We start from the raw sequence: 57671 nt of genomic DNA on the forward strand, positions 1-57671 counted from the left end.
CCTAAATAAGCTCTCACACCGCAACTTCTTCCTCTAATAGACTTAAAAGTTATCCCCAAAATATCAACAACCATGGAGTTTAATTGGCAAAAATACTACATTCGTTGCAGTTACATTCGGTAACGGAATTCTTTAAAAAACAAGCCTTGGCCAAGACTCAGAAAAAGAAGGTAACCCCTTTAATGCAGCAGTATAATACCATCAAGACCAAATATCCTGATGCGTTATTGTTGTTTCGTGTCGGTGATTTTTATGAGACCTTTGGAGAGGATGCCATTAAGGCCTCCAAAATTCTGGGCATTATATTAACGCACCGGAACAACGGCGGTGACCGTACAGAATTAGCAGGTTTTCCGCACCATTCGTTGAATACTTATTTGCCCAAACTGGTCAAGGCTGGGCAACGGGTCGCGATCTGTGATCAACTGGAAGACCCGAAAATGACGAAGACCATTGTCAAGCGGGGCGTCACCGAACTGGTCACTCCCGGGGTAGCCATGAATGATGATATACTTCATGCCAAAACCAATAATTTTCTCTGTGCCGTTCATTTCGGTCGTAAATCGGTCGGTATTTCATTCGTTGATATTTCCACAGGTGAATTCCTAACGGCAGAGGGAGGCGAAGAACAGGTGGATAAGCTGCTCCAAAACTTCGCACCTAACGAGGTATTGGTATCCAAAGCGCACAAAAAAGAATTTCTAACGTCTTTCGGAAGTGCTTTTCACACCTTCTTTATGGAAGATTGGGTATTTCAAGAAGACTATGCCCAAGAGACCTTGAACGCCCATTTCAAGACAAAAACGCTAAAAGGTTTCGGAGTCGACCACTTGAAGTGTGGCATTGTCGCATCAGGAGTCGTTTTGCACTACTTATCCGAAACCCAACACAAGCGATTACAACACATCAATGTGCTGCAGCGTATTGCGGAAGAAGAACATATTTGGATGGATCGCTTCACCATAAGAAATCTAGAGCTCTACCAGTCGACCCAGCAAAACGCGGTAACCTTATTGGATGTTATCGATAAGACCATTTCGCCTATGGGTGGTCGCCTGTTGAAAAGATGGCTTGCGCTGCCCTTAAAGAATATCGAAAAGATCAATAGGCGTCATGAAATCATTTCCCATTTGATTTCAGATGAGACCTTACAGCAAAAACTTCAACATCATATCAAGCAAATCGGCGACCTCGAACGTCTGATTTCAAAAACGGCAACGGGCAAAATCAATCCGAAAGAAGTCGTTCAGTTAAAAAATTCCCTAGAGGCCATCGTACCGATAAAAAGTCTGAACGGGCATTCGGAATGTGAGGCCTTACAGTTGATTTCAGATCGGCTGCATAGCTGTGACCTGCTCCGCGCCAGGGTAAAGGAAATGCTTAGCGAAGAGGCCCCCGTTCAGATTTCTAAAGGGAAGACCATTGCCGATGGGTATTCCGAGGAGCTGGACGAACTACGGCAACTGGCTTTTTCAGGTAAGGATTACCTCAACAAAATGTTAGCGCGAGAAACCGAACGCACCGGAATCACATCTTTGAAAATAGCTTCGAACAATGTTTTCGGGTATTATATCGAGGTACGGAACACCCACAAAGACAAAGTACCTGAAGAGTGGATCCGCAAACAGACCTTGGTTAGCGCAGAACGCTATATCACGGAGGAGCTCAAGGAGTACGAAGCCAAGATTTTAGGAGCCGAAGAACGTATTCAAAGTTTGGAACAACAGCTGTTCGCGCAATTGGTACTGTGGATGCAAGAATACATCACACCTGTTCAGCACAATGCCCATCTCATCGCCCAACTCGATTGCCTGTGTGGCTTTACCCAATTGGCAAAGGACCATGCCTATGTTGCGCCCGAGATGAACGATTCAACTGAAATCGACATACGCAATGGACGGCACCCGGTTATCGAAAAGCAACTGCCGCTCGGCGAGGAATACATCGCCAATGACGTGGTCTTAAACCGAGATCATCAACAGATCATTATGATTACTGGGCCCAATATGAGTGGTAAGTCCGCCATATTGCGACAAACCGCCCTAATCGTGCTCATGGCCCAAATGGGAAGTTTCGTGCCCGCGGAATCTGCGAAGATCGGCTATGTCGATAAAATATTCACACGCGTCGGCGCCAGTGATAATATCTCTATGGGCGAATCGACCTTTATGGTCGAAATGAACGAAACGGCTTCGATTTTGAACAACCTTTCCGAGCGTAGCTTGGTATTACTTGATGAAATAGGCAGAGGCACGAGCACCTATGATGGCATATCTATCGCTTGGGCGATTTCGGAATACCTGCACGAACATCCTGCACGTGCCAAGACCTTATTCGCAACGCATTATCATGAGTTAAACGAAATGAGCAGCACTTTCGAACGGATCAAGAACTACAATGTCTCGGTCAAGGAGTTGAAAGACACCGTACTTTTTCTTCGAAAATTAACTCCGGGCGGAAGTGAACATAGCTTCGGTATTCACGTGGCCAAAATGGCGGGCATGCCACAGCAGGTCATTCATAAGGCGAATAAGATCCTAAAGAAACTGGAAAAATCACATTCCAGTGAAGAACTGACCGATAAACTACAATCCGTTCAAAACGAGATGCAGCTTAGTTTCTTCAATTTGGACGACCCATTACTCGAAGAAATCAAAGAAGAAATCACCCATTTGGATATCAATACCCTCACTCCGGTAGAGGCATTGATGAAACTCAATGAAATCAAGCGTTTGCTCACCAAGAACAAGAAAGCGACGTCGTGATGAAGATTCCCGTTTCTACAACTAAATGCTTTGTCGTATTTCGTTAAAATTTTCTTTGCCTTTTATAGAATTGTATTAAATTTGCACCTGCCTAATGGCAGACGATTACGCATCAACAGGATGTGAAGTTCTTTATCTTGCGAAAATAGCTCAGTTGGTAGAGCGCCACCTTGCCAAGGTGGAGGTCGCGGGTTCGAATCCCGTTTTTCGCTCCATTTCGACTCCGCTCGGCTTCGGCTACGATCAGCCGGCACAAGTGGAGTTTTTTATTTTATGCCGTGTCCTACGGCAGGTTCGCTCGAGTGGTGGAATTGGTAGACACGTTGGACTTAAAATCCAATGGCCATTAGGCCGTGCGGGTTCAAGTCCCGCCTCGAGTACAGAAAAAGCCAAGATTTAAGATCTTGGCTTTTTAATTTACCGCGAAGACTATCAATAATCAGTCACTGTCTGCCTCATTTTAAACTGTGGCAAACGCACGTATCACCATTCTCATTTTTTTACATATTCGATATTGACCGTAGCCTCTATTTTTAAGGAATATCCGTCATCACGAGCCTTTATAATTGATTCGATTACCGATTTTCTTGCCTCTTTCAGTTCGCCAATTCTATGCTCGGCTCTCATCAATCTAAGGTCATCCGCGTCGTTTATGAGCAGTTTTTGAAGGTTGTGGAACTTGATTTTATCTGCGATAAGCGATAACAGCACATCGGCAGAATCGCCCGGACCGAATTCGCCCTCAACGAGCTTGATCTGGTTACACATTTGTTTCATCGTATGTATGGTTCGGTTTTATTTTTTTACTAACGGCCAAGCACCTTGACTATAGCCGATAGCATGCTCCAACTACCAGAAAAAACCGTTCCATCGAGGTTTCCTAGAGGAGCACCTACCTCAACTCAAGGCGCAATCATTATCCAACTTCTATTTAATCGTTACCATGTATTCCCTATTTTATACTAGGTTCTATCAATAAGGGCGTTTTACCGTCGGTAATAATGACTTTGCTGTTCTGGGAACGTGAAAGCTCTCGAAAGGCTTCGATGCTTCTAATCTGTATCAACTTATCGGTCAATCCTTCTGATAGTATTTGTTGTGCATCTCGTTCGCCCTCCGCTTCTATAATCTTTCGATCAGCCTCTAATTTGGCCTGTTGTAGAATAAACTCCATTCGCATCGCGTCTTGCTCGGCCTGTAATTTGCGTTCTATGGAATTTGCCAAACCGCTGGGCAACTGAATACTCTTCATCAAAACAGCAATGAGTTCAATACCATCGGCCTGTTTACTTAGGTTCTCCTCCATTTTAATCTTGATTTCCTCTTCTATCTTTGCCCGCATGCCGGAGTGCATATCCTTTGCATAGAACTTCGCACAAACATCGGAAGATGCCGATCTGAATACACTGGTAATTATGGATTCATAGCCCTGTCCTAAATTTTCCAGAACAGAGGGGATTTTGTTTTGCTCCAAACGGTAGAGAATGGAAATTTCAGAATTCACACTTAACCCTTCTTTACTAGGCAAACTCAACATAAGTTTGATGTTATTGGTTTGTGTAGACTCCTTGAGTACTTTACTTATCAAGGGGTTATACGATACCGTACCTTGAGTAATTACCTCATCTGAAAACTTCCCTAGTGTTCGTTTGACCCCCGCCTCTCCGGGCCGTATAACTACACAGCTAGTGGATAGCAGAAGAATTGCCCCTAAAACTAAAAATTCCTTTTTCATCTTGTTTTGTTTTATGTTCGTACATGTCTTGGTATACAACTATACTTTAAAAAGGATTTTCAATACGTGGTCGGTTTTATACTATTAAAGCGTAATCCTCGGCTAAACCTTCGACTGTGTTTTTTTAGGACTTCCCATCCTTATGACGACCTAATTATATCGCCAAGTCCTACTACTTCAAGTCACTTTATGCAGGCGGTAAGCTTTTCTTCCCTTATGAAAACGGACTGATGTCCAAGGATACACTATTTCATTATTCCTTAAAACTACCATTAATAATTCATAAAATATTATTTATATATATTATAATATACATTAACACTATTAATATATAAAAGGATTTTGAAAATTCCGAAGGACCTTTATCTCTACCGATTATACTTCCCCTTGTTTTAAAAAAGTTGTTTTTAACAGCCATCTCAATACAATATAGGGCCGGGAATTTATAAGGATTAGCGAGAAATGTTTAGCTTTATTAAAGATTTTTGCAGTTCAGGATTCCGCTAAGAATTAACCTAGCTGCATCGAAAAACATTAAAAAACGCCTTATCAAGCCCTCTCTTAAAATCAACACAGACAAATGAATTTTTTTAAAACATGCCTCATACTCGGTAGCGCTTGTTATTTTTTAAGCTGTCAAGATGTGAAGGTTTCCAACAAAGAAACAGAACCGGCCGAACAAAATTTATTAGATGTGATTGCACAATTCAACACCGCTTTTCGCAATGGAAATGTTGCCTCTCTTTCATCCATGATAACCGAAAACTATACGCATACCAACAGTACTTCGAAAGCCATTGGAAAGGCCGATTGGCTCAATTATATGAGCAAAAGAGAAGCGGACATCGTTTCGGGAAATCTCGCAGTCATTGATTACAAGATGGATGACGTTGAAATTCAATACTTCGGAAAGACGGCCATAGTCACCGGAAAAGTTGTGGTATCGACTCGGGAAAAAGAGGAATTACGAATAAACGAATATCGAATCACCAATGTTTGGGTAAATAAAAACGGGAATTGGAAAAGAGCCGGGTTTCATGACTCAAAAATAAAATAGTCAGGCAACTTTTGATACTCTTCTTTCGTCTATAGGGATATACTGTGCTTTCATTTTTAAAACCGTACCTATGAAAAGCCCCCTAGCTTTATTCATTTTGTTTCTAATAGCATCATGCGTTCCTAAAAAGAAGGAAAAAACCCTTCAAAACGCCCAGAGCGATTTTCAAAAAATACTAGCGGCCTACCCCACCATCGACAGTACCGCCCAACATCAGGTGCTAACGTTTGGCACCTTTCATTTCGATCGATCAAGAGATGGAAGCGACGTCGTCGCCAAGGAGCATATAGATATCTCCAAAGACGCAAATCAAAAAGAACTAGGTGCTATTGTCGATCTACTAAGCACCTTTAGGCCCGATAAGATTGCCGTGGAATGGAAACCGACCCATCAAAAAACGATGGACTCTTTGTATACGCAGTACCTCAATGGAAATTATAGTTTGGAAAAACATGAAACCTTTCAAATAGGTTTTAGACTTGCCAAGAGACTTGGTCACACTAAAGTCTATTGTATTGACAACAACCCTCCTTTTCCGGAATACATCAATGCAATTGATGATTGGGAAACGTATGCCGATAGTCTAGGCCACTTAAGGTTATGGAGCACTTATGACATCGAAAACAAAAGATTGAACACATTTATGGATACGATTCAAAGGCATCTCAGCGTCAATGCGTATCTAAAAATGATAAATTCAAAGAAACATTCAAAAAGACAAAAACAACTTTGGACTACCGGACTTGTAAATGTTGGTTACGAGGGGCCATACCTCGGAGCTGATGTTGTTGCCCGATGGTATCGAAGAAATATCCGTCTGTTTGCGAATGCTAAAAACCTCGTAACAACTAATGAGAACTTACTGATCATCTATGGCGGGGCCCACAAATGGATTTTAGATGAGCTATTCGAAGCGACTCCTGATTTTCAAGTGGTTCAGTTCAATCAGCTACAAGAAAATTAAGTATCGCGAACATCGAATACGCAACAATCAATCCGGAAATATGAAGTCTCCGATTATCTCCGAACCAACTACCCGCAGAGACAGATATGAGAAAGCCGATGAATACTACACTAAAAAACTCAGCACTTTAATTCGACATATCAAAAAAAGGTCCGAGCAATTGCCCAGACCTTAGTATATGCAAATGTTATATTATTTACCTTTTTATTCTTCCAAAGAGTCTACATAGGCATTGATCAGCGCAATACCTTCATCATGTTTCAAGCTCGTACCGATCAGCGGCATAAAATACCCTGAGATTTGAGTGTTCATACGGTCTTTGATTTGAATCCGTTTTTCAAATATATTGCTTTCCTCGAACGGTGTTTCATAGGTGAATTGAAAACTATCACCAAAATCTTGATTGTAAGAGCCTCCTGTTTGATGGCAATGCGCACAATTCACATCTAGATAGGCTCTTGCCCGCTCTTCTAAAGATAAGGTCTCATCTGACCAGTCTGGCAGTACTGGAATTTGGGAAATGTCGGGTGCACCCGTTAATAGCTCGTTATCCATGAAAAACTGTAATATGTTCTGGCCCTTGTGCTCAAAATTAAGTACGCGGGCTTTGGGTCCAATAGGCTTGATCTCGCCTTCGTTATTATGGCATTGTATACACATCGTGTTTGATGGCACCACATAATCTACAGACCTCCCAGCGCCGGCGTCATCAATCCAATTAACTTCAAGTTGGTGAATATCATCGTCTAAAACGGCGTCGGTCTGATCTTCATTCCAAAAGTAATTTCGAACCAGCCACACGCCTTCTTTCTTAATCAAGACCCTGGTCTCAATAATCTTCTTTCCAAGGGATGGGTCTCTTTCATCATTGAGATAGTAAAATGTTTTAGCCATAATGGTATTGTCAGGAAACCCGAGCATACCTCCACCTGAATAGGTCAATTGCTCTCCATCAGGAATTGCCACAACCCTCAATTTATGGGCATAATCGGTAAAAAGCGGCGTACTCATACTATACTCGTAGGTATTGTCACCATATTCAAAATCGGCCAGGGCACCTTTAAATAGTTTCAGTTCCGAAAGATTTGGCAAAAACTCAGGAATGGCCAGAAAACGTTCTACAGGATCTCCATACGGATTACTATCTTGAGAAAGTTCGTCTCCATTATTCATTCCATCACTGTCGCAATCCCCACTCAGCCACAGAAGGTTCAATGCATCATACGCAGTATATCCAAAATCATGCGGAGGATCACAAGGGTCATTTCTATCGGTGCCATCCAAAACCTCCTGACTATCGAAAATTCCATCACCATCGGTATCAATATCATAATCCTCGAAAGCTTGTGGATCATCTGAATCACAGGAATAAAGGGCTGCACACAAGATGGCAACCACAAAAACCAAAGTTGCTTTTAAAAGATGTTTCTTTTCCATCATATACTGTTATAGCTTTTTACTTGCAAAGGTACCTTATAGCTAGTACGAGCACTTCATCTTTATAGATGTATTGTTCCATTTTATCGATTAATGGTTCACAACAAGGTTTATGGTGATTCGATCACCACTAGCCATTTCAAAGCCTAAATAATAGATTTCGTCGGAATTAAGACCCGCAATCGGAACCTCATACAATCCACTTGCTACGATATCTCCCCCCTTATGTGTCGCGACCAGTCGTCCTGCGCTATCGTGCACATATATTTTTGCCACCTTACTCACGCCGGGGCCTTTGTCAATGATTCGTACTTGGGCGACCTTGTCCGCCGGGTTTACTAAAAGCATCCCCACCACGTCACTCTTACCCGCCTCGCCAACAACGATGGTTACGGTCTGCGTGTTGCTAAGCCCTTCTCCATCCGCTACGGTCAAGGACACCACATATGTTCCTGCGGTCACGAAAGTATGTGTCGGTGCTGTTTCGGTCGAGGTCGGTGAGCCATCGCCAAAATCCCACAGATAGCTTTCGACTGCCACATCATCGGTCGAACTCGCAGCATCAAAAATCACTTCAAGAGGAGCATTTCCATTTTCGGGCGTCGCATTGATAATGGCAACAGGTGCTTCATTACCGGCTACGATTGTTACTGTTGTCGAATTGGTCAACCCCTCGCCATCTTCAACGGTAAGTTCTACTTGATAGGTACCCGCTGTTGTAAACGTATGTGTCGGATTCGGCTCGGTCACGACAGTTGAACCGTCTTTGAAATCCCAAAGGTAGCTCACAACGGCGACATCATCGGTTGAACCATCACCGGTAAAACTTACTTGCAAGGGTAGGGCACCATTCTCCGGGCTTGCCGTAGCTATTGCGACTGGAGCCTGATTTCCCGGTGTACTTGCAGTAATGGAAATTGTTGTGGTATCGGAGAATCCGCCTGCATCTTCAACTGTCAATTCTACATCATAGGTTCCTGCCACTGTAAAGGTATGCGTTGGATTGGTCGTATTCGAAGTTGGAGAACCATCTTTGAAATCCCATAAATAATTGACCACCGCCACGTCATCGGTAGAAGTATCCCCAGTAAAGGCCACCTCCAACGGTATATCCCCGTTGAGCGGTGTAGCGCTTGCCACAGCGGTGGGCCCTATATTATTAGCCAAAATTTCTATGGCCGAAACCTTGGCTTGATCCACTCCTCCGTTTGCTGCCAAAGCAGAAAAATTCAAATCAAGATTTCCATCCGTAACGGTTATGTTAAAGGTTTTTGCCACTGGAGTTTCCGAACCCACGTCAGCTATAATATCATAATCATCCAGTATAAGATTACCTTCGATGCTTACATCAAAAATTCGAGAACCGGCTCCTCCTGCTCCACCTCCGGTAGCCCCCCAAAAAATCTCGGCAAAATGCAAAACCACATCATAATTTCCATCAGGAACGGGAATCTCATAATCAAATGCGGGTTGAGAATTGGTACGCTCAGTTTCAAATAAGGTAGGTACTGTCGCGCTGGTATTGCTAAATGTAATCCCCCCGACAAAATACTGATCCGTTAGGAAGAGGTCTCCGTTGTGTGTTACTTCAGGACCTCCCGCATTTATCCGGAACGGAAAAGTCACTCCATCTGGCTCCAGAGGTTCAAAGACCACAATTTTACCATTTAATGTTCCGGCCCATATGGTACCCGGAAAGATCTCATCATCTCCGTTACAAGTAATCCCTAATGCATTTCCCCCTATTCCATCTTCAAAAACGGGAGTGAAATTATCTAGAGTACCATCAGGTTTAAGCTCAACCCTTCGAAGTTGACCGAGACTTGAACCGGCCAACAGATTTCCTTTCATGGCTCCGTCAAAAGTGGATGCCGTATACTCATCTATACCATTCGTATTCGTTTCCCAAGTGGTAATGGGATCATCATTGGGTCCATCAGGATTAGGTACACCCGGACCACGCCAGTCACCTTCGACCGGATTAGCGGTCGGAACCGGTGGCCAGTTTGCTGGTAAAGCCAAACCGGTGTTATCAGTGGAACCTGTAGTCGATTCATCCGGATCATATGTTTGGGTTCTAAAAACAGCTCCGGAAGTACCTATTAGTGCTGGAGCCGTATACAGGCCTGCACCGGTCGGATTGGCACGTGTAGGGTTCGGATGCCCCCCGTAAAAACTCCCAAAAGTATAGGTGTCCTTATTGGTAGTAATCAATTGTAAGTGATCCTTATTATTTACAAACTCACCATCCGCTGCGGCGGTTGATGCCTTACCCCCTGTTTCGTTTGGGTCATAGTTATTGGTCACGGCTCCGCTTCCTTCATTGATCGGAAATCCTCCCCAACCACCATTGGCTCCATTATCACTGGCATAAACCGCTCCATTTTCGGTAATCACCAAATCATAAGGATTCCTGAACCCCGGAGCGAATATTTGTACGGGACCCCCGCTAACGACCATCGCTTGGTTCAAGCCGTCATTTCCTCCAAAAGGGTCATTCACATCAATTCCGTCATATGCAGGATTATTGGGATCGGTAATACCATTCACATTGTCTCGAGTAGGATCGTCGAGCGTAGGAAGGTCATAAATATAGTCCCGACCATTGTCATCTAGTATGGGCATGGCCTCCAATGCAGTCAAATCAACTGATAAGATGGAGGCGGACAACGCATACTCACAAATCATGGAAAAATTTATTGATGGAGATCCGGCATTGGCGTGACCTCCTTGGGCAACAATTAAATAGTCGATACCCCCGATAGTTGTAAATTCAAGACCATTAGTAGCATGGTTCTCTTCCGACCTAGGCAATCCCCTGACCATATCAACGGCATCCCATGAAGTCCCGTTCCAAGTGAGGCGGGTAATAATTCCCGAATTCGTATCTAAGTTTAAATCTCCGAAACCACCATTTGGGCCGGATCCTATTCGGAAATCACTTGAAGTTACATACAGGATTGGATTAGCGGCTGTTCCTACAACCACCAAGCCCGTTGCTTCCCGACTATTGCAATCGTTCGTAGTACCGCTGCACGGTTTTCCATCATCATCATGGTTCGGTATACTCTGCACTGCGGTAATTTCTTCTTTTGCGGTAACCACGTAATTATTATCCCCATTCTTCTGAACGGTCAGCACATAAACTTCGCCCGGATAACTCAATACATAAAGACGACCATCGGGTCCGTAGGTCAGGGAGGTTACCAAGGGAGCAGGGCCAAACCCCGCAAAATCAAGATCACTTTTGGTGAAATCTATTTGGGCACTTACTGGATTAAATGCCAGACTTAAGAATAGACAAAAAAAAGTCACCATAGCCCACTTAAAGAGCGAGGAGTAAAAAATTCTCATGGTCAAGTGTATTATTTATAGCAATTCTTCATCGTGTTGGAATTTTTGAAAAACACGCCAACTTTAAAGAACGACAAAATTAGTATTTTACAAACTCCAAAAACATGATGTTTGTCATAAAATCATAATTTGCATAAAACAGTGTCGTTCAATTCTCCCTCCTATTCAGCAGAACGGAGAAATAGTAATACTATTTTATGAGTTGGTCTATTTAGGTGTTTAAATTGCTAGTCTCAAAAATACCCATCATAAAGGGCTAAATTGAATTTATTCGCTGATATCACCAAGAATACCGCTGAGGAACGAAAACTGAAAACCCAATCGGTCAGCAGGCTATTCATATTGAAGTGAAGCCCTAGGCATATACGAGCGGTCAAGACCAAAGCCAACGTTTTATCCATAGCCCTAGTCGATCGAAAAATCATCTGATTTCGCGCAATAAAACGCATTGACTTCTTTGAACTTCAAATAGACTTTTAACAATCGACATGGGTCTCGATAAGCGCTTTAGTCCATCGTTCTTCAAAGCACTTTTGCTTTCATCCGCTCCGTTAAGAAACAGTCGAAAAATGCATCTTAACGGATATACGTGTCAAATACGGTCTTTTTCATTAAGTATGAGGGATTTGTGCTACATTTACCCCTCACTAACTAAATTATACTTCTATCGATTATTGTGATTTCAACTGAAGCTACTGGTATTAACCAGAAACAAATACTGCTCTAGATTCCTAAAAGTCAAGAGGTTGGATCAATCAATTTCACGGTAATCATCTGCACCTTTATCTGATAAATTATGAATAAAAAAAGTTTCCTCATCGGTTTGACGTTATGTAGTGTCGTGCTACTTTCTTCATGTGGCACCCCTAAAAATTCTATCTACTTTAATAACGTAACGAGTAAGAGTTTCAAAACAAACGTAGAGCAACTGGAGTCCATTATACAGAAAAACGATTTATTGAGCATTACGGTTAGCAGCGTCAATACAGAGGCTACGGCGCTCTTCAACCAGCAGGCAATAGATGGTGCTCAAATGACGGACAACGGGAGTGGCACCAGTAACCTTTCCGGTTATTTAGTGGATCAAGATGGGTATGTGAATTTTCCGGTTTTGGGGAATATCATAGCAGCAGGACGTTCAAAAAAAGAGCTCCGTGATGATATCACCAAGAAATTGGTCGACGAAAAATTGTTGATCAATCCTATCGTAGATATCCGATACCTGAATTACAAAGTATCGATTCTAGGGGAAGTCAAGAATCCAGCCGTACTGACGATTCCCAATGAAAAAATATCCCTACTAGAGGCTTTAGGACGAGTTGGGGATATCACCATATACGGCAGAAGAGACAATGTGACCTTAATTCGGGAGGAAAACGGAATAAAGCGTATTCGGGAAATCGATTTGACCACAAGTGAAATCTTCAATTCCCCATATTACTATCTGCAGTCGAACGATATTATATATGTACAACCAACGAAAGGGCGAATAGCCGGTTCGCGCGAGGTCAAACAATGGATTCCTGTGATTTTAAGTGCCATATCCTTGGCTATCGTTACGATATCCATCAATAATTGATAGATTATCAGTAGAGGATTGAGATACCAAGCGACACAGACCTAATGTGAGTTGTGAAATTGAGTTTCCTTTGATGGTCATTTATTAAGAACCCTCTTAACTTCGACAGAACCAAAGTTGCCTGCCCCATTACGTCGATTCGACTCGGATTTTTAGAACAACGGTGAAACGATGTGCTTTTGGCAGCGATACATACAGGGTATTTTTCTACCTTTAGCCCACCATCGAACCAAAATGAAGAAGTATTTTAAACTTTTGGGATGGCTATTGGCCATAGCATTCCTTTCCATTCTACTATCCAATTTCGTCATCAGTAGTGCGGCTGAGGGAAAAACCTTTTCCGCGGTGGAAGAGGTGGCGAAGAATCGGGTCGGTCTGGTTCTTGGTACTGCAAAAAACTTAATAGGTGGCCGACCAAATCTGTACTACAGCAATAGAATTTCGGCGACCATAGCCCTATATAAAGCTGGAAAAATCGAGTTTGTTTTGGTCAGTGGTGATAACGGAACGAAATATTATAATGAGCCCAAGACCATTAAAAAAGATCTTATCGCTGGGGGTATCCCAGGTGAAAAGATTTATTTGGATTATGCCGGTTTTCGTACCCTAGACTCCGTTGTTCGCGCAAAAGAGGTCTTTGGTGTTGAGCGTGTTACCGTAATATCCCAGAAGTTCCACAACGAAAGGGCTATCTATCTCGCCGAGAAAAAAGGTCTTACCGCTATTGGTTTCAACGCCAAGGATGTTTCCGGCAATAGCGGACTACGGGTTCATCTTCGTGAATATTTGGCGCGTGTCAAAGTATTTGTTGACTTGGTCTTCAATACGCAGCCCAAGTTCTTTGGAGAAAAGATCAAAATCAAGTAACCGAAGAACGTTACACCAACAAAATGTTTATTTTAGGAGACAAATATCCTATGACAGCTTTCAAAACCTTACTCAAAAACTTAGGTCCCGGCCTTTTATTTGCCAGTATGGCCATTGGCACATCACATCTTGTTCTATCCACTAAAGCCGGAGCACAATATGGGTGGATTATGGCAGTCCCCATTATTCTGGCCAATATCTTCAAATATCCTTTCTTTGAGTTTGGAGTGCGTTATACCAACGTCACCGATAAAACCCTAATTGAAGGGTACCGTAATCGCGGAAAAGGGTATTTATGGTTTTATGCCTTCATCACACTTTTTACCACCTTTACTATTTTGGCCGCTCTCTATACTGTGACGGCCGGACTATTCATTAATCTATTCAAAGTTCAGGGTATCGAACTTTCATATATTGCGCTGGCCTTATTTGTGCTTATCAGTGCGCTTTTGATTGTTGGCCGCTATAGATTTCTTGAGGTTTCCTTGAAATTCGTTGTCACCATTCTCTTTGCGGCTCTCATTATTACTACGGTCTTGGTCGTTTATAAAGGACAGGTAAGTACTGTATCCGATTTCACTCCTACCCCTATTTTCGAAAATGCCAGTATTCTCTTTCTTATTAGTCTTATGGGCTGGATGCCCACTACGGTAGAGGCTTCGAGCTGGGTAAGTCTTTGGAGTATCGAAAAATGGAAAACACAACAACAAAAACCTTCATTAAAAGAATCACTTCATGAATTTAATATAGGGTATTTTATGACGGCCATCTTGGCCCTGTTTTTCTTGATTATCGGATGGTTTACGCTTTATGGCACCAACACCGAGTTAAGTGGCAACTCCGTAATCTTTGCCGACCAAGTCGTTCAATTGTTCACGACACATATCGGGTCTTGGGCCTATCTTTTTATTGCTATCTCGGCATTTGCGACCATGTTCAGTACGTGTATGACCGCCCATGATGCCGTATCAAGAGTGAGTTTGGATATTATAGATCTACTTTCTCCTAAAATACAACTCTCAGGCAAAAAGATTTTCTTCGCTTTGGCAGTACTCATTTTAGCGGCGATCAATTACGTCGTCATAGCTGCCTTTTCTGCCAATATGGGCAAACTAGTGGCCTTAGCTACATTCGTATCTTTCGTTGTAGCACCTATTATTGGTTATATGAACCTCAAAAACGTGATGAGTGAAGATGTGCACCCGAATGATAGGCCAAAGCCGTGGCTGCGCATTCTGACCTATATGGGCATCGTTTTCTTAAGTTTCTTTTCGTTGTACTATCTCTACTTAGAGGTGTTGTAGTGCACACAAAAGCAATCAGAAACAAATGAATACTGTAACTGCTTACTTGAGTTCATCGTAATTGGAGACCACAAAAAGTGTTCGCATATTTTGTTCATGCAAGAAATCAAGACAATACACCCCATTGGTACAATTGTTCATGATTCGCTCTTCACCATAACCCACGGCACTTCGCACGTTTGAAGACGACATTCCTCTCTTGAGTAGGTAGTCTTTTATGGCATCGGCCCGATTTTGGGAAATTCTTTTATTTGAACTATTGCTTCCCCTGCTATCGGTATGGGTCTCGATTTCGATCTGAAGTTGCGGGAATCTTGCTACCGCGTCGGCTACTTTATCCAATTCTGTCGCAATGGCGGGCGTAACATCGCTCTTATATCTTGCGAATACAAACTTTCCGATATCCAGAACGTTCTTGCCTTCTACCTCGCTCACTAAGTCATCCAAGGCAACAATTCCCATATTGAACGACCCACCTTGTATTTCTTCCAGCTCAGCGCCGGCGTAAGTCGCCGTGAAAACGGAATGACCCGCTTTGGTACCCTGTACGGTGATTTCCTCTTGCCTTGGTATTTCTACCCTGAAATTACCATCTGTTGAAGTAAAAAGCTCTTTGAGCAACTGTCCATCTTTCCCCACTAATCGGATCTGAGCTTCGGAAATTCCTTGATTCGAAGAAAGGTTGACCACCTTACCCTTAAGTGAGAACGTTTTTAAACCGGGTTTGTTCTTCATTACAAAGCCGTAAATATCATCTTTGCCCAAACCCCCAGGCCGATTGGACGCAAAATACCCAAGGAGACCTTTTTTCTGGTCTTCTCGCATAATCAAACCAAAATCATCAGACGAAGAATTGATCCCTGCACCGATATTGACCGGAATGCTAAAGTCATTATCTGGCTGAAAGTTCGATTTATAGATATCCATCCCCCCCAGTCCGTAAAAAACGTCGGATGAGAAATAAAGACTTCCGTCGTGTATAAAAGGAGCGATTTCATTGCCTGGTGAATTTATCCTAGAACCGAGATTAATAGGTTCTGACATAATCTGACCATTATTGATATATACAAAATAAATATCCGTACCCCCATATCCATCGTCAAAATTAGCGGCAAAATAAAGCTTGCCATTGACATGGTCGAAAAACGGGTAGTAGAATGACGTACTCAAATCGCGCAACAAAAATCGAAAGAAACCACCGTCATATACCATGCCGATTGCAAGCGCATTCTTCCCCTTTTCATCGAAAGAAAGTTGACCTTCTTCGGCATTGGACAGAATATAAAACAAACGTCCCATTTCCTCCGAATAGTATGGGGTCGACTTGTGATACTTAGAATCAGGAATATCAGCAAAGGTATTGGGGTTAAGGATTCTGCCGCTCTCCGCAATCCTTGCCACATAGATATCCAGATAAGATTCTCCAGACGGTCCGTACACCTTTTTTGATTTTTGAGATCTAGAACTGCTAAACAACAATTTGTTCTTATAAAAAGAAGGTGACAGATCAGCTTGCGCACTGTTTCCGTTTGCATTGAACAGGTCTACCTCGGTCTCCGATGGGTTGTCGGTCTCCAGAAGCTGAAAATTGAACTCGGCGTTTTCGAATAGTTCATTGGTGAGCTGATCTCTCTTCGAATTCATAAAAGCTTTGACCCTTTCCGGTTCTGAAGTTTTGGCCAAACTCTGCAACATCATATTAAATCGATTGGCACTAATGATACTATCTTCCTTCTTATTAATATCCAGATAGAGCTTCGTTGCCTTTTTGTAATCTCCTGTTCTGAAATAAGAATCGGCCAAGTTCAGAAGTTGATGGTTCGTAATCAATTTTCCATTGGACATATCTTTTTGATATTCCACAATGGCCTGTTTATAATTATAGCCATAAAAGGCTTTATCGCCCCTTGAGGTTATTTCCTGGGCTTGGGCGTTGCTAGCGACCGCCACAAAAAACAGTATGAATAGCTTAATTCTCATGTTGTCTTGTTAGAAGAATCTAGGTGTATCTATTTGTTTTGGTTTGCCTTTCAACTTCTGGTTTTTAATACCGGTACTCGCTCCACCTTCTCGACCTCCCAAATAAAATTTAAGGATGACCTCATGCGAACCACTATTGAACTCCCCCAACGCATTGGTATTATAGTCGTAGGCGTATCCGATAAAAGTACCGCTACCGATTTGAAAACCGGCTAGACCGCTAAAGGCATTATCTACTCTATAAGAGACCCCAGCAGTGAATCTTTCATTGAACAAAAAATTAGCGGATATATTGGTATTCAGTGGGGAACCATTAATATAATTCAACAAGAAGGCCGGTTTGAACTTGAGCGTTTCAGAAAGGTCAAAAACATAACCGCCGATAAAATTGAACTGTACATTGTCTTCAACAATAGTCGCTACATCATCATTATAAATACCATCGGTCAAAAAATTGGGTATCGATGCGCCCAAATACCAAGTATCTTCCCCATACAAAAAGAGGCCTGCACCTATTGTCGGATAAAATCGATTTATTTTCTCTCTATCTAGTATCGGTTCTCCAGGATTCTCAAAGGTACCCTTTGCAAAATCGACATTCAGAAAAGAGCCACCCACATCCATACCAAAAGATAGTTTTGTATTTTCGGAAACATTGAATTGATAGGAATAGGCCAAATCAACATAGGTTTGGGTAGATGGGCCTATTTGGTCACTGACCACATTGAATCCCATACCCATTTTTTCATTTGAAAAAGGCAGGTTGGTTCCCACTCTTATGGTTCTCGGCGCACCGGGAACGCTTACCCACTGCGCTCTGTACAATGCCATAATCTCCGGTGTTTCGGTGGTGCCCACATAGCCAGGATTAAAGCTTCCGATATTGTACATGTATTGCGTATACTGAGGTTCTTTTTGGGCCTTTGCCAAAAAGATACCGCTACAAAGAAATAATAGCGTCAAGCAACTTTTAAAAGGCAGTTTCGAGTATGTATGGTACGTCATTCCGAGTATCATCTTATCAGCTGTATCCAGCCTTTTTTTGGTTCAGGACCATTTCCTAAATCAATGCTCATAATATAAAAATAAGTACCCCCTGGCGCGTCTTTTCCTTTCCATGAACCATCCCAAACTTCGCTATCGGTCTTCGAATTCGCCTCATAGACCAGATTGCCGTACCTATTGAAAATTTGAACATTATACAAAATGTCCACCTCTTGATTGGTATCACTATCGGTTCTATTTACCTTCAACACATCATTGGTACCGTCCCCGTTCGGCGAAAATTGATTGAATAGAAAGCCTACATCAGCAGGTGTCGGTAGACTTACGTTCACTTCTACGGTAGCTTCATTATTTTCAGGATTGCCATCAGCGGGTGAAGATCTGCGAATTCGGGCCATATTCGTAAATCGACCTTCCGAGGGTACACTGACCCGTATTTGCAGAGTGACCTCTTGCCCTTTCGCCAAACTTTCAATGGACCATATACCCGTAGCAACATCATAATCACCAAACTCGGCTGTATAATCGATGTAGACAAAACCACTGTCTTCAGCGATAATATCCTCTACCTCAATATTGGTGACCGGTAATTCATCAATAGAGGCGTTGGTGATTTTTATTGAAAAAATAACTTCGTCATTGACCAATGGATTGGTACTGACGGCAGTTTTTTCAAGTATCAAATCGATTCCTTCTGGCAATACTATCGGCAGTGTTACCGTCGATTCATTATTCGCCAGGGTTTCGTCCATAGGAAAAGAATCGAGCAGCTCAGCCGTGTTCACATACGTACCTCCTTCTAATATCAGGGCGGTTATTTCCAAGACCGCTTCTTCGGAAGGTAAAATTTCAAGTATTTGCCACTCCCCTGTTAAAGGGTCGTAATCCTCAATTGGGGCTGCATGGGACACATATTCGAACCCACTCTCTAAAAGGTCACCTATAATAATGCTTCTTGCTTTTCGAACGGCATCGGTGTTCCGCACGGTAATCGTAAAGACCACCGTATCTCCGATTTGCGCATCGATATTATCCACTTCTTTTACAACTTCAAGATCAATCGGCGAAGGGTTGCAATTAGGATGATCAGGATTCGGATCACAGGGGTCCAAAGGATCCGTTTCATCGGCGATTTCCTGGCTATCAGGAATATCATCACCGTCACTATCACATACGCCGTTCAGTGTATTTGGGATACACGGATTGGTATTTGCAGGATCTAACTGATCCACGACACCATCCATGTCGGTATCAAGAATATTCGAATCAAGGGCATCGATAATTCCATCTTCGTCCTCATCTAATGGATTCTCTATATCACCACCTACTTCTTCAAGATCACCAATACCATCTCCATCCGTATCGGGATTGTTAGGATCAGTACCTAGAGTTGCTTCAGGGCCATCGAAAAGTCCGTCCAAATCGGAGTCTACATCACAGTCGTTCACCGAAATCGTAATGACCGATGATTCATTCACACAAGGCGCTTGAGCCCCCGTGGTCGTGAAAGTAAACACATAGTCACCATCGGCCCTATCCTCAAAGTCGATAATGTTGTTCGAGGCCACTGCTACACTCTCCCCCGTCGGTCCACTTGTAAATACCCAAATTCCAATATCTTCACCAACAATCAAATCGTCTAGATCCAAAATAGTCGGACCATTGCTGGGATCACTACAGGCGGAAGCATTACCGCCATTCTGGGGAATTCCCGCGGAAGGTTGCGGAATTACGGTTGCCACTACGGCCACTCGCTCAGATTGGCAATCGTTTAAGGTCGCCTCTACCCAAAAGGTCGTTGTTTGGGATACGTTGGTGCTAAAATTCGGGCCTGAAGCCAAAATAATATCGCTAGTCTCGCTTGCAAACCAATTGATGGTCGCATTTAAGGAAACCGCTGCAGTCAAACTAACGGAACCAGGGCCACATCTTGCCTCACCATTTGTAGCGGTAACCGCCGGAACCTGCTTAGAAGAGATTCGCAACGTCGCGGTAGGAGGAGTAAGACATCCACTGGAAACATCTAAATAAAATCCATAATAGGTACCGGGCAATGGGTTTTCCTCTACACTAGAGGGTACGATGCTATTGAGCGGATCCGCTTCGTTAGTGGCCCACTTTAAAGGAAGGTTGCCCGGCGCGGGGCTCGTATTCGGGGCAAAGTCGTTCAGTCTCAAATCGTCAGGTATAGGGCCACAAAAAATACTCTGGAGATCTTCGTCCAAATCAGGCGCAGGAATATCGGCACACAAATCACAATCTTTCACCACGATTGAAATGGTCGTGGACGCGTTTGAACAGGCTCCTTGTGCTCCGGTAGTCGTATAGGTGAATTCGTAGGTGCCCTCCTGTACATTATCAAAATTAACCACATTAGCCCCTGAAATAGCAACTGGCTGTGGATTACTATTTTCCGCAGCCCAATTTCCCGCTGCCTCACCCGTAATCAGATTATCCAAATCAACCGAACGCGGCGTAAACTGATTGGAAGCATTGTTGCAATACTCGTCGATATTCGCAACTGCCGTACCTGCTGAAGGAGTTGCATTTATGGTAATCACCAAAGGGTCTGAGGGATCACTCGTACAAAAAGTTGCACCCGCACCTGCCACGTAAAAGGCATAATAAGTACCTGCCGCTGCTGCAGTTACCCCAGTACCAGAAAGCAGTTGCCCCTCCGTTGGGTTGACCAAGGTACTCCATCTTAAGGTGAAACCAGGTAATATATCAACGTACGTATTCAAATTAACACCTGTTACATCGCAAAGGGAAGTTGGCGTAGCATTGAACTCAGGTTCATCATCGCCTACGCCACAATCATTGTCTTTAATGACGGCCGAACCTATATTGGGACTGCCAACATCGAACAAGGCATCATTACTCGGGGTACCTAGGGTAATGGTTACTTCTTCATCATCCTCTACCTCTGAATCATCTTCTGGCAGAATTCGAATGGTCAATGATGTGGTTCCAGCCGGGAAAGTTAGTGGAGACCCCCCAACAATCGTATAATCAGGAGCTCCTCCTGGATCATCACCTCCGATGATGTAGGGTAAGGTAACATCGGTTCCTGTAGCATTTTCCTTGTCTAGGTCTACTCGAAATTCAGCCTCTCCAACAGCGGTCAACGGGTCTTCCTCTGCGGCATCACCGTCTACGGTAGTTATAGTGAATGTGCCAATGTCCTCACTTTCTATGGTTGCCGTGGCACTCTGACCTAATATGGGTGTAAAATTAAAATTATCGGTGGTAAAGCTTATCAGAGTGATAATAACTGTTTCCGGCAATTCAACTAAGTCATCATCGACGATGCCAGAGAGTATGATATCCGCGGTATTTGTAATCGGGCCAGGAATCGTAACACTACCATTAAGCAGGTTGAGCGAACCCGTCAACGCCGTAAAATCATCGACTGGTGAAGCAGTACCGCTAACTGTATAATTAACAATTATTCCTGGGGAAAGACCAGCAGGCCTAGCAACGGTAAAAGAAGCCGTATTCGGTAAGGTTGGCGCAGTAGTCTCCTCGGCAACAGCATCCGTGGCAACAATTGTTATTTGGCCCCGCGCGACCAAACCAATCAGAAAAAATGCCGCTATGGTAAACCTCTTCAAATACTTGAATAGGTCCGTAGACTTTTTAGATTGTCCTCTTTTCAATTTCATACGCTGTGCAATGAATGCAAAAAATTCACTTTACAGCACGAGTAGATATTATATACGGGCAAAATTTGGGAATCAATATTACTAAAAAAAACGCCTATTACCTTAAATAAAGGTTCAAACATGGGTTTACTAGATGAAATACCGTTTATGTCGTCAAAGGTACTTACGTAAGAATCGCCGAGGTAGTTTCCATGTCTCGGTTTATTTTTTTGACCAAGCCTTGTAAAACCTTTCCAGGGCCGACTTCAGTGAAGTGATTGGCGCCATCTTTTATCATGTTTTGAACACTTTGTGTCCATTTTACAGGAGCGGTTAACTGTGAAATCAGATTTTTTTTGATTTCATCGGAATCACTTATGGCATAGGTGGTCACATTCTGGTAAATTGGACAAGTAGCGGTATTGAAACTGGTTTTCTCAATAGCGGTGGCCAACTCTTCTCGTGCGGGTTCCATTAGGGGCGAATGAAATGCCCCTCCGACGGGAAGGACCAACGCTCTTCGCGCCCCTGCTTCCTTCATTCGCTCACACGCGGTCTCGATCGCCGAAACTTCTCCGGAAATGACCAGTTGTCCGGGACAATTATAATTTGCCGCGACTACAATACCGGGCGTAGCCTTGCAAATCTCCTCGACGCGTTCATCGTCCAAGCCCAATACCGCTGCCATCGCACTTGGCTGCAGCTCACAGGCTTTTTGCATCGCCAAAGCCCTTTGGGACACCAGCTTTAAGCCATCTTCAAAATTCAATACCCCATTGGCCACGAGTGCTGAAAACTCACCCAAGGAATGTCCTGCCACCATATCAGGCTTGAAATTTTCACCCATGACCGCACTTAAAACCACGGAATGCAAAAATATGGCAGGTTGGGTGACTTTGGTTTCCTTTAGTTCTTCAGGAGTACCCTCAAACATAATATCGGTGATGGTAAAACCTAGAATCTCGTTAGCGTCCTCAAACATTTCCTGCGCCTTTGGGTACTTTTCGTATAGGTCTAAGCCCATGCCTACAAATTGGGCGCCTTGACCTGGAAATATATATGCGTTCATATGTGTTGTTTTGAGCGGCAAAAATAAGGAATAAAAATGGCTTGAATCCTACGAAATCAAAGGATTCAGATTTCCTATTAAAGTTGTACGAATTCGTTAATCTCTTAACATTTGAAGGGGCAAAAACCCTACTCTATTGGCTTATTGATCCTCTTTAAACCAACTCGAATATTTAACATAATTATCGGCAATCCGATCAATCTCGCCCGAGCTGAGTTCGGGACTGATATCTTTGATTTTTTTTGCGGGTGTTCCGGCGAAGATACTTCCGGCTGGCACGTGGGTGCCCTTAGTGACTACAGCCCCAGCGGCGATGATACTATTACTTTCAACAATACAGTCATCCATAACAATGCTACCCATGCCGATCAACACATTATCTTTAATCGTGCACCCATGTACTATGGCATTATGGCCTATCGAAACGTTATTACCGATGGTAGTGGGTGATTTCAGGTACGTACAATGGACCACTGCACCATCTTGTACATTTACTTTATCACCCAACTTAATAAAATGCACATCGCCCCGTAAAACGGCATTGAACCATATACTGCACTGCTTTCCCATGCTCACATCGCCTACAATGGTCGCATTTTCAGCGATATAGCAGTCCTCCCCTATTATCGGGGTCTTTCCATTTACCGTCTTAACAATCATATCATCTCTTTTATGAATACTCTAAAAATAGGCAAGTAATTCTTTTTTCTTGGATGCGGAGACCAATAACTCTTTCCCGTTTGAAACGATCACACTGCCTCCTTTCCCCTTTTTGTACTTGACCACCTCATTGACATTGACCAAATACGATTTATGGATTCTAGCAAAGGGAAATTCTGAAAGTGCCTCCTCAAAATACTTTAGGGTCTTGCTCACCAATATCTTTTTTTGTTCCAGGTGGATTTCAGTGTAATTGTCATCCGCTTTGCAGAACACAATATCGGCGACGTCCAAAATTTGAAATCCATCTTGTTGCGGTAATGTAATTTTGCCGGCGACTTGTTTTAACTTGGGTTTTAATACCTGATCCTCAAGCGCATCCTCTTTTTGTCGGATCTCTTTTACGTAGGCCACTGCCTTGATCAATTCATCAATATTTATGGGCTTCATCAAATAATACGCCGCGTGATTGTTAAGGGCATCGATGGCGTAATGGTCGTAGGCGGTGACAAAAACCGTTTCGAATGTGCGATCGGGCAGTTGGTCAAGAAAATCGAAACCGGTTCCAAAGGGCATCTCAACATCCAAAAAAACCAAATCTAGATCGGTACCGGACACAAGCTTTTGCGCCTCCTCAATTGACGCAGCTTCTCCGATCAACGCTACCTCCGGACAATACTTCGTCAAATAGTTGCGTAATATCTCTCTACTATTCGCCTCGTCTTCAACTATAATCGCTTTAAGTGCCATACATTAGTCTTTTTTCAAGGTAAACACCACCTTGGTACCCGAACCATCGGATTCCAGATCGGATATATGCACATCTACCTTGTCTTTATACATATCGTTTAAAATGGCAACTCGCTTTTTGATGTTGCCCATACCTTTTGATTTCTGTTTCTTCTGATTGACCGTTTTCAATTCGGCCGACTTCTTTCTACCGATTCCAGTATCCGAGATGGTCATGGTGACGGTATCTTTATCTTTTTGTTTCAAATGGATTTTCAAATACCCCTTTTCCTTTTTATACCGCAACCCATGCCAAATCGCATTTTCAATATAGGGCTGTAAAAGCATGGGCGGAATTTGAAATGCCGAAACGTCGACATGCTCGTCAATGGTAATTTCATAGTCGAACTTATCGGAAAAACGGGAGTGCTCGAGTTTCACATAAAGCTGTAGGAGCTCTAGTTCCTTGGCAAGAGGGATAAAGTCTTCATCTGAGTTTTCCAAAACCGAGCGCATCAGGGTCGAAAACTCGCTTAAATAGCGATTGGCACTTCGTTCATCGCTCTTTGCGATGTAGTTGTTGACGGAATTAAGTGCATTGAAAATAAAGTGCGGGTTCATTTGTGAGCGCAGTGACTTCAATGCCAACAGATTATTCGCCAATTTTTGCTGCTGATTGCTCCTGTAAAAGAAGAAGGTAGCCAAGGCCAACATAATTACCCCTAGTATCAAGGAATAGATCACCCATTTTTGACGTATGTTGTTTTCCCGAACCAACTCTTGTTCCGTCAAAGCCAGATCATATTTACTTTGGGATAGTTCGCGCTCCTGCTCAAGGCCCGAAATCCGGCTTTGTTTGGCGGAAATCTCTCGATTAAAGCGAGCGGCCCTTGAGATTTCCTGTTCTTTTCGGATATACAAGGTATCGACTACCGAAACGTATGCTTGATAGGTTTCCAAAGCCTTGGTGAAGTCTCCTTTGTACTCATATACTTCGGATAATTTACGGGTAGCATCTTTTTGAACAATTAAATCATCTTCAGTATCCGCCTGTACAATACTCTTTTCGAGATACGGAATCGCCTTTTCATACTGATCTTGGGCAATATAAGCGTTCGCGATTTTATAATTGATGCGTTGTGCCGAGATGGTATCGGGCACTATGGATATGCCCTTGGTCTCTACCTTGGCTTCAGGGAGTTTTTTTAGTTCGTTAAGGCTCCTTTTTCGCAATTCTATTTCCTCATCATATCGCCTTTTTTTGTTGTAAAAGTCGGCTACCTTCTCTTTCTCCTGAATTGCGCGTTGCGGCGCTTGACTTTCCGCTAACTTCAATGAGTTACCATAAAACCCTTCAGCTTCAATGCCACGGTTATCCTTGGCATAGGCATCAGCAATTTTTGAATTTAAATCGGTCATTTTCGGGGCAATCTGACTCTTACGCGCCACGGCCAGCCCTTCTTCATAAAAGTCGACTGCTTTATCGGTTTGTCCCAATCCGGCATAGGCATCTCCAAGACCCTCAAGTAACTGTACGCGTTGAAATGGAACCATACCTTTTACGCCAATTAATGGGAGCAGGGTCGATTCCGCACTGGCATAATCGTTGTTCAATAGGTAGACCTGGCCTAAGAAGATGGTGGTTTTAGTGGACTTTGACGCCTCCAAGGCGTCTAAAAAACTAGTAATGGCGAGATCGTATTGCCCATGATAGCGATACACCTCGCCCAGAACGGTGAGCGAGGCGGCCAATTCCTTTTTATTAGACCGTTTTCCAAGTTGCGCAATGGATTGCGTTATAAAATCAATACTTTTCTCTATGTCTTGTTTTTTATACAGATTGGCCGAATCAAGATAGCTCTGATGCATTGCGACCACATCGGTAACGGAACTACTTTTTGACCTGACCTTTTGTTTTTTAGATAGCTCGGCAGCATCATAATTTTTCACCAAAACATCCACATCTTCATCGGTACGAACGCGATGCCGAATGGTTTCTATTTCCGCACTACTAAAAATCAACACATCGCCAATAGCCACGGAAATCTCATATTCCCCCAAACCATTGGTAATTGTATACGCGCCCCTGTTGGACGAGACCTCGACTCCTGAAATAGGCGTGTGGTTTTCCGCCCCGCGGACCGTTCCCTCTATTCGAACATTTCTTCCGCTTTCGGGCACTTGCGCGATAAGGGTAACGCATCCGATGAAAAAGAAAATCAGTATGTGTTTCAGTTTAGACATCTTACAAACTCTACAACGTAAACTTAGCTGATTTATGAGTTACAAAAAAATCGGTCACTCCCAGAAATAAGCCTTTAATAGACCTTTTCCATCACTTTACGAAATGAAAAATCACGTTTACGCATTGAAAGCGCCTGTTTACTCATTCCTCATTTTTTTAGAAAAAGTTCAAACCTACTTTTACCCCGAATCAAACCTATAAAGGAATTTTAAAACAAAAGAATGAAGCCTTTCGCAAAGAAGCATATCAAAACCACTATCGCCTTGCTTTTGCTGGTATTTATCGGGCTATTTATTTTCCGATTGTCCTATGGATATCAGACACAGCCTAACGGCATGATTCCGGGCACGGAAAACGCTGAATCTTTACTATTGCAATCGCCATTATTGGGCATTCGTAAAAACTATGCTTCCAAAAAGTATCAGCAGAACTCCGGTCTGGCATCTCCAGCAGTTGACCAGAAGTATGAGAAAATAGCTGATATCAAGTCATTTACGACCCAATTCGAAGCCATGGAAAAAAATATCAGACTTCACATAAAAGGGTATGACGGGCTTATACAGTTCGAAAACAAAAGTGGAAATAAAGGGTATCGAAAGCTCAACCTGATTATTGGAATTCCACCCGAGAATTTTGATTCTATCTATAATCGTCTCATCACGGTAGGAAAAATTCAGTCAAAGCAAATCACGAAGACTGATAAAACAAATGAATACAAAGAGCTCAACGCCAAGAAAACATCACTTGAAAAAATTCGAGCTTCGTTGATAGAGCTCAAATCAAAAGGAGGGAGAATAGATGAATATATGCAGCTCGAAAACCGGATTCTCGAAATAGAACAACAGCTGCAAGCGCTGGGTGTCAGTCTGGGGAATTTTGATGACGAAAATGAATTTTGTACGGTAAACGTTTTGTTATCGGAAGGAAGAGTCACTGAAATCGGAATCATGCACCGCGTGAAAGTCGCGATGGAATGGACTATAAAGACCTATGTAATGCTCATGTTGTCCCTGACCTTCATGACGCTCTTCGCATACCTGCTTTTGTTATCGATTGAAAAAATAAGAACTAAAATTTAATATAAATCAACAGATTTACGCTAAACGTAGGGCGGAATCGCAGCATCTAAAAAAAGTTAATCATGAAAAAATCAAAATTACTCATAGGGTTATCACTCTTTTGCTTGACCACCATGTCGATACATGCCTGTGCACCGGAGAAAGAGAAGAAAAACAATGCCACACTGCTGGTAGAAGCAATTTCCAAAGAAGAAAAAAAAGAAGCGAACAATGCCGTAAAAATCGCACTGCTCCTTGATACTAGCAATAGTATGGATGGGCTTATCAATCAGGCCAAAGCACAACTATGGGACATTGTCAACAAATTTACCCATGCCAAATGCGGTAACGACGTACAACCCAGTTTACAGATCGCCCTATATCAATACGGCAATGATGGTCTTTCTGCACGAGAGGGTTATATTCAACAGGTCTTGGGATTTAGTGATGATCTGGATGAAATCTCGGAAAAACTGTTTTCCTTGACCACCAATGGGGGCGAGGAATTCTGTGGGGCGGTCATACATACCTCGTTAAAACAATTGGAATGGGGGAAAAATCCTGATAACCTCAAAATGATATTCATTGCCGGGAACGAACCGTTCACTCAAGGAAAGTTGAACTACAAAGACGCAGTAGCGAATGCCAAGGAGAAAGATATCGTAGTGAATACCATTTTCTGCGGTGACTATGAGCAAGGAATTCACACAGATTGGAAAAACGGAGCCACGCTGACCGGCGGTGAATATATGGCCATCAATCACAACAAGCAAGTGGTGCATATCGCCACCCCGTACGACAAGGTTATTATTGAACTGAATTCAAAGTTGAACAAGACTTATATCTCCTACGGATCATTGGGTCAAGCCAAAATGAAATTGCAATCAGCACAAGATATGAATGCCATGGAAATGGAAGAAGGTGTTGCGGTTAAACGTGCCGTAAGTAAGAGCTCAAGACTGTACAAAAACAACAGTTGGGATCTCGTTGATGCGGTCGAGGATGATATCATCGAAGTAGATGAAATCAGCAAGGAGCAATTGCCCCAAGAGCTCAGAAGCAAATCCGATACAGAAATCGAGGCTTACATTGTCGAAAAGAAAACAGAGCGAAATCGGATTCAAATGGAGATTCAGGAACTCAATAAAAAACGAGAGGCCTATATCGCAAAGAATCAAAAAGAAGAGACTAAGGGGGAATTGGAAAATGCGATGATCAAGGCCATTACCCGACAAGCGGAAAACAAGAATTACAAGTGGGAATAAGCAACCGACCAAATCTCAGAAACCACATTCTGAAATAAAAATTGTTGAACGCAGTTGGTTGGTGTTTAGCAGTGGGTCTGTCAAGTTTTTCTTGACGGGCCCATTTTTTTATTGGGCCGCTGGGCAATAACAGTCGTACTTTCTTTCGGATTGACCGAAATCATACCCCAAGGTAATCTGGTGAAATCCTCCGTTGTCAAATCGGATATCACCCATTTGATACGAGTAGTTATACGACACCAGAAAATTACCGATGTTGGCTCCAACTATGGGAGTTATCAATTGCAGGCGCTGTTCTCCAAAACTACCATCGGTTTGAAACTGCGCACCATCAAAACTTCTGCGATACGAGAGTCCGCCCCAAATTCTTCCAAAATCAACATCCTTGTATATTTTGGCATTGATATCGAGCGTTTTTTCCTTAGTAAAATCAGTAAGTTGGAATAAGACCGAGGGTTCGATCTGCACTTCGTTTTTACCAAAAATGTAACCTGCTGAGACCAAGTACCTCCTTAAATTGTCAAATTCAATAGCCGAATATAGATCTCGCCCGGTTCCCAGTATATTGAGGGCCGCAAAATGGGCATAGAATTCCATTTTGCTATAGGAGACTCCCAAATCCATGTTGAAATAGCTTACACTGTTGTTTGAACCCGTAATCACGGGGTCAGGTATGACCGATCTAAATTCCGACTCGTCGAGGTTACTTTGCAGCAACCCGCCACTTAATCCAAAGGAAAGCTGGTTCAGATACCGAATATCACCGCCTAATTTGAGGTGATGCGCGTAGGTCAACTTGACCCCGGTCTGCGAATGATATCCATTGGCATCGTTAAAAACAATCGCTCCAATACCGCTATTTGACTCTCCCAATCTAAAATGAGCATTTAACGTTTGTAAACTTGGTGCCTCATCAACATTGAACCATTGTTTTCTTGCAGTTCCCCTAATCTTACCTCCCTCACCGATACCGGCCATAGAAGGATAGACCAAGTAATAGTTGTCTGCCAAATAATCAAAATATACAGGTATACCTTCTTGCGCAAATGACGTAAAGCCAAACACGATGAAAGCAAATAGGGACGTCAGACGAAGCTTCATATAAGCGTTGGAGATAATATTAGAATCTACTAAATATACAGTATAACGGCTGAATTGCAACAATATTATCTTAGTTTTGCTTAGTATTTATGTCCAGAGAAAATGTTCATGACGAACTGGTCAAAATAAATCTTAATATACTAAGTTTTACAACGGTCAATTATCTCTGACCGACAACGAACAACTAAAAGCAAGCAGATGAAAGAATATTCGATTACCGTAGTACCGACGAATAATCCAACCATACTGAAATTCGAGACCAACCATTTCATTTCAAAACATAAGAATTACGAATTCAAGAATATAGATGAAGCCAAAAATTCTCCTTTGGCGCAACAGCTCTTCTATCTTCCTTTTATTAAAACCGTTTATATCTCGGGTAATTTCATTGGCCTTGAACGATTCGATATTGTGGAATGGAGCGATGTAAAAGATGAAGTGGCACAGCAGTTGGTAGAGTACCTCAATGCTGGAGAACCAGTGGTATTGGAAGACGGTCCTGCCAAGCAAGTTGCCGTTACCGTATATGCGGAGGTCACCCCAAATCCGGCAACCATGAAATTCGTGGCTAGCCGTAAAATAGTGCCGGCTACCTTCGAGTTTAAAAATATCGAGGAAGCCAAGAATTCAGAGCTTGCCACTGCCCTTTTTCAATTTCCTTTCGTGAAGCAGGTCTTTATCGATGAAAACTATGTTTCGGTGAGCAAATATGATGTTGCCGAATGGGATGATATTACCATGGAACTCCGAGAACTCATACGGAATTTTATTGCGGACGGGAAGGAAGTGGTTGCTACTGACAAAGTCACGCCTTCAGCGGAAAAAGCCCCTACAACCGATAAGGAAGCTATGGCATACGATGACACCTCTCTTCAAATCATCGATATTTTAGAAGAGTACGTGAAGCCCGCAGTTGCCAGTGATGGTGGCAACATTCTCTTCAAATCGTACGAAGAGGAAAGTAAGACCGTGAATGTTATTCTACAAGGGGCCTGTAGTGGTTGTCCTTCATCGACCTTTACCTTAAAAAATGGAATAGAGACCATGCTCAAAAATATGATGGGCGACAAGGTCAATGAAGTCGTTGCGCTAAACGGCTAATTTTAGGAGGGGTTTTTCGGACAATTTCGTTTTTAATTTGTACTTTGAGAAAAATCTAAACACATACATTATGGCAGTTTTAAAAGTAATCGAAGTATTGGCGAACTCAGAAGAAAGTTGGGAAGACGCCACCAAAAAAGCAGTGGCCCAAGCCTCAAAATCAGTAAAAAATATTCGCTCGGTTTACATTCAAGAGCAAAGCGCTAGTGTCAAAGATGGTGAAATCGATGATTATAGAGTGAATGTAAAAATTACGTTTGAGGTGAAGTAAGCATATTACAGAAAAGACAAAAAGCGCGAACCTATCGGTTCGCGCTTTTTTTATTTATTAGTTTCAAAAATGACGTGATGTACCAATGCTCACAGACCATTTTTCTATAGTTCATGTCCACTGCTTCTAGCAACTAGAAAAAAGGTGCGATCTTCTAATCCGGACATTACAGATAAAGTAGCTTACCCTTCTACATACAACATCAGTACAGCACACCAACTCAACCTTTCTTTGTCTGCAAAATAAAATCTTTCAAGTAAAAAGGTTCAAAATAGGCCACATCTTCAAACTCTTGCCCTTGAAATTTTTCAAAAGACAGGCGGGCCATTTCTTTAGCCGATGGAACGGCCTGTGTATCAAAACTGAAATTTGGATTATCTAAAACTTCTTGACATTTGGTAGCACCATTGCCAATAAGGTGCACCCTGCCCTTTTCGGCGAATTCAGCAAATGAATCGGCCGTTATGACTTCGGCTTTGGTCGCTCTAATTTCCTTTCCATCAACATCAAATACGGCAGCATAGACCTCCATACGCCGTGCATCTAGAACCGGGATGATATAGTCAACGGCCTTGGCATCATTTTGGCTTGCCAGACTTTGCAGGGTCGCTATTGAAATCAATGGCTTGCCCAACGCAAAACAGAGCCCTTTCGCAGACGAAACCCCAATCCGCAACCCAGTATAGGAACCGGGGCCTTTACTGACAGCAACGGCATCGACATCCATCAAGGTCATCGATGCTTCTTCGACCACTTCTTGAATAAACACATGCAACTGTTCTGAATGGGAATAATTCGGGGTATTCCGCTCTTTAATCGAGACGATTGCCCCGTCTCGGGCGATACTGACCGAGCAGTTTGTGGTTGCCGTTTCTAAATTGAGTATTACTGCCATAGCGCGCACAAAATTACGCTTAAATAGGGCATAAAAAAAGACCCATTGCAGTTCTTTCGAAGCTGCCGGGTCTTTTCCAATTAAACACTAACTTTTAATTTAATTGAATCGGAAGTCCGAAATAGAATTCCAGTACTTTCAATCTGAAAATATAATCGTATTTAGTTCGCACTACGTCGGCCTCTGCATTATCAACACGCGATTGTGCCTGGCTAAAATCAAAGGCGTTCATTAAGCCCACGTCGTATCGTTCTTTTGAATAATCATATGCAAGGCGCCTGGCCTCTAATGTCTTTTGCGCAGCCTCATAGGCCTTGGCAAAACTAATGACATCCACATAGGCTTGATTGATATCCGTTTCGAGCTGTAGCTTGTTTTGTTCGAGCTGTAATTGTGCCTGTTGCACATTGATTTCAGACCGTCTTATATTATTTCTATTGGTAAAACGATTGAAAATAGGTACGTTCAATTGCACTCCGTATGAAATACCGTCATTCAACCATAGTTGGTCCGTAAAGCTTTCCCTTTCCAACATGCCTGTGACATTATTGAATCGCTCTTGATCTGAATACCGGGTGTTGTAGTTGAAAAATGCTCCAAGAGTTGGTAATAAAGCGCCTTTGGAAATTTTCAAATCTTGTTCCGCCAGCGTCACATTGCTCTCAGCAAACTTGATGTCATTTCGAAAGCTCAGCGCTGTCGCATAAATCTCTTTCGGTGTTCGGTTCGCCACTTCAGACGGGGGAACTTCGAGGTCAACATCGGCCACATCAAAATTTTCGTAGTCGGTAAGTTGTAATAACTGCGCTAAATTTATTCGGGAAATCAATACCAAGTTTTCGGTATTCACGATTTGTTGTTCTTGTCCTGCAGCCGTTGCTTCTATTTCCAGCAAATCCCCTTGAGGCACAACGCCAGCTTCAACCAGCTCCGCAGTACGCTTCATATCCTGCTCGGTTACCGCATATTGGGCTTTTTGCGTCACTAAAGTCTCTTTATTCGAAATAATACTCAGGTACGCATTAGCCACATTCAGACGAATATCATCCTTAAGATCATCCAAACGGTATTGATTGGCAAGGGCATTCATTTTGGCCCGCCTAAGACGATTGATATTCCGCATCCCGTTAAAAATGTTAACGGTCGAGGTCAGGTTACCATTTCCGGTTAGTATGGTAGTCGTCACCGGTTCTTGTGTTGTCGGGTCAAATGAAAGACCTGTACTTGCCGAAGTACTGACCTGTGCGTTCGCATCGGGCAAGAAGTTACCCAGCGCATCGGAATGGTCGAGTTTGGCGTTCTCAAGGTCCAACTCGAACTGCGCTATGGAAATATTGTTTTCCTCTGCGTAAACGATACACTCTTCAAGCGTCCATTTCTTTTGTTGGGCGAAGACCATACCCATTGAAAATACCAGCAGTAGCACTGAAAGTCTAAATTTCATGTCTTGATTTTTTGATTAGCTATTTTGATTGATGTTCTCTTTGTATTAATTATCCTGGTCATCGTCCTTCTGGGCCAACTCGTTCCAAACCTTGATTTTGGCGTCCTCGTCTATTCCAGAAACGATTTCTACATTAATACCGTCGCTTACACCCAATTCCAATTCTCTCTTCTCAAATTCGTTTTCACCAGTCTCAACTTCAACATAGGGCTTATCGGTTTCTTTGTCGAACTGTAACAACGCTTCTTTGATGGCCAAGACGTCCTTTTTTTCTTCAAGTACAATGGATGCATTCGCGCTGTACCCCGCACGTACATAAGCGCTATCGCTCACAACCAGATCTCCTTCGATCTTGAATTGTACGGCACCTTCTTCCTCCACACCTTTTGGTGCGATAAATTTCAGTTTGGCTTCAAATTCCGATTTTTCAAGAGCCCCCAAACTAATATCGAGTGGCATCCCCAACTGCAATTTGCCCACCTCGGCTTCATCGACTTCTCCTTCGAAAATCATTTTCGACATATCGGCAATCGTGGCAATGGTCGTTCCGTCGTTGAAGTTATTACTCTGTATGACCTGGTCGCCCTCTTCGACAGGAATCTCCAATACCGTTCCGGTAACCGTCGCACGGATATTCGTATTTGCCATCGTAGACCCTCCTGCAGAACCTCTGCGGATAATTTGATAATCAGCTCGAGAATTAGTTAGTTCTTGTTCGGCTTGATCTAACTGCAATTGTAGATTATTGAAATCTTGACTTGAAATGACACCCTTGTCGAACAGTGCCTTATTTCGATTGTATTCTATTTTGGTATTGTTCAAAGCGATTTCAGCATTTCGAACCCTACCCCTGGCTTGATTCAAAGATTGTTCATTGGGTACGATCTTGATTTTTGCGATCATATCCCCTGCCTTTACCTGAACCCCTTCTTCAAGGTAGATTTTGTCAATGATACCGGAAATCTGCGGCTTAATTTCGATTTCGTCTTCCGGAATTACCTTTCCGGTCACGATGACCTGATTAACGATATCTTTTTTCTCAACAGTTTCGGTTTCATATAATTTTGTAGGGGTGCTGTTCTTTTTTAGAAAGTAGACAACAGCTCCCAAAATACCAATTACTAATATGCCAATAAATGCGTATTTTATGTACTTGCTCATCGATTTTATGCTTTGATTGTTATGTGAATTTGGTTTTACTCTTCTCTCAGTGCTTCTATAGGTCTCACTTTTATGGCCTTGTGAGCAGGTATTAATCCAATTAACAGACTAAAAAATATCATGACCAGGAAGTACCCAATAAACTGGGATATACTAACCATAGGATTTTTAAAAGGAAAGTCATCACCTTGACCGAACAAGGCATCCAAGCCTGCAAGTATGCCTACAGATATTGCAAATCCCACAAGACCCGCGAAAGTGGTTAAAACTACGGCCTCAAGGATAATTTGTCTTCTTACTATTAGTGGCGTCGCCCCAAGAGCTCTTCTAACACCAATCTCTTTAGTTCGCTCCTTAACCGTAATCAACAAAATATTACTAATGGCTATTACACCAGCAAACAAACTGCATCCACCTACAAAACCCGAAAACCACTTTAAAACATCGGTGAAAGTTGTGATATTATTAAAAACCTCGGACATATCGAAACTGCCTATCGCTCTTTCGTCTGTAGGACTGATATCATATTTGGCCTTCAAGACCTTCTTGATTTCCTGCTCTACCACTGGCACTTTAGTACCCTCTTCCACCGCGATGGCCATCCAGCCCATTCGGTCCCCAGAACTAAAGGCTTTTTGAAAGGTACTGAACGGGATAAAAACCGCATTCTCGCCATCGATATTGATATTGTTATTTGGCTTATAGATGCCGACTATTCTAAAGAACACCCCATTGATTCGGATATCTTCACCGATGGCCTCTTCTCCCTTATCGAAAAGTAATTTGTACGTCTCTTCACCGATGACACAGACTTTTTTAGAGTCTTCGATATCTGTTTTATTTAAAAACCGGCCCTCGACCAACTTTTTCTTGGTGATATTGTCAATTTCAGGATAATCTCCATACACGGTGGAACCGCTAGTTCTTCCTTTTCGATATACGGTGACCACATCTCGGTGACTTCCTAGTTCGATACGTGGGGCCAATACTTCAATTTCGGGAATTTGTTCCTTTAATATGGAGGCGTCCTCTATTCTGAAATTGATACGTCTACCCCGCTCAAAACCCTTATATGGTTCTGATGTACTTTGACTCCAAACAAAAAGGCTGTTCGAGGCCGTACCGGCAAAAAGTTTATCAAAGCCGTTGCTCATACCGTTTGCTGAGCCCAATAGCAACATGAGAATCATCATGGCGAAGATGACCCCCAACATGGTCAGAAAGGTGCGAAACATATTCTTCCCAAGGGTATTGAAAACCTCTATCCATAAATCTCTGTCAAATAACCACATATTATTTATCGTCTCTTAGTGCCACAATCGGTTTAATATTTGCCGCCTTCATAGCCGGTATCAATCCTGCTAGTAGGCCTGCTAAGACCAAAATAATCGTTGCGGTCAGTACAATCGAAAAGCTTACGGACGGATTGGTGAATGCAGGAGCATTCATCATAGGACCGATAATGGCCAGAATGCCAGTTGCAAAAAAAAGTCCGATAAAGCCTGACAGGGCCGTAATGAAGACCGATTCTAACAGAACCAATTTGATTATTTGACCTGGAACTGCTCCTAAGGCTTTTCGAATGCCGATTTCCTTGGTGCGCTCTTTAATAATGAATACCATGATGTTGCCGATACCTACAATACCCGCAATCAAAATCAAAATTCCAACGGCAATGCCGATATATTGCAGAACTCCCGTAAAGCTGCTGATATCGGAAAAAGCCTGAGCATAGTTCCAAATCCGTATTCCGGATTGGTCTTCGGGTGCTATTTTGTGCCTGCGCTTTAAGATATTCTCCAATCTTGTAGAAAACTCCAAGGCTTTAGTCAAATCGTAAGTAGAATTATAGGTCAGTGCGATGCCGTCTATTTCATCAGTATTGCCATATATCTTCTGATAAGTGGTTATCGGGGCATATATACCACGTTCAGCGTTGTCATCACCTTCATCTATAAATATCCCGATGACCCGAAAAAGCAGTCCGTTGAATTCAACGAATTTTCCGATGGGATCTTCCTCTTTGAAGAGGTCCTCGCCCACCTTTCTTCCAATGACAGCCACCTTAGAGGAAGACATCAAATCGTTCATATTGATGTACCTTCCATCAGTCACAATGGTCTTTTCTATAATTTGGTGGTCTGGATGCACCGCTTGTATACTGTAAGAACCGGTTTCACTTTTATACCGGGCCGAGGTGCTTTTGAACATTCTACCACTAATGTGCTCATAGTCATCGGCAAAGCTTTTTTTGATATACTCGACATCATCGTTCCTCAGCTGTATCTTTCTATCCTTCTCGAAACCCGCATAGGCCTTATTGGTAGTTCCTGGGCGTATGAAGATCGAATTGGTCGCATCGTCATTGAATTGGCTATGAAAACCATTTTGCATACCCTTAACCGACCCTAGAAGCATCACTAGCACAAAGATGCCCCAGCCCACAGAGAAACCCGTCAAGAACGTTCTTAGTTTATTGTTCTTGATGCTATGAAAGATTTCTTGCCAAATATCCTTATCAAACATGCTCCGCTGCTCTTACCTGTTTTATTTTTTTATCCTCTACTATTACCCCATCTTTAAGGTGCACGATCCGTTTGCACATATCGGCAATATCGGGCTCATGTGTCACTACTAGTATGGTATTGCCTTGGTCATTGATTTTTTGAATCAGATCCATGACCTCATAGGAGGTTTTACTATCCAAGGCACCGGTCGGCTCATCAGCCAATAGTACCTTCGGCTCTGCAGCCATTGCCCTAGCTATGGCAACACGCTGTTTTTGCCCTCCTGAAAGTTCACTGGGTAGATGCGTGGCCCATTCCTTTAAACCTACCTGATCTAAATACTTCAAGGCCTTTTCTTGGCGTTCTTTTCTTCCCACCTTCTGATAATACAATGGTAAGGCCACGTTTTCCATGGCACTCTTATAATTGATGAGGTTGAACGATTGAAATACGAAGCCCAAAAACTTATTCCGGTAATTGGCCGCTTTCGTTTCGTTCAGGTCTTTAATCGGTACGCCATCCAAAGTATAGGAACCTTCGTCCAAATTGTCCAACATTCCTAAAATATTCAACAGCGTAGATTTCCCTGAACCTGAAGAACCCATAATGGCAACCAGTTCTCCTTCCTCTACAGAAAAATTAATTCCCTTGAGGACGTGGAGGGAATTGCTCCCCATTTTATAGGACTTATGAAGATTTTCAATTTTGATCATGCTTGGTTGTATTAGTTGTATTTAGGCGTAACCTTGATCACTTGACAATAAGACACTTTAGAGGCCAAATTGTTACAAGATTTTGCCATTAATTTTTAATTAATTGTTTTGGGCGAACTCATCAGGCTCTACGGCATTCCAAACCTTTATCTTATCCTCGGCCTGTATGCCTGATTTCACCTCAACGTATATACCGTCACTAATACCCAGTTCAAGGTCTTTTCGTTCAAATTTTTGATCCGAGGTTTCGATCTCTACAAACGGTTTCTTCGTCTTTCCATCGAACTGTACCAGCGCTTCTTTGAGGGCAAGCACGCTATCGGCCCGACCCAAAATTATAGAGGCGTTTGCGCTAAGACCTGCTCGGATGAATACCGAATCTTGTTTCTTGAGCGTTCCTTTGATTTCAAACTGAATCGAACCATTTTCTGCATTTCCTTTGGGTGCGATATAATCCAAAACAGCGTCGAAAACGGTATTTTCAATCGCTCCCACCGTAATTTCCAAAGGAAGGTCTTCGGTAATTTTGCCTACTTCGGACTCGTCTACTTTTCCTTCGAATATCATTTTTTCGACATCGGCTATGGCGGCGATGGTCGTTCCTTCGTTGAAATTATTACTTTCGATGACTTGGTTGCCGACTTCAACTGGCACTTCTAAGACCATACCGCTCACCGTCGCTCTTATTTGGGTGTTGGCTGCATTACCGTATCCTTTGGCCGTACCCGTTTTTACGATGTCATATCTTTTGTTTGCCGCGCCATAGGTTTGTTTGGCCTGATCATAGGTCACTTGTGCACGCTCGAGATCCACTTTGGAAATCACGCCCTTGGCAAAAAGCCCATTCTGGCGTTCTAAATTACGTAGCTGGTCATCCAACGCAATCTTTGCCTCATCAATGCCATTTTTAGCATCATTCAACGCATTTAGATTGGGCACCACCTTGATTCGACAAATCAGATCACCTGATTTGACATAATCACCCCCTTCTACGAACACTTCTTCGATTACCCCTGAAATATTTGGTTTGATGAGCACCTCTTCCAATGGTAAAATACTCCCAGTCGCCACGGTTTTCTTAATAATGGTCTGGGTAGAAGGTGTTTCTGTCTCGTAGACTACGGGATCTTCTGCGTTTTTCTGATACAAGTAGTACATCGAAGCGCCAAAGGCCACTACGATAAACAATAAAATTAAAATGGTGACTTTTTTCTTCATTTTATAGTCGGTTTGATTGATGAATATTATTAATCCGTTCTTAGAGCCTCTATCGGCCGTACTTTTATTGCGCTATTCGCTGGAATAAAACCAGCAAGTAACCCTGAAACTATCAAGATAATCAAGGCAATGGTGACCACACCCAAGTTTACGCTGGGGTTGACGAACATCATTACCGGTCCACTCACATCTAACAGGTAGTTAATTCCATATATGACCAAAGCGCCAAAGGCGATTCCGCTCATACCCGAAATGATGGTCAAAAAAATAGATTCCATCAAAATCTGTTGTTTGATGGACCATGGACTCTCACCCAGAGCCCTTCTTATACCGATTTCTTTCGTACGTTCTTTTACTACGATGAGCATAATATTGCTTACCCCGATAATACCGGAGAGCAAAACACATATGCCTACGAAATAGGCGATCAACTCCAGGGCTCCAAAAAGGCTTACCACTCTTTGAAATTGTTCGTTCAAATCAAAATGACCGATGGCTCTTCTATCTTCGGGGTGTATTCTATGATTCTCTCGTACAATATCGAATATTTGCTCTTTGATATTGGTAATCGGCACATCGTCTACCGCGGTAATTGCCATCCAACCAACGTTATCTCCTCTATTAAAAGCTTGGGAAAAAGATGTAAACGGAATATAAATTTCCTTTTGTGCGTTTTCACTGTCTCCGTCAACATTGGTCTTTTTGTAGGTGCCTACCACCATGAAATTGACATCATTGATCTTGATGTAAGTACCCAAACATTCTTCTTCAAACTCATAAAGGCTTGATTTAACATCAACACCGATAACAGCTACTTTCCGTTTTTCGTTGATATCCCCGTAGTTCAAAAAGCGCCCCGAAGTAATATCCATAGGTTCTTGCTTGATGATTTCCGGATAATCGCCATACACACTAAAGGCTCCTGTTTTCATTCCTCTTACCACATTGTTGGTCCCCCTAAAATTCCCAAGTTGGTTTCTTGGGGAAACATATTGAACCCCGTCGACGTTTTCCCAGATATCGGCAACATCACCGGTTTTATAACTGAATTCACGGTCTTTGGGAAGTCCTTTGTATGCTTTTGATGCCGTTCGTGTCCACATGAACATCGTGTTGGTCGCGATATCACCAAAATCTGCTCGAATACCATTCTCAAGTCCCTTTCCTGCAGCCAACAATATGATCAAGATGAAGATTCCCCAGAACACACCAAAAGCCGTGAGAAGGGTTCTGAACCAATTCGTGGTCAGCACCTGTAATATCTCATTCCAACGATCTCTATTAAACATTTGGTTTCAATCTAATCTGTTCGTAATCTTATTTTTATTCTTCCTTTAGGGCAACAATGGGTTTTATTCGCGCTGCACGCCAAGCTGGAAAAAAGCCAGCTAGGGTACCTGCAAAAATCAAGAGCAAAACGGTGGTAATCGCGACATTAAAATCAATGGATGGGTTTACCACGTAGTCCACCTCCACATTGGGGCCAACCAATTCCAACAGCCCCATACTAAAGATGAGCCCCCCAAACCCGGATACGGCGGTGACGAAAATCGCCTCGTGCAGTATCATTCCTATAATCGACCAAGGTTTGGCTCCAAGCGCCTTTCGAATACCGATTTCACGCGTTCTTTCTTTTACGATGATGAGCATGATATTGCTCACCCCCACGATGCCGGCAATAATGGTACAGATACCAACAAACCAGAAGAAGAACTTTATACCTCCTATCAGGTTCATGAACCGCTGTACATTTTCCAGCGTATTGAAGGTATTGATGGCACTCATATCATCTGGCGCGACGGTATGCGACTGCTTTAAATAGGTTTTGATTTCATCTGTGAATTTAACAGACTCCGCTAAGGTTTTCTCGAATGTTGCGGCAGGTTTCAGGGTGAAGTACATCATATTCAGACTATCACCTCCGTTGAATACGCGCTGCCCTGTGCTTAAAGGGATGAAAATGCGATCTTCTTCGCGTTCGCCCCCTTTATCTCCATATACACCGATTATCTGGAAACTCAAATCGGCTATTTTCAACTCGCGGCCCACAGGGTCCTCCTCGCTTTGCAATAACTCTCTATAAATCTTATTGCTGATTACAGCTACCTTTGACACGGATTGGTGATCTTTGTAGTTTAAGAATCTACCCTTGGAAATAAACTCGTTCTCGATGTGCTGATACTCGGGAGAAATACCCTGAACGGAATATGATCCCGATTCTTTTTTGTAGTTGATACTGGCATTGAATACCCTAAAGTTCGGTGACTTGTATTCAAGCTCGTCCGCATATTTATTCTCTATGTAGCCATAGTTTTCGTTCCGCAAACGAATGGGACGCCCCGGATTGAGACCTTTATACTCTTTCGTTGTTACTTGGGTCCAAACGCCTATTCGGTTACTTGCGTCTTCTTCGAATTCTTGGGCAATACCATTTTGCATACCCTGACCGAAGCCCAATAATATAACAAGGATGAAAATTCCAGAAGCTACGGAAATACCCGTAAGAACAGTCCGTAAACGATTTTTACGGATGGTATCGAAAATCTCCTGCCATCTTTCGATGTCAAACATTTGATTGGTTTTTTGATGATTGATGATGGTGGCCGAGGGACGCCACACGTTCATTAGACTACAAGAAACCAATATTGTTACAGTAAACGTTGTAAAAAAAAGTTAAAAAAGAATTTTGAAAATCAATTCTTCATTTTTTGGTATACAAAGTAAAAGAGTACGGCCACCAAAATATAGGGTATTGCCATAAGATAGACGATACCATTGTTTATTCCCTCCGCCGTCTCAACGTTACCTTCGCTCTCCAACACGGCCCTACACATGGCGCATTGCGCGTTCACTAGTTGTGAACCAAACAGAAACATCGAAAAAACCAAAGCATTCCGCAACCCCCTTGTACACGTGAGGCAACTCTTACGCCAAAATGCTATTCTTCTAACTCGCATAATAGGGTGAAATCATAAGGTAAACCACCACTCCGGAGATGGCTACATATAACCAGATTGGAAAAGTAATCCTCGCTAATTTCATATGGCTCTCAAATTTACCCAAATAGGCCCTAGCATAGGTCTTCAATACCAAGGGAATAACAATAATCGAAAGTCCGATATGCGAAATCAAAATGAAAAAGTAGACGTAACGGACCATTCCTTCACCGCCAAAAGCCGTAGACTCGGAAGTCATATGATATAAAATATAAAGCACCAAAAAAACGAGGGACAAACCAATACAGGTAGTCATCAGTTTTTGATGCAGGTCTCTTTTACCATTTTTAATGGCCCAAACCGCGATGACCAAAAGTACGGCCGTTAATGCGTTAATAGAAGCATAGATGGGTGGTAAAAACCCTAGTCTCTCCACATTCGGGATTTTGACCCCGAAGAGCAAGGCCACTACTATAGGTACGAGTACCGAAACCACCGTAATCAAGCGATTGAACTTTTTCTCCTTTAAACCGACACTATCCATTATTCCTCCAAAAGTTTTCCGATATCCTCTTTTAAAATTGATATCTGTTCTGTTTCTCCATGCTCATTAGCACCTTGTTCCGGGGTGATGGCGCCACGGTAATAGACTATCGGATTACCAAAATTGTCTACCCTTGAACGCAAGTATCCATTTTTGTCCACCAAAGCGAACAGGCCCGAATGCTCAAAACCCCCAGGAGCGTCAGGCACTTCGGCGGCAAAGATATTGAAACCCTCATTTGCCAACTTGTAAATTTTTTCTTGATCCCCGGTCATGAGATGCCAGTCCATATCGTTTATTCCATAGCGTTCGGCGTATTGCTTCAGCACCATGGGCGTGTCAAATTCAGGAGTAATGGAAAAGGAAGCGATACCAAAATTCTCCGCGTCCGCAAATTCATCCTGTATCTCGACAAGGTTCTTGTTCATTATCGGACATATCGAAGGACAGGTCGTAAAGAAGAACTCGACCACGAATACCTTTCCCTGGTAATCTGAATTATTGATGACCAAGCTGTCTTGATTTATAAACTCAAATGAAGGGACCCTTCGTTTCTTTCCGTTCAGTAGTATGAAAGATAAATCATCATTCAGATTCTTCACATTCATACGATCGTTCTCCACTACCTCCCCGTCTTGTATTCGATCTACTATTTTAGGAATAACCAGGATTCCAAAAATGAGAATGACAAGGGAAACCCATACATAGGTGTATTTGTTCTTCATTTGGTACGTTGTGCGTTGTTCTTTTTCAGCGCTAATCGGTATTCAGCCAGAATGATTTTCACATCATCCTCCATCTTATTATTGAGATCGGCCACTGATGCCGTGTTGAACCCATATTTTGTGCCCTCGTCCTCATCATCGTTCCTACCCCTGAGATTCCTGTCTTTATCAATAATAAAAACATAAGGGGTAGAGAGGTCTTCGCCCAGTTCTAAATTGGTGCGCAAGCTCTCGAACAGCGTTTTGATATTGGCATCGGACAGAAAGCTGAAATTCCATTTTTCGATATCGGTAATCTCTGCAAGTTCCTTTTTCATCTCCACTGCCTGATCTTCCATCCCAGTTGAGGCTACCATCACGAACTGAAAATCATTGAACTCATAGAACCGTTTGTATATCTTCTGGTTCAAATTGAATGCATTTCCCTTCTTTGTTGCAATATCATTTCCTAGAAAGCCCAAAATCGTAATCTTATCTTTCAATGAGACCTCGTTATCAAAACTAGATATATCCGTAACATTTGTGGTCAATGTCGGTAGCTTACCGAAATTGTATACCCCTGAAGCGAAAAATAGATATACGACAACTGGCAGTACAAATAGCGTAACTAGAACGAAAGTCTTCTTCATAGCTTAAAGTGTCCGACACCAGAATTTTGGGACTTCATCCACTTTTTCCAAAGCCGAATAAAGGGAGGCGTCAAACTTATGTAAAAATAAAAAAGACGGCTCATTTGCCGTCTTTTCATATTGTTAATTCCGTGTTAGAAATTCCATGTTACAAAGCCATCCTTGTATACGTTGTATACGTAATCGGCTTCGAATAACAGTATGAAAACCAAATAGGCCACCAAGAAAATAGGCGTCCAAACGATGGCTCTTCTCAAAGCGGATTTCTCATCGCGCAAGTGCATGAAATCCCATGCAATGTAATAGGCCTTGACCAAAGTCAAAATGATAAAAATCCAATTCAGGAGTTTCATCCCTAAAAAACTACTTTTCAATAAGATTTCCGGTTTGATAATACCTAATACCACCTCTACGGCTGTAACTACCGTCAAAAAGATGAGTACACCCCATATTTTTTGGGTATTGGACTTGAACTTCAAAAGTCCTCTGAAAATTTCCAATTTATGCTCGTGTGCCATTTATACAATCGCTTTAATAAACTTCAATTTATTTTAATTCCACCCTTTTCAGGGAGTGTTAGCCGCTTTATACCAGATAGAAAAAGGTGAATACGAATACCCAGACCAAATCTACAAAGTGCCAGTACAGCCCCACTTTCTCTACCATCTCATAATGCCCTCTACGCTCATACGTGCCCAAAATGACATTAAAGAAAATGATGATATTGATAACAACTCCTGAAAATACGTGAAAACCATGGAAACCGGTGATAAAGAAAAAGAAGTCGGCAAAAAGACGGCTACCGTATTCATTTCGTATCAAGTTCGCCCCTTCGACCACACTTGCGGCATCGCCAAGTTTGTCGAGCGACTCCGATCGGGAAAGTACGGTCTTTTCCCCCTCTTCATTTATTTGCTCCGTACGTATTACGATATTGGAGTTCGCTTTCACCCCTTCGATTACCTCGTTTAGAGAAAATGATGGTAATGCGGTTTCATTATAATACCAAACCCCATTCTTTTTTTCATGGTCTAACCGCTCACTGGGCAAGGTTTTGGCGAAATCAGCTATCGCAGCACGCTCACCAGTATCGGCATTCACAAATTGAAGTACTCGACCTCCTTTGGTTTCCAGTGCTCCGAAATCACCTTTGATAAAGGTGGCCCATTCCCAGGCTTGTGAACCCACAAAAATCGCACCTCCGATGATGGTCAAGAACATATACCAAATCACGGCGTTCTTTTTCATGCGATGACCAGCATCAACAGCAAGTACCATGGTTACGGACGACATAATCAAAATAAAGGTCATAAAAGCCACATAAATCATGGGATAATTGCCATGAAAAAAGGGAACGTGGGTAAAGACCTCATCCGCAATCGGCCAAGTCTCGATAAACTTGAATCTTGAAAAACCATAGGAAGCCAAAAAACCGGAGAAGGTCAGCGCATCGGAAACGAGGAAAAACCACATCATCAATTTGCCATAACTAGCATTTAACGGTCTATTGCCGCCGCCCCAAACGTTTTCTTCCGAACCTGTTGTTACCGTAGAATCCATATAGTTTTAAAGTATGATTAGAATTTGTGCAAATTTACATTTTTTTTGGCTTTACAAAAGCCGAATCCCTATCAAAACCGATTTTGATCCGTTTTATTTTACAAAGGCCATAAACAAGATCAGGTACACCCATAAAAGGTCTAAAAAATGCCAGAAGGTGGCGCCTAAGGAAATCCCCAAGAATTCTTTTGAGGAATACTTGCCCTTTACCTGATTGTACAATACTACCCCTAATGAAATCAGGCCCGCGACGACATGCACGATATGTACGGCGGCGATCAAGAATACATATGACATTTTAATACTACTTGTAGGTCCTGTAAAATAGTACCCGTTGCCCAACATCTCCTGAAAACCAAAGAATTGCAAAATGATAAAAAGAATTCCGAGGCCCAATGTGACCAACAACCAGGTAGTCGCTTTCTTCGATTCATCGTTCTGGGAAGCTTTTTTGGCCAAAATATAGGTGAGACTACTTAAAAGTATGATACCGGTGCTTATGAAGAACGATTGGGGCAGTTGCAGTCCTTCGATCCAGTCTTCCCGGGAACTGCTGACAATGTACGCGCTGGTCCAGCCTGCAAACCCCATAATCAAGCTCACTATTCCGAACCAGAGCATCATTTTTTTGGCTCTGTCGTTCTTTTCCTTTTCGTTCAATTGGGTGATATCCATTTATGAAATAAATTTATCAACTACATAAACAATCTGCATCAAGGTGATGTAACTCACACTTGCCAGCATTAATTTTCGTGCGGAGGCATTATCGCGCTTCTCATATAATCGGAAGGCAAAAATAAGCATGACCATACCCATCAAGAAAATGAGCACCGCGGCCGGAATCGATAGAAACAAACGTCCGGTAATACCAAAAGCAGGAATTACGGAAATCACGATCATCCATATCGTGTACATGATGATCTGTAACGCCGTTCCCCTATCCTTTTTTCCGGTAGGTAGCATTTTGAATCCTCCTTTTTTATAATCCTCATCCAACATCCAACCCAATGCCCAGAAGTGGGGAAACTGCCAAAAAAATTGAATCATGAACAAGGTGCCCGGTTCGATGCCAAAATCATTTGTTGCGGCGACCCACCCCAACATAAAGGGAATCGCGCCCGGAAAGGCCCCGACAAAAACTGCCAAGGGCGTTTTTGTTTTCAAAGGCGTATACACACTGGTATACAAGAAAATCGAAATGGCCCCGAACATAGCAGTCTGGGCATTTAGGTAATACAATGAAACCACCCCTAATAGCGTCATAAGAATGGCAATGGACATTGCCTTGTTGACCGACATTCGTCCAGCAGGAATCGGTCGGTTCCTCGTACGGTTCATCAGGGCGTCCAAGTCCTTTTCAATAACCTGATTGTATGCATTTGAAGCCCCTACCATACAGTAGCCCCCAAAAGCCAAAAGCACCAAAGAAAGGAGGTCGGGTTGTACCGGCGCCAATAGATATCCCGCTATCGAAGAAAATACAACACTTATCGCCAGCCTAGCTTTGGTAATTTCCTTAAAATCGGTGAACGCCAAGGACAGTGATGTATTTTTGGCCGAACTGACAGCAGTTTTCATCTAGGGATCTTTACTTATTTCTCGGAAGTCCAACCACTTTTCACTTCATTAATGGAAGCCATCGATTGCCACTCCGGTTAGCACATTCAATCGGCAAAACCCAGTCTTGCACCCATGCCAACGGTTTGCAAAGATAAACCGCGAACGCTACTTCTGCAACGAAATAGGCACTATTTATGCTATATTTGAATGCATCAATAGAAACATAAATTATGAAGAAGAAACTATTATTTTTTGCACTATCCATAGGCCTTTTGACTACGTTTTCAGTTAGGTCCCAGGAAAAAGAAGTAACCATCTCGGTGGATACGCTTTCCCAAAATACGTATATGCTTACGGGTCAAGGGGGCAATATAGGTATCTACGTTGGTGAGACCCATGTTTTTATGATCGATGATCAATTTGAGCGATTAAGCGAAAAATTAAAGAAGGCCATATCAGGATTGACCGATAAACCCATCGCTTTTTTATTCAACACCCATATGCACGGAGATCATTCAGGCGGAAATGCACGATTCAATTCTGAAACGGTCACCCTGGTCGCTCAAGATAAGGTGCGTGAACGGCTAAAACTGGGACTTATGAAAAAGGTCGAGGCGAATGAGATGAGTCAAGGAGATTACATCAACATGTTACCAGAGGTTACTTTTTCGGAAGATATCACCTTTTACGATGGTGATGAGACCATTATGGCCTTTCATGTTCACAACGCCCATACGGATGGCGATGCGATGGTATACTTCATGGAAAACAACGTGCTTCATATGGGAGATACTTATTTCAAAGGACGCTATCCCTATATTGATTTAAAAAGTGGAGGTAGTATTGACGGCTTCATCAAAGCTCAAAAGAAAGCCCTTATGGTCATCAATGAGGAAACAAAAATCATTCCTGGTCACGGGCGTCCGTCCAACGCCGCCGAACTTCGGAACTCCATTGCCATGCTGGAAGACATTAGGGCAAAGATTCAGGCCCAAATCGATGCCGGCTCTTCATTGGAGGAAGTAAAGATGAACGCAACACTTACTGCGGACTACGATTCAAAAAATGGTACTGGTTTTATCAACTCCGAACGTATTCGCGAGATTATATACACCAGTCTGAAAAAGTAGTTGGAAGGAAATAAAAAACCTGGCCGAGGCCAGGTTTATGTATTATTTTAAGAAGAAATTCTTACTGTAGCTTAAATGTAATTGGAATACTGAAAGGAACACGCACCGCTCTTCCTCTTTGTTTCCCTGGCGTCATTTTTGGAAGTTTTCCAATAATCCTTGCTGCCTCTTTCTCCAAGTTCTTATCCGGACCTCTCATTCGAACATTCCCGATACTTCCATCTTTCTGGATAACGAACATGATGTTCACACGTCCTTGGACCCCCATTTCTTGAGCGATTTCAGGGTAACGGAAGTTCTTACTGATGTGTTTTTGCATCATTTTATTGAAACAAGCTCTCTTATTGCTTTCTTTTTCACATCCTGGAAAAACCGGTACATTTTCGATAACCGCGAAAGGTACGTCAACATCCTCTTCAACTTCGTCAACTTCCACATCTTCCACTTCCATGACTTCTTCCTCCTCGTTACTTTCGGTAGATTCGATAACCGTTTCCTCTATTTCCTCTTCATCTTCAACAACTTCGATTACTTCGGGTGCCGCCGGAGGTGGTGGAGGTGGAGGTGTTTTAATCTGTTCCGTCATTGGAACTTCTTCGTCCAACTCATCATCTACATTCATCGAGATATCATACTCATTGCCTCCTTCATACGATTTCCATTCTAAAGCGACATAGGTCAAAATCAAAACGGTAAAAAGGCCTATCACGAAATACATCGCGCTATTTCTACCAATATCTGCTTTCGGATTCTTTTTTAAGTCCATATCAATACATTTAAGTGTTTGCTAATTTAATTAATATTTTAGTTAAAAAGCAACTAAATTTTCCATTTTAGCGCTTGTCGGTTAGAAAATACATAGTTCAAGACCCCAGCACCACTAATTGCGCCTAGGCTATTGGCCAAAGCATCGAAAAAATCGCCCTCTCTATTTAGGGTAAATTCATGTTGAATAACCTCAATAATCACGCCAAAGACCACCATTGCGACCACCATAATCACAAAGGCTTTTTTCAATCGTACCGACCCTCTTGTCAACTCTCTAATGAAAAATACGCCTAAAACGCAGGCAACGAAATAAAAGATAAAGTGGACCAGTTTATCTGCATGGGGAATGAAATTGGACGATCCCTTAAAGCCCTTAAAAGAATAAAGGCTGGAAAAAGTGATGAACACCATCCAACCTATAAAAGCAACTGTAAAAAAAGGTTTTCTAAGCACCGATCAACGCCTTGTAGTCTTCGTCGCTCATCAAATCATCAACTTGAGAAGCGTCTGAAATCCTGATTTTTATCATCCAGCCCTCTCCATAGGGATCTGAATTCACCTTTTCAGGTTCGTCTTCCAATGCCTCATTAAATTCGATAATCTCACCACTTAGGGGAAGAAACAGGTCTGAAACGGTTTTTACGGCTTCTACGGTTCCGAAAACCTCTTCTTGACCTAGGGTCTCATCAAGTGTTTCTACCTCTACATATACTATATCACCTAACTCGCCCTGAGCAAAGTCCGTAATACCGACAGTAGCTACATCTCCTTCGATGCTTACCCACTCATGGTCTTTAGTGTACTTTAATTCTGATGGAATGTTCATTTGTCTTGTTTTAAATAGCGAAACAAATGTAGCGGATTCCGAGGCAATTACAAATTCGAAAATCAAATACAAATTCAAGGGTCAAACTCAAGTTCAAAAATCAAACTCAAGTTCAAGTTCAAAGGTCAAATTCAAGCTTGGTTCGTGGTTTCGATTTTTTGGTGGTTTGCTATTAGCCCCTTGAATTTGGGATTTGAGATTTGGAGTTTTCGTCCGCTCTTGGCTCTTGGCTCTTGGCTCTTGGCTCTTGGCTCTTGGCTTTAAGAAAGTTCTTTATTTCTTGACCGCAGCTAGCCGTATCAGTTTCCGAAGTTGTAGCGTAAGGTGAAGCCCGTATTGATGGTGGTCTGTGGAAAGGCCGTAGAAACGGCAAATTGTGAAAAGGAATGGTCATAGAAGAACAAGGCATTCAGGTTCTTACTGAGCGCATAATCCGCGGTGAACTTGATCGATAATAGGTTTTGACCTGAAGTGATTTGGTTATTGTCGATATCGAGGTTTCTAATGATGGTAATATTATCTCTAAGGGTCACATCGGCCTTAAGGTTCAAATCTCCCTTGAGACGCGTTTTACTACCTCCGATATTGGTCACGAATTTGACATCCTTGATGCGATAACCTAGTCCTACCGTATATTCCTTCCCATTTTGCTCGGTCATAAGATTGTTATCAAAACTAAGCGAAAGCATACGATCTGTTCGCACCTCGGCCAATACGCTCAACGCGTTTTTCATTTCGAAATCCAGTCGGATCAACGGATTGAATTGATCTGTAAGTACGACATTGTTCAAAATCAAATCAGGAAGAATATCCCCATCGGACACATCCCTATCTTGAGCACTCACTGATAAATCAATGGGAAGAAATGCGCCATTCTCCTTTTCCAAATTGGTCTGGAACGAATTGATACTGTAGGCCGCACGGTATCCATGGCTTACGGAAAACCGTTTGAATTTCTTTTTGAACCATTTATTTTTCATCAGTCCAGTATACTTGATATTCCAATTGGGAATCGGAATGTCACGGAACGCATCTAAATTGACCCGATTTGCGTCTTGGCCGGTATACGCAGCGAAAAAGGCGGGAAGTAGCACATCGGGCTGGGTTTTACTGTAACGTTCGGGAAAATTTTCGGCGTCAACACCTCCTGATCTGTTCCCGCGGTCAGCTTCGATACGGTTGGCGATCGTAATTCTGTTCTCTTTGAATTTTTCAAAGTTCTCGGAGGTAAATTCGTCACTTTTTCCAAAAGCGGTACCGATCATCATTGTTGAAATACTGAAGTTACCCAGGTTATTGCCCAATAGCGCATTGTAGCTCAACTCTCCTTGGGGATCATCGACAACTTCAAAGGTTTCCTGATAATTTGAAGCAAACTGACGATCTGCGACCAAATCAATGGTCAAGTCCGGTAAGGGTTGTGCTGTTGCTGTAATATTCAATTGCTTGTTGGTATTTTGCAAATACTGGGAATTAAAACCATCAAATTGGGTCAACCATCCTCTTCTTGCGGCTTCAAAACGAACATCGGCCTGACTCCCGAACACAAAACCGATACTGGGCCTAGTAGTTCCCACGAAACCTAAGGATTCCGTATACCCGGGCAATACCTTTCCGTTCGATTCATTGTAATTGATGTTCAAGCGCTTGACCATGGTCAACACATCTACAGCAGTATTAAAAAGTTTGCTGGTTTTACGCGGCCCCTTTTTCTCTTTTTCATCGGTGTTTCCTGCTTTATCCCTACGTATCGGTGCAGCATTGGCCTGGGTCTTTCCATCGCGTTTTTTGAGTCCTATAAGATCATAGAACTTCTGCATCGATAGCGAGGCCGTAATATTATGGGTATTGGCGTTTTGAACTGTATTTATGGCTTCTCCAGCTACCTCTATCAAAGCATCCCCACCCCTCTGCCAGTCGAAATTGCTGGTATAGGAATATTGTGCGTTGATGAAGTCAAGGGCCGGTATTTTACTAAATGGAATCTCGTAATTGAGCTCTAATTGTTGGGCATGGCGGTTGGGTTCGCCAAGGTCCCAAAAACCATCCCAAAGCCCAAGTTCTTCCCGGAATCCTGAATTCGGGTCGCCCTCTTCATTAAAATAATTTCGTACGATCGCATTATTACTACCGGTCAGGTTCAATCGCAATGATTTGGTCAAACTGTAATTGATTGCATATTGCCAGTTGAATAGATAATTACGCTGTTGTAGGGTCGGTAAATCAAGTGCTTCAAACCCCTCTTGACTGACATCCCTAAAGCGTTGTTGGTTGAACTGTCGATCGATATTCGAATTGAGGGAAATCGTCGTAGGCAAAAGGTTCAGGTTCAGCTCTTTCAACCACTGCCAGTACTTTCCGGTAAAAAGGGAATCCTTTTTGGCAAAGGGAGCCACCTCCAAAGGCTGAAACGCATGATTGTACACAAACCCCGTATTTACACTCTGATCCCGCAGGGCAGCTACTTCAAAATCGCGATGTTCGGTTTCGTTATAGGAATAGTTGAACGTAAAGTTCTCAACATCATAGAAATTGGCTTTTGCCTCTTCACCACGATCTTTGCGCACACCGATCAGGTTAATACTTGTTCTTTTCGTATAATCTTCGGCCTGTTCTTGAATCTGCTCCTTAGTGGGCGTGGTATCTCCATCAGCGACCGTTTCCGGCGCTGCATCAATGCGGTCCTGTAGTTTCAAATCATCATACACCGGGTCAAATTCCGGAGTAATGATCTGTTCCGAAATACCGTAGTTAAAGGGTACTTGTAAGCCCCATTTTTTTGGTAATAACTGCCCGACATTGATATTGGTAACTACATCGTAAGCAACAGCATCTTCTCGAGCTCGCTCATTAGGCATTTGATCGATGGCCCCAAACCCGGAAGTACTGGTACTACCTGTTGCGGTTACATTGGCAAAATCGGCCATATTTGCGTCGATTGCACCTACCGCGGCCCAGCCCCCGTTATTATCAAGACCGGCTAATCGCAATTCATTGAACCATACTTCACCCCTTGCAGGAAGGTTATCGGTATTCTTGACACCGACCATCATGCTACGGATACTTCCCAAAGATGGATTTCCTTGTATCCCTACCCGAATTTGACCCAACTGACGTGGGGCGAATTCCGCCACGGGAACGACCTCGCCATCGACAATGTCAAAAAAGCGTAGTTCATTCAGGGGATCTGTTCCGATATTGGCCAGACGTTCGGATTTCACCTTGTTCAAATCGGCTAAAATCACTTCCATTTCATTGATATCGGGCCATATTTCACTTTCGGAAACACCTGTGAACGGGGTAAATTCCAAAGGCAATTCAATTTGATAATAATTTTGTGTAAAATCGGTACCTATTCTCAAGAAGCCGACCAATGGTGTTGCCCCATCAGGATAATCACCTTCCGATATTTCTTCGGCATGTAAGAACATTTTGATTTTCTTATACTGCCTTAAATCGATACTTAGGTTCTTGAATACCCCGCGCGAGTCTTCCGATTCCAAGTTCTCGACCACGAACGAGAGCGATTGCTCATTCTGACGAATAATGGTGTTGTTATTATTAAGACGTTCGCGCTGAACTCCTGGTGGTAACACATAGGGAATGGGCGTTCGGTTTGAGTTCTCTTCGATATTAACTGCGTTGACATCGATTACCGTATTATCATCGGTTGGATCCGCATCAATATCGGGATCTTGTAAGGTCTTGGTATACGTACGCCAATCACCACTGACCAAGTCAAGTGTCGCAAATCTTAGCACTGTTGGTGTGGTAAACCCTGTCAAGTACATTCTTAGAAAGCTGATGGACCTGAAATCGGTAATCCCCCCTACGGCTTCAGTAAAATCGGTCAAAGGTATTTTGTATTGAATCCAACGTCGTTCGACTGCACTACCATCAGGAACCTCACTAGTAGGAACCTGAGCCGTTTCCAAAATATCGGTGACGTATTTATCATTGATAGAGGTGAACTCCTTGATCGGAATGCGGTATTCATAATAGCTATTGACCGTATTCATGGTCAAATCACGATCGATATCCTCCACGTCGGGCAAGGTATTCGACCCTCGGTTGGTATTGGTCACCTCAACGGGGGAGTTTCCATCGGGATTATTGAAGTCTAAATATCTGGTGAGAATGTCTCCATCCCTGTTCAAGTAGTACTGATAATTATCCAAGGCGGGGTCATCTCCGCTATTGTTGTTAAAAATAGAACCTTCTTCACTATCGCTTAAGCCATCAAAACCTACATCTTGTAAACTCCGGTTGGCCTCATCCGCATCAAAGGCATAGACCAAGGCTTGCGTCGCGGGCACTTGACCCCATGAAGATGGCGAAACCAAGTCAGTACTATTTACACCCGGTAATCCGTTTTCGTATTGCTTTTTACCATCTTTCAAAATATCCTCGGAAATATTACCAAAGTTCAATACCAACTCCCCTTCACTACTGGTGATACCGTCTACATAGGGATCCAAAACCCAAAACTGTACGAATTCCACATTCGCCTGTTCAAAATTGGTACTGCTCAACGAACGCATGATACCCCCCCATTTTTGGTCAGCAGGGGTCGCATCAAAGCTCGGACTATTATTGTAGGGGCCTTTTTGATCCGGAAAATAGTTGATATTCAAGGTATTTTGAACTTGGGTCTGCCCTTGCGCTACGTCTTGTTGAAAGAGGCGATCGATGAAAATACGTCTCGTTTCATTGGTGGACATATCGCTATCGGAAATACCCGCAGGTCTCTGGCTCGTATAGAAGATCGGGTCAATGGTATACCAAGACATCTTCGCACGACCGTAACCATTTTGCACATTGGCGGGATCCTCAGGATCACTGCCCAATAATTGGCCGTCTACAAACTCAAGCGGGGTACTTGCTAAAGTCCAACCTAGAGAAGAACGGATATCGATCAAACGCTGCGCTCCTTCAAAATCATCTAAATAGGTCGTTGTTTCGCCCTGAAAATCCGCATTTTTAGGGGAATTGGGCTTTAACCAAGCTACCTCTGCCCTCACCGATACATTGGACGGAACGTCGGTATCTATATTCGGTAATTTATTCGCCAAACGGGTGAGGAACGGTACTTCGGTAGAGAAGTTTCCATTCAAGCCAAAAATGGTATTGTTTACGGGTTCCACCCCAAAATTCGATTTTTGGGTCAACGGCCTTTCGTTCAAATTCAACAAGGTACCGCCTAAGACAAAGTTTTTACTGACCTGATGCTCGATATTAAACCCTGTAAAGCGTCGAGTCTGCTGTCCGAATACGGCATTGTTCTCTACGGATATGTTAATCGGCACATTGGAGGATTCTAGATTCGGATCTAAAATATTTACGGTACCGGCCTGGTAATTCACCACGTAATCGATTCCTTCTTGCAACTGTCTTCCTCCCGCGGTAACACGCACTGAACCTCTCGGCACATTGAAAGCCCCGATCGGAATACCATTGCTGCCTTCTGATTTATACCTTCCTTTTAAGAGAAATTTATTTTTTTCAGGGTCTTGTAAAGCAGCTGCTTTAGTCAATTCGTACATATCCCTGAAGACATACTTTTTCTGATTTTCATTAAAAGCGGTCTCATTGGCACTATAGTCACCTCCTCCTAAGGTGTTGAAAAGATACTGGCCAAAAGGCTCCGTCTGGGTAAACACGATTAACCCATCTTGTTGATTGACCGTTAGGCCTGGCACAAAGTCGAAAAATCCGTCACCCCCGGGCTGTACATCATTATAAACATTCAATCGATCGAGATTGAAGACATCTAAAAGTATCCGTTCTTCCAGCGGTTTTCCGATATCACTATTGGCAGAGGCAGGAAAGGGTTCAACGGGAGTAATATAGTTTCTTGGTGTTGGGTCGGAATACAGAATATTCAACTTAAAGTCCTCCTGACTCAAGCGAAAAGCACCGGTTGCGTAGATATTTTTCATCATCAGATCCCAAATTGGATCTTGCACATTGGTGATGTTACTCTTCAATAATTTAAGAATCAAGGTATTATTCTCGATAATCGGATTGGCCCCGCCGGAAACGGTCGTGGCATCCAAACCACCATTGGCGAATTCCCCCACTTGAAAAACTTCTCCATTGACCGTATACTGAAAAGCAACCCCTAACACCTCATCATTGCTCAAGCGTTGGTTCAAGGAAATATAGCCCAATTGCGAATTAAAATCGAAGTCCCTGCCAGGATCCAGCTTTCTGGCATTTTCCAAAATGGCATAGTCGAACCCTTGATTGAAGGTGTATCCGGGCACGGTCATGTTGAAACCATTATCCACGGTAGCAATTTCACGTATTCTATCGTTCAGGGCACTCCCTCCCTGACCTATCAAAGCCGGGTTCAAGGCATTGGCATCGTTTCTAGGAAAAGGACTCAAACTGGCCGCACTAAAGAAACCACTCGCCGAAGCACCGGCCGTTTGACCAATTCTAGTTTTTTCGACATCCGCTGAACCCGTATCGGTCAAACCGAATCTGGTTTCCCCTAAATCTTGCAAGGCTACTACATTACGGACATTTAAAGTCTGCTGACTTCTGTTGGTCACCCAAACTTCCAATCGCGTTATCTGCACCTGGCTATTGATAAATGGATAGTTCTCAAGTGCCCTATCATAATTATCCCTAAAATATTGTGATAAAAAGAAGTGTTTATCCTCATCATAATCAAGAGCGGTAATCGTAAACTCATTTACGGTTCCTCCACCCTGCGCGACTACTGTATTGCTCTGCGAACGTTGTTCAGAAAAAACAGCGGTCACTTTCGTCCGTCCGAACTGCAATTGGGTCTTTACCCCAAAAAGGCTTTGCGCACCGGTAATCAATGAACTGTTCAATGGCATATTGACATTACCGACTTCGATGCTTTGGATAATATCATCTTCGGTGGGCGTGTAGTCCAACTTTACAATATTCTGAAAATCAAAGGTCGCCTCCGTATCATAGTTGGCCGTAACCTGTAAGCGTTCGCCGATCTTGCCCAACATACTCAAACTGATACGCTGATCAAAATCAAAGGAAAGATTGGTCCTGTTTCTGGGAGATAGTGAAGGATTATCGTTCTTCTGCCAAATAACACCCAAATCCATAGCCACCGAACCCTGGGGAATCACTTCTATGGTATTTCCACCGAAAACGGACTGAAAGAAATTATTATTGATGTAAAAATTGGGGAGCAGATTTTTTCGGGCTTCTTGACTTCCTTCTTTTTTTCCGGAAAAGGCATCGGCTTTTTCCTTGAAGTAATCCTTCATGCTCTCCTTCTGCACCAACTCGAAATATTGTTCCGGTGTCAAGATAATCGGGTAACCGATATTGAATTCACCAACGCTTTCGTTATAGATATACCGATCCAGGTTTGAGTCGTAAATATATTTGGAGACGATACTATCGGGATTTTCCAATAGTATTTTCCCAAGAGCAAATCCGGTCTTTACTGAATCGACTTCTTGAGTGACGCCTTCTCCCTCTTCTGTTTCCTGTCCATAGGATTTTCCTACAAAAACAAAAAACAACAGAAATAGAAAGAATAGCTTAAATGAAGATTTAAGTATTTGGTTTGCCCCGTTTTTCAAAGTTGTTACAAATTTTTAAGTGCGAGCTTTATGATGTTCTCAACACTTAGCGAAGGATCCTGTAGCAGTACTTTATCGACTACCTTTTCAGCTTGCCTACGTGCAAAGCCAAGAACCTCTAAAGCAGATAACGCTTCTTCTTTATTTGTATTGTTTGAATTACTGGAAACTTCATCTATATCATAGACTTTTAAAACCTTGTCGCGAAGGTCTAAAATGACCCTTTGGGCAGTTTTCGCTCCTATACCCTTGATACCCTGAATTGTAGGAACATCCCCATTC

Annotated in this window: 46 protein-coding genes and 2 tRNA genes (1 of these 48 running past the window's edge); 13 read left to right on the plus strand and 35 right to left on the minus strand. The window is 42.7% G+C overall.

Annotation, left to right across the window (positions count from 1 at the left end):
- The first annotated feature begins 146 nt into the window (after window positions 1-146).
- The 3 genes from mutS (at window position 147) to ACKWCA_RS00675 (ending at window position 3145) form a co-directional block, all read left to right on the plus strand.
- A complete protein-coding gene (gene mutS, locus ACKWCA_RS00665) occupies window positions 147-2765 on the plus strand; it encodes a DNA mismatch repair protein MutS (RefSeq protein ID WP_413977103.1) in 2619 nt (872 codons plus the stop codon).
- 139 nt (window positions 2766-2904) lie between these two features.
- A tRNA-Gly gene (locus ACKWCA_RS00670) sits at window positions 2905-2980 on the plus strand.
- 81 nt (window positions 2981-3061) lie between these two features.
- Window positions 3062-3145 (plus strand) — tRNA-Leu (locus tag ACKWCA_RS00675).
- A gap of 112 nt (window positions 3146-3257) precedes the next feature.
- Here ACKWCA_RS00675 and ACKWCA_RS00680 read toward each other — a convergent pair.
- Window positions 3258-3542 (minus strand): hypothetical protein, encoded by a 285-nt coding sequence (locus tag ACKWCA_RS00680; protein WP_413976207.1) that lies wholly within the window; start codon window positions 3540-3542, stop codon window positions 3258-3260.
- Window positions 3543-3717: 175 nt separating this feature from the next.
- Window positions 3718-4500 carry a prohibitin family protein gene (locus tag ACKWCA_RS00685; protein ID WP_413976208.1) on the minus strand — a complete coding sequence of 261 codons (783 nt, stop codon included), beginning with the start codon at window positions 4498-4500 and terminating at the stop codon, window positions 3718-3720.
- A 580-nt stretch (window positions 4501-5080) separates the two neighbouring features.
- Here ACKWCA_RS00685 and ACKWCA_RS00690 point away from each other — a divergent pair.
- Both ACKWCA_RS00690 and ACKWCA_RS00695 read left to right on the plus strand, forming a co-directional pair.
- Window positions 5081-5557, plus strand: a complete 477-nt coding sequence (locus tag ACKWCA_RS00690) for a nuclear transport factor 2 family protein (protein ID WP_413976209.1) — start codon at window positions 5081-5083, stop codon at window positions 5555-5557.
- Between the two features lie 70 nt (window positions 5558-5627).
- On the plus strand, window positions 5628-6521 hold the full coding sequence (locus ACKWCA_RS00695; protein WP_413976210.1) for a DUF5694 domain-containing protein: 894 nt from the start codon (window positions 5628-5630) through the stop codon (window positions 6519-6521).
- 204 nt (window positions 6522-6725) lie between these two features.
- Here ACKWCA_RS00695 and ACKWCA_RS00700 read toward each other — a convergent pair whose 3' ends face one another.
- The 3 genes from ACKWCA_RS00700 to ACKWCA_RS00710 all read right to left on the minus strand — a co-directional run bounded on the left by ACKWCA_RS00700 (window position 6726) and on the right by ACKWCA_RS00710 (window position 11713).
- Window positions 6726-7961 carry a hypothetical protein gene (locus ACKWCA_RS00700; RefSeq protein WP_413976211.1) on the minus strand — a complete coding sequence of 412 codons (1236 nt, stop codon included), beginning with the start codon at window positions 7959-7961 and terminating at the stop codon, window positions 6726-6728.
- 87 nt (window positions 7962-8048) lie between these two features.
- Window positions 8049-11312 (minus strand): PKD domain-containing protein, encoded by a 3264-nt coding sequence (locus ACKWCA_RS00705; RefSeq protein ID WP_413976212.1) that lies wholly within the window; start codon window positions 11310-11312, stop codon window positions 8049-8051.
- Window positions 11313-11545: 233 nt separating this feature from the next.
- The gene (locus ACKWCA_RS00710) at window positions 11546-11713 is read right to left on the minus strand and encodes a hypothetical protein (protein WP_413976213.1); all 168 of its coding nucleotides are present in this window, start codon (window positions 11711-11713) and stop codon (window positions 11546-11548) included.
- A gap of 395 nt (window positions 11714-12108) precedes the next feature.
- On the opposite strand from ACKWCA_RS00710, the gene ACKWCA_RS00715 reads away from it, so the two are divergent.
- The 3 genes from ACKWCA_RS00715 to ACKWCA_RS00725 all read left to right on the plus strand — a co-directional run bounded on the left by ACKWCA_RS00715 (window position 12109) and on the right by ACKWCA_RS00725 (window position 15062).
- Entirely contained in the window at window positions 12109-12891 is a 783-nt protein-coding gene (locus ACKWCA_RS00715) for a polysaccharide biosynthesis/export family protein (protein ID WP_413976214.1), read from the plus strand.
- Between the two features lie 234 nt (window positions 12892-13125).
- Window positions 13126-13758 (plus strand): SanA/YdcF family protein, encoded by a 633-nt coding sequence (locus tag ACKWCA_RS00720; RefSeq protein WP_413976215.1) that lies wholly within the window; start codon window positions 13126-13128, stop codon window positions 13756-13758.
- Window positions 13759-13808: 50 nt separating this feature from the next.
- Entirely contained in the window at window positions 13809-15062 is a 1254-nt protein-coding gene (locus ACKWCA_RS00725; protein ID WP_413976216.1) for an NRAMP family divalent metal transporter, read from the plus strand.
- Window positions 15063-15104: 42 nt separating this feature from the next.
- Here the strand turns inward: ACKWCA_RS00725 and ACKWCA_RS00730 are convergent, their stop codons facing one another.
- The 7 genes from ACKWCA_RS00730 to ACKWCA_RS00760 all read right to left on the minus strand — a co-directional run bounded on the left by ACKWCA_RS00730 (window position 15105) and on the right by ACKWCA_RS00760 (window position 26393).
- Entirely contained in the window at window positions 15105-17042 is a 1938-nt protein-coding gene (locus ACKWCA_RS00730) for an OmpA family protein (RefSeq protein ID WP_413976217.1), read from the minus strand.
- A 9-nt stretch (window positions 17043-17051) separates the two neighbouring features.
- Window positions 17052-18047 carry a PorP/SprF family type IX secretion system membrane protein gene (locus ACKWCA_RS00735; RefSeq protein ID WP_413976218.1) on the minus strand — a complete coding sequence of 332 codons (996 nt, stop codon included), beginning with the start codon at window positions 18045-18047 and terminating at the stop codon, window positions 17052-17054.
- Between the two features lie 8 nt (window positions 18048-18055).
- Window positions 18056-21712 (minus strand): T9SS type B sorting domain-containing protein, encoded by a 3657-nt coding sequence (locus ACKWCA_RS00740; protein ID WP_413976219.1) that lies wholly within the window; start codon window positions 21710-21712, stop codon window positions 18056-18058.
- Between the two features lie 163 nt (window positions 21713-21875).
- Window positions 21876-22760 carry an ACP S-malonyltransferase gene (fabD, locus tag ACKWCA_RS00745; protein ID WP_413976220.1) on the minus strand — a complete coding sequence of 295 codons (885 nt, stop codon included), beginning with the start codon at window positions 22758-22760 and terminating at the stop codon, window positions 21876-21878.
- A 141-nt stretch (window positions 22761-22901) separates the two neighbouring features.
- Complete coding sequence (locus tag ACKWCA_RS00750; RefSeq protein WP_413976221.1) at window positions 22902-23420, minus strand: gamma carbonic anhydrase family protein; 519 nt, start codon at window positions 23418-23420, stop codon at window positions 22902-22904.
- Between the two features lie 21 nt (window positions 23421-23441).
- Window positions 23442-24170, minus strand: coding sequence for a LytR/AlgR family response regulator transcription factor (locus ACKWCA_RS00755; protein WP_413976222.1), 729 nt, complete (start codon window positions 24168-24170; stop codon window positions 23442-23444).
- A gap of 3 nt (window positions 24171-24173) precedes the next feature.
- Window positions 24174-26393 (minus strand): tetratricopeptide repeat-containing sensor histidine kinase, encoded by a 2220-nt coding sequence (locus tag ACKWCA_RS00760; protein ID WP_413976223.1) that lies wholly within the window; start codon window positions 26391-26393, stop codon window positions 24174-24176.
- Between the two features lie 222 nt (window positions 26394-26615).
- Here ACKWCA_RS00760 and ACKWCA_RS00765 point away from each other — a divergent pair, with 222 nt between their 5' ends.
- Window positions 26616-27473: a DUF4349 domain-containing protein gene (locus tag ACKWCA_RS00765; RefSeq protein WP_413976224.1), complete on the plus strand. Its 858-nt coding sequence runs from the start codon at window positions 26616-26618 to the stop codon at window positions 27471-27473.
- Window positions 27474-27535: 62 nt separating this feature from the next.
- Window positions 27536-28717 (plus strand): vWA domain-containing protein, encoded by a 1182-nt coding sequence (locus ACKWCA_RS00770; protein ID WP_413976225.1) that lies wholly within the window; start codon window positions 27536-27538, stop codon window positions 28715-28717.
- Between the two features lie 108 nt (window positions 28718-28825).
- Here ACKWCA_RS00770 and ACKWCA_RS00775 read toward each other — a convergent pair whose 3' ends face one another.
- Window positions 28826-29818, minus strand: a complete 993-nt coding sequence (locus tag ACKWCA_RS00775) for a PorP/SprF family type IX secretion system membrane protein (protein WP_413976226.1) — start codon at window positions 29816-29818, stop codon at window positions 28826-28828.
- A 198-nt stretch (window positions 29819-30016) separates the two neighbouring features.
- On the opposite strand from ACKWCA_RS00775, the gene ACKWCA_RS00780 reads away from it, so the two are divergent.
- The gene (locus ACKWCA_RS00780) at window positions 30017-30919 is read left to right on the plus strand and encodes a NifU family protein (RefSeq protein ID WP_413976227.1); all 903 of its coding nucleotides are present in this window, start codon (window positions 30017-30019) and stop codon (window positions 30917-30919) included.
- 70 nt (window positions 30920-30989) lie between these two features.
- Complete coding sequence (locus ACKWCA_RS00785; RefSeq protein WP_413976228.1) at window positions 30990-31190, plus strand: dodecin family protein; 201 nt, start codon at window positions 30990-30992, stop codon at window positions 31188-31190.
- A gap of 220 nt (window positions 31191-31410) precedes the next feature.
- On the opposite strand, the gene tsaB is transcribed toward ACKWCA_RS00785, so the two are convergent.
- The 17 genes from tsaB to cyoE all read right to left on the minus strand — a co-directional run bounded on the left by tsaB (window position 31411) and on the right by cyoE (window position 47100).
- Complete coding sequence (gene tsaB / locus ACKWCA_RS00790; protein WP_413976229.1) at window positions 31411-32085, minus strand: tRNA (adenosine(37)-N6)-threonylcarbamoyltransferase complex dimerization subunit type 1 TsaB; 675 nt, start codon at window positions 32083-32085, stop codon at window positions 31411-31413.
- A 94-nt stretch (window positions 32086-32179) separates the two neighbouring features.
- Window positions 32180-33529: a TolC family protein gene (locus ACKWCA_RS00795; RefSeq protein WP_413976230.1), complete on the minus strand. Its 1350-nt coding sequence runs from the start codon at window positions 33527-33529 to the stop codon at window positions 32180-32182.
- A gap of 45 nt (window positions 33530-33574) precedes the next feature.
- Window positions 33575-34690 carry an efflux RND transporter periplasmic adaptor subunit gene (locus tag ACKWCA_RS00800; protein WP_413976231.1) on the minus strand — a complete coding sequence of 372 codons (1116 nt, stop codon included), beginning with the start codon at window positions 34688-34690 and terminating at the stop codon, window positions 33575-33577.
- Between the two features lie 35 nt (window positions 34691-34725).
- On the minus strand, window positions 34726-35982 hold the full coding sequence (locus ACKWCA_RS00805) for an ABC transporter permease (protein ID WP_413976232.1): 1257 nt from the start codon (window positions 35980-35982) through the stop codon (window positions 34726-34728).
- 1 nt (window position 35983) lies between these two features.
- Window positions 35984-37216, minus strand: a complete 1233-nt coding sequence (locus tag ACKWCA_RS00810) for an ABC transporter permease (protein WP_413976233.1) — start codon at window positions 37214-37216, stop codon at window positions 35984-35986.
- Entirely contained in the window at window positions 37209-37910 is a 702-nt protein-coding gene (locus ACKWCA_RS00815) for an ABC transporter ATP-binding protein (RefSeq protein WP_413976234.1), read from the minus strand. The genes ACKWCA_RS00810 and ACKWCA_RS00815 overlap by 8 nt, the downstream gene beginning before the upstream one ends.
- Window positions 37911-38009: 99 nt before the next feature.
- The gene (locus ACKWCA_RS00820) at window positions 38010-39128 is read right to left on the minus strand and encodes an efflux RND transporter periplasmic adaptor subunit (protein WP_413976235.1); all 1119 of its coding nucleotides are present in this window, start codon (window positions 39126-39128) and stop codon (window positions 38010-38012) included.
- A 29-nt stretch (window positions 39129-39157) separates the two neighbouring features.
- Window positions 39158-40417, minus strand: a complete 1260-nt coding sequence (locus tag ACKWCA_RS00825) for an ABC transporter permease (RefSeq protein WP_413976236.1) — start codon at window positions 40415-40417, stop codon at window positions 39158-39160.
- A gap of 34 nt (window positions 40418-40451) precedes the next feature.
- Complete coding sequence (locus ACKWCA_RS00830) at window positions 40452-41699, minus strand: ABC transporter permease (RefSeq protein WP_413976237.1); 1248 nt, start codon at window positions 41697-41699, stop codon at window positions 40452-40454.
- A 122-nt stretch (window positions 41700-41821) separates the two neighbouring features.
- Entirely contained in the window at window positions 41822-42004 is a 183-nt protein-coding gene (locus ACKWCA_RS00835) for a hypothetical protein (RefSeq protein WP_413977104.1), read from the minus strand.
- A gap of 70 nt (window positions 42005-42074) precedes the next feature.
- The gene (locus ACKWCA_RS00840; protein ID WP_413976238.1) at window positions 42075-42608 is read right to left on the minus strand and encodes a DUF420 domain-containing protein; all 534 of its coding nucleotides are present in this window, start codon (window positions 42606-42608) and stop codon (window positions 42075-42077) included.
- Window positions 42608-43333, minus strand: coding sequence for an SCO family protein (locus ACKWCA_RS00845; protein WP_413976239.1), 726 nt, complete (start codon window positions 43331-43333; stop codon window positions 42608-42610). The genes ACKWCA_RS00840 and ACKWCA_RS00845 overlap by 1 nt, the downstream gene beginning before the upstream one ends.
- Complete coding sequence (locus ACKWCA_RS00850; RefSeq protein WP_413976240.1) at window positions 43330-43962, minus strand: thioredoxin domain-containing protein; 633 nt, start codon at window positions 43960-43962, stop codon at window positions 43330-43332. The genes ACKWCA_RS00845 and ACKWCA_RS00850 overlap by 4 nt, the downstream gene beginning before the upstream one ends.
- Before the next feature lie 134 nt (window positions 43963-44096).
- Window positions 44097-44480 carry a cytochrome C oxidase subunit IV family protein gene (locus ACKWCA_RS00855; protein ID WP_413976241.1) on the minus strand — a complete coding sequence of 128 codons (384 nt, stop codon included), beginning with the start codon at window positions 44478-44480 and terminating at the stop codon, window positions 44097-44099.
- 67 nt (window positions 44481-44547) lie between these two features.
- Window positions 44548-45522: a cytochrome c oxidase subunit 3 gene (locus tag ACKWCA_RS00860; protein WP_413976242.1), complete on the minus strand. Its 975-nt coding sequence runs from the start codon at window positions 45520-45522 to the stop codon at window positions 44548-44550.
- 93 nt (window positions 45523-45615) lie between these two features.
- Entirely contained in the window at window positions 45616-46197 is a 582-nt protein-coding gene (locus ACKWCA_RS00865) for a cytochrome c oxidase subunit 3 (protein ID WP_413976243.1), read from the minus strand.
- Window positions 46198-47100 (minus strand): heme o synthase, encoded by a 903-nt coding sequence (gene cyoE, locus ACKWCA_RS00870; protein WP_413976244.1) that lies wholly within the window; start codon window positions 47098-47100, stop codon window positions 46198-46200.
- A gap of 212 nt (window positions 47101-47312) precedes the next feature.
- Between cyoE and ACKWCA_RS00875 the strand changes: the two genes are divergently transcribed.
- Entirely contained in the window at window positions 47313-48212 is a 900-nt protein-coding gene (locus ACKWCA_RS00875; protein WP_413976245.1) for an MBL fold metallo-hydrolase, read from the plus strand.
- 61 nt (window positions 48213-48273) lie between these two features.
- Here the strand turns inward: ACKWCA_RS00875 and ACKWCA_RS00880 are convergent, their stop codons facing one another.
- The 5 genes from ACKWCA_RS00880 to ruvA form a co-directional block, all read right to left on the minus strand.
- The gene (locus ACKWCA_RS00880; protein WP_413976246.1) at window positions 48274-48978 is read right to left on the minus strand and encodes an energy transducer TonB; all 705 of its coding nucleotides are present in this window, start codon (window positions 48976-48978) and stop codon (window positions 48274-48276) included.
- 53 nt (window positions 48979-49031) lie between these two features.
- The gene (locus tag ACKWCA_RS00885; protein WP_413976247.1) at window positions 49032-49433 is read right to left on the minus strand and encodes a VanZ family protein; all 402 of its coding nucleotides are present in this window, start codon (window positions 49431-49433) and stop codon (window positions 49032-49034) included.
- Entirely contained in the window at window positions 49426-49806 is a 381-nt protein-coding gene (gene gcvH / locus ACKWCA_RS00890) for a glycine cleavage system protein GcvH (protein WP_413976248.1), read from the minus strand. Before gcvH ends, ACKWCA_RS00885 begins: the two co-directional genes overlap by 8 nt.
- A gap of 299 nt (window positions 49807-50105) precedes the next feature.
- Window positions 50106-57389, minus strand: coding sequence for a T9SS outer membrane translocon Sov/SprA (gene sov, locus ACKWCA_RS00895; RefSeq protein ID WP_413976249.1), 7284 nt, complete (start codon window positions 57387-57389; stop codon window positions 50106-50108).
- Window positions 57390-57394: 5 nt separating this feature from the next.
- On the minus strand, window positions 57395-57671 hold the 3' portion of the coding sequence (gene ruvA, locus ACKWCA_RS00900; protein WP_413976250.1) for a Holliday junction branch migration protein RuvA. It continues 305 nt past the right edge of the window; 277 of the gene's 582 nt are visible here — the last part of the coding sequence; the start codon falls outside the window, past its right edge; its stop codon occupies window positions 57395-57397.

This window comes from Maribacter corallii (assembly GCF_047345415.1).
In the GTDB taxonomy this organism is placed as follows: domain Bacteria; phylum Bacteroidota; class Bacteroidia; order Flavobacteriales; family Flavobacteriaceae; genus Maribacter_C.

What these genes read in the sequence shown, in the direction of transcription:
- ACKWCA_RS00840 (WP_413976238.1), bottom strand. Translation starts at nt 42,608, where the DNA reads ATGGATAGTGTCGGTTTAAAGGAGAAAAAGTTCAATCGCTTGATTACG.
- ACKWCA_RS00710 (WP_413976213.1), bottom strand. Translation starts at nt 11,713, where the DNA reads ATGGATAAAACGTTGGCTTTGGTCTTGACCGCTCGTATATGCCTAGGG.
- ACKWCA_RS00865 (WP_413976243.1), bottom strand. Translation starts at nt 46,197, where the DNA reads ATGGATATCACCCAATTGAACGAAAAGGAAAAGAACGACAGAGCCAAA.
- ACKWCA_RS00805 (WP_413976232.1), bottom strand. Translation starts at nt 35,982, where the DNA reads ATGTGGTTATTTGACAGAGATTTATGGATAGAGGTTTTCAATACCCTT.
- cyoE (WP_413976244.1), bottom strand. Translation starts at nt 47,100, where the DNA reads ATGAAAACTGCTGTCAGTTCGGCCAAAAATACATCACTGTCCTTGGCG.
- ACKWCA_RS00705 (WP_413976212.1), bottom strand. Translation starts at nt 11,312, where the DNA reads ATGAGAATTTTTTACTCCTCGCTCTTTAAGTGGGCTATGGTGACTTTT.
- ACKWCA_RS00690 (WP_413976209.1), top strand. Translation starts at nt 5,081, where the DNA reads ATGAATTTTTTTAAAACATGCCTCATACTCGGTAGCGCTTGTTATTTT.
- ACKWCA_RS00875 (WP_413976245.1), top strand. Translation starts at nt 47,313, where the DNA reads ATGAAGAAGAAACTATTATTTTTTGCACTATCCATAGGCCTTTTGACT.
- ACKWCA_RS00760 (WP_413976223.1), bottom strand. Translation starts at nt 26,393, where the DNA reads ATGTCTAAACTGAAACACATACTGATTTTCTTTTTCATCGGATGCGTT.
- ACKWCA_RS00835 (WP_413977104.1), bottom strand. Translation starts at nt 42,004, where the DNA reads ATGTTTCTGTTTGGTTCACAACTAGTGAACGCGCAATGCGCCATGTGT.
- gcvH (WP_413976248.1), bottom strand. Translation starts at nt 49,806, where the DNA reads ATGAACATTCCATCAGAATTAAAGTACACTAAAGACCATGAGTGGGTA.
- ACKWCA_RS00785 (WP_413976228.1), top strand. Translation starts at nt 30,990, where the DNA reads ATGGCAGTTTTAAAAGTAATCGAAGTATTGGCGAACTCAGAAGAAAGT.
- ACKWCA_RS00825 (WP_413976236.1), bottom strand. Translation starts at nt 40,417, where the DNA reads ATGTTTAATAGAGATCGTTGGAATGAGATATTACAGGTGCTGACCACG.
- ACKWCA_RS00815 (WP_413976234.1), bottom strand. Translation starts at nt 37,910, where the DNA reads ATGATCAAAATTGAAAATCTTCATAAGTCCTATAAAATGGGGAGCAAT.
- ACKWCA_RS00755 (WP_413976222.1), bottom strand. Translation starts at nt 24,170, where the DNA reads ATGGCACTTAAAGCGATTATAGTTGAAGACGAGGCGAATAGTAGAGAG.
- ACKWCA_RS00735 (WP_413976218.1), bottom strand. Translation starts at nt 18,047, where the DNA reads ATGACGTACCATACATACTCGAAACTGCCTTTTAAAAGTTGCTTGACG.
- ACKWCA_RS00860 (WP_413976242.1), bottom strand. Translation starts at nt 45,522, where the DNA reads ATGGATTCTACGGTAACAACAGGTTCGGAAGAAAACGTTTGGGGCGGC.
- ACKWCA_RS00695 (WP_413976210.1), top strand. Translation starts at nt 5,628, where the DNA reads ATGAAAAGCCCCCTAGCTTTATTCATTTTGTTTCTAATAGCATCATGC.
- ACKWCA_RS00850 (WP_413976240.1), bottom strand. Translation starts at nt 43,962, where the DNA reads ATGAAGAAGACTTTCGTTCTAGTTACGCTATTTGTACTGCCAGTTGTC.
- ACKWCA_RS00800 (WP_413976231.1), bottom strand. Translation starts at nt 34,690, where the DNA reads ATGAGCAAGTACATAAAATACGCATTTATTGGCATATTAGTAATTGGT.
- ACKWCA_RS00780 (WP_413976227.1), top strand. Translation starts at nt 30,017, where the DNA reads ATGAAAGAATATTCGATTACCGTAGTACCGACGAATAATCCAACCATA.
- fabD (WP_413976220.1), bottom strand. Translation starts at nt 22,760, where the DNA reads ATGAACGCATATATATTTCCAGGTCAAGGCGCCCAATTTGTAGGCATG.
- ACKWCA_RS00765 (WP_413976224.1), top strand. Translation starts at nt 26,616, where the DNA reads ATGAAGCCTTTCGCAAAGAAGCATATCAAAACCACTATCGCCTTGCTT.
- ACKWCA_RS00740 (WP_413976219.1), bottom strand. Translation starts at nt 21,712, where the DNA reads ATGAAATTGAAAAGAGGACAATCTAAAAAGTCTACGGACCTATTCAAG.
- ACKWCA_RS00775 (WP_413976226.1), bottom strand. Translation starts at nt 29,818, where the DNA reads ATGAAGCTTCGTCTGACGTCCCTATTTGCTTTCATCGTGTTTGGCTTT.
- ACKWCA_RS00810 (WP_413976233.1), bottom strand. Translation starts at nt 37,216, where the DNA reads ATGTTTGATAAGGATATTTGGCAAGAAATCTTTCATAGCATCAAGAAC.
- ACKWCA_RS00685 (WP_413976208.1), bottom strand. Translation starts at nt 4,500, where the DNA reads ATGAAAAAGGAATTTTTAGTTTTAGGGGCAATTCTTCTGCTATCCACT.
- ACKWCA_RS00725 (WP_413976216.1), top strand. Translation starts at nt 13,809, where the DNA reads ATGACAGCTTTCAAAACCTTACTCAAAAACTTAGGTCCCGGCCTTTTA.
- ACKWCA_RS00680 (WP_413976207.1), bottom strand. Translation starts at nt 3,542, where the DNA reads ATGAAACAAATGTGTAACCAGATCAAGCTCGTTGAGGGCGAATTCGGT.
- ACKWCA_RS00730 (WP_413976217.1), bottom strand. Translation starts at nt 17,042, where the DNA reads ATGAGAATTAAGCTATTCATACTGTTTTTTGTGGCGGTCGCTAGCAAC.
- ACKWCA_RS00750 (WP_413976221.1), bottom strand. Translation starts at nt 23,420, where the DNA reads ATGATTGTTAAGACGGTAAATGGAAAGACCCCGATAATAGGGGAGGAC.
- ACKWCA_RS00845 (WP_413976239.1), bottom strand. Translation starts at nt 43,333, where the DNA reads ATGAAGAACAAATACACCTATGTATGGGTTTCCCTTGTCATTCTCATT.
- ACKWCA_RS00830 (WP_413976237.1), bottom strand. Translation starts at nt 41,699, where the DNA reads ATGTTTGACATCGAAAGATGGCAGGAGATTTTCGATACCATCCGTAAA.
- ACKWCA_RS00855 (WP_413976241.1), bottom strand. Translation starts at nt 44,480, where the DNA reads ATGGCACACGAGCATAAATTGGAAATTTTCAGAGGACTTTTGAAGTTC.
- tsaB (WP_413976229.1), bottom strand. Translation starts at nt 32,085, where the DNA reads ATGGCAGTAATACTCAATTTAGAAACGGCAACCACAAACTGCTCGGTC.
- ACKWCA_RS00700 (WP_413976211.1), bottom strand. Translation starts at nt 7,961, where the DNA reads ATGATGGAAAAGAAACATCTTTTAAAAGCAACTTTGGTTTTTGTGGTT.
- ACKWCA_RS00795 (WP_413976230.1), bottom strand. Translation starts at nt 33,529, where the DNA reads ATGAAATTTAGACTTTCAGTGCTACTGCTGGTATTTTCAATGGGTATG.
- ACKWCA_RS00720 (WP_413976215.1), top strand. Translation starts at nt 13,126, where the DNA reads ATGAAGAAGTATTTTAAACTTTTGGGATGGCTATTGGCCATAGCATTC.
- ACKWCA_RS00770 (WP_413976225.1), top strand. Translation starts at nt 27,536, where the DNA reads ATGAAAAAATCAAAATTACTCATAGGGTTATCACTCTTTTGCTTGACC.
- ACKWCA_RS00880 (WP_413976246.1), bottom strand. Translation starts at nt 48,978, where the DNA reads ATGGACTTAAAAAAGAATCCGAAAGCAGATATTGGTAGAAATAGCGCG.
- ACKWCA_RS00820 (WP_413976235.1), bottom strand. Translation starts at nt 39,128, where the DNA reads ATGAAGAAAAAAGTCACCATTTTAATTTTATTGTTTATCGTAGTGGCC.
- ACKWCA_RS00715 (WP_413976214.1), top strand. Translation starts at nt 12,109, where the DNA reads ATGAATAAAAAAAGTTTCCTCATCGGTTTGACGTTATGTAGTGTCGTG.